Source organism: Rhizobium sp. RU36D (assembly GCF_900176345.1).
Classification (GTDB): Bacteria; Pseudomonadota; Alphaproteobacteria; order Rhizobiales; family Rhizobiaceae; genus Allorhizobium.
Window position 1 is genome coordinate 57,054 of the sequence record NZ_FWXU01000022.1, and the last position, 53,764, is coordinate 110,817.

The 53,764-nt window shown below is 60.2% G+C and carries 58 protein-coding genes, 2 tRNA genes and 1 pseudogene (1 of these 61 running past the window's edge); 23 read left to right on the plus strand and 38 right to left on the minus strand.

Features of this window, described 5'->3' with window-relative positions:
• On the minus strand, nucleotides 1-174 hold the 5' end (the start) of the coding sequence (pepN, locus tag B9A97_RS22190; protein WP_084368005.1) for an aminopeptidase N. It extends 2,475 nt beyond the left edge of the window; only the first 174 of its 2,649 coding nucleotides appear in the window; the start codon lies at nucleotides 172-174; its stop codon lies off the left edge, out of view.
• A 299-nt stretch (nucleotides 175-473) separates the two neighbouring features.
• Between pepN and B9A97_RS22195 the strand changes: the two genes are divergently transcribed.
• The gene (locus tag B9A97_RS22195) at nucleotides 474-1,412 is read left to right on the plus strand and encodes a DMT family transporter (protein WP_084368062.1); all 939 of its coding nucleotides are present in this window, start codon (nucleotides 474-476) and stop codon (nucleotides 1,410-1,412) included.
• An 8-nt stretch (nucleotides 1,413-1,420) separates the two neighbouring features.
• Here B9A97_RS22195 and B9A97_RS22200 read toward each other — a convergent pair whose 3' ends face one another.
• Complete coding sequence (locus B9A97_RS22200) at nucleotides 1,421-2,686, minus strand: MFS transporter (protein ID WP_084368006.1); 1,266 nt, start codon at nucleotides 2,684-2,686, stop codon at nucleotides 1,421-1,423.
• A 372-nt stretch (nucleotides 2,687-3,058) separates the two neighbouring features.
• Between B9A97_RS22200 and B9A97_RS22205 the strand changes: the two genes are divergently transcribed.
• Nucleotides 3,059-3,958, plus strand: coding sequence for a hypothetical protein (locus B9A97_RS22205; protein ID WP_084368007.1), 900 nt, complete (start codon nucleotides 3,059-3,061; stop codon nucleotides 3,956-3,958).
• Between the two features lie 80 nt (nucleotides 3,959-4,038).
• Here the strand turns inward: B9A97_RS22205 and B9A97_RS29860 are convergent, their stop codons facing one another.
• The 3 genes from B9A97_RS29860 to B9A97_RS22215 all read right to left on the minus strand — a co-directional run bounded on the left by B9A97_RS29860 (nucleotide 4,039) and on the right by B9A97_RS22215 (nucleotide 5,432).
• Entirely contained in the window at nucleotides 4,039-4,203 is a 165-nt protein-coding gene (locus B9A97_RS29860; protein ID WP_179145358.1) for a hypothetical protein, read from the minus strand.
• 35 nt (nucleotides 4,204-4,238) lie between these two features.
• Nucleotides 4,239-4,430, minus strand: coding sequence for a hypothetical protein (locus B9A97_RS22210; protein ID WP_084368008.1), 192 nt, complete (start codon nucleotides 4,428-4,430; stop codon nucleotides 4,239-4,241).
• Nucleotides 4,431-4,577: 147 nt separating this feature from the next.
• On the minus strand, nucleotides 4,578-5,432 hold the full coding sequence (locus B9A97_RS22215) for a uracil-DNA glycosylase (protein WP_084368009.1): 855 nt from the start codon (nucleotides 5,430-5,432) through the stop codon (nucleotides 4,578-4,580).
• A gap of 154 nt (nucleotides 5,433-5,586) precedes the next feature.
• Between B9A97_RS22215 and B9A97_RS22220 the strand changes: the two genes are divergently transcribed.
• On the plus strand, nucleotides 5,587-6,396 hold the full coding sequence (locus B9A97_RS22220) for an arylamine N-acetyltransferase family protein (protein WP_084368010.1): 810 nt from the start codon (nucleotides 5,587-5,589) through the stop codon (nucleotides 6,394-6,396).
• A gap of 22 nt (nucleotides 6,397-6,418) precedes the next feature.
• Here B9A97_RS22220 and B9A97_RS22225 read toward each other — a convergent pair whose 3' ends face one another.
• The 3 genes from B9A97_RS22225 to B9A97_RS22235 all read right to left on the minus strand — a co-directional run bounded on the left by B9A97_RS22225 (nucleotide 6,419) and on the right by B9A97_RS22235 (nucleotide 8,956).
• Nucleotides 6,419-7,711 carry an Hsp70 family protein gene (locus tag B9A97_RS22225; protein ID WP_084368011.1) on the minus strand — a complete coding sequence of 431 codons (1,293 nt, stop codon included), beginning with the start codon at nucleotides 7,709-7,711 and terminating at the stop codon, nucleotides 6,419-6,421.
• A gap of 148 nt (nucleotides 7,712-7,859) precedes the next feature.
• Complete coding sequence (locus B9A97_RS22230) at nucleotides 7,860-8,066, minus strand: hypothetical protein (protein WP_244564317.1); 207 nt, start codon at nucleotides 8,064-8,066, stop codon at nucleotides 7,860-7,862.
• Nucleotides 8,067-8,167: 101 nt separating this feature from the next.
• Nucleotides 8,168-8,956, minus strand: a complete 789-nt coding sequence (locus tag B9A97_RS22235; protein ID WP_084368012.1) for an SDR family oxidoreductase — start codon at nucleotides 8,954-8,956, stop codon at nucleotides 8,168-8,170.
• 334 nt (nucleotides 8,957-9,290) lie between these two features.
• On the opposite strand from B9A97_RS22235, the gene B9A97_RS22240 reads away from it, so the two are divergent.
• Nucleotides 9,291-10,955, plus strand: coding sequence for an electron transfer flavoprotein-ubiquinone oxidoreductase (locus B9A97_RS22240; protein ID WP_084368013.1), 1,665 nt, complete (start codon nucleotides 9,291-9,293; stop codon nucleotides 10,953-10,955).
• Nucleotides 10,956-11,315: 360 nt separating this feature from the next.
• The gene (locus tag B9A97_RS22245; protein WP_179145359.1) at nucleotides 11,316-11,582 is read left to right on the plus strand and encodes a hypothetical protein; all 267 of its coding nucleotides are present in this window, start codon (nucleotides 11,316-11,318) and stop codon (nucleotides 11,580-11,582) included.
• A 49-nt stretch (nucleotides 11,583-11,631) separates the two neighbouring features.
• On the opposite strand, the gene B9A97_RS22250 is transcribed toward B9A97_RS22245, so the two are convergent.
• Nucleotides 11,632-12,792 carry a low temperature requirement protein A gene (locus B9A97_RS22250; protein WP_084368015.1) on the minus strand — a complete coding sequence of 387 codons (1,161 nt, stop codon included), beginning with the start codon at nucleotides 12,790-12,792 and terminating at the stop codon, nucleotides 11,632-11,634.
• Between the two features lie 180 nt (nucleotides 12,793-12,972).
• Between B9A97_RS22250 and B9A97_RS22255 the strand changes: the two genes are divergently transcribed.
• Nucleotides 12,973-13,587: a L,D-transpeptidase gene (locus tag B9A97_RS22255; protein WP_084368016.1), complete on the plus strand. Its 615-nt coding sequence runs from the start codon at nucleotides 12,973-12,975 to the stop codon at nucleotides 13,585-13,587.
• Between the two features lie 6 nt (nucleotides 13,588-13,593).
• On the opposite strand, the gene B9A97_RS22260 is transcribed toward B9A97_RS22255, so the two are convergent.
• Nucleotides 13,594-14,361 (minus strand): AraC family transcriptional regulator, encoded by a 768-nt coding sequence (locus B9A97_RS22260; protein ID WP_084368017.1) that lies wholly within the window; start codon nucleotides 14,359-14,361, stop codon nucleotides 13,594-13,596.
• Nucleotides 14,362-14,474: 113 nt separating this feature from the next.
• Between B9A97_RS22260 and B9A97_RS22265 the strand changes: the two genes are divergently transcribed.
• Nucleotides 14,475-15,380, plus strand: a complete 906-nt coding sequence (locus tag B9A97_RS22265; protein ID WP_084368018.1) for a DMT family transporter — start codon at nucleotides 14,475-14,477, stop codon at nucleotides 15,378-15,380.
• 181 nt (nucleotides 15,381-15,561) lie between these two features.
• Here B9A97_RS22265 and B9A97_RS29865 read toward each other — a convergent pair.
• Nucleotides 15,562-15,666: transfer RNA gene (locus tag B9A97_RS29865), tRNA-Cys, on the minus strand.
• A gap of 323 nt (nucleotides 15,667-15,989) precedes the next feature.
• Between B9A97_RS29865 and B9A97_RS30230 the strand changes: the two genes are divergently transcribed.
• Both B9A97_RS30230 and B9A97_RS22275 read left to right on the plus strand, forming a co-directional pair.
• Nucleotides 15,990-16,217 (plus strand): hypothetical protein, encoded by a 228-nt coding sequence (locus B9A97_RS30230; RefSeq protein ID WP_244564318.1) that lies wholly within the window; start codon nucleotides 15,990-15,992, stop codon nucleotides 16,215-16,217.
• 315 nt (nucleotides 16,218-16,532) lie between these two features.
• Complete coding sequence (locus B9A97_RS22275) at nucleotides 16,533-17,009, plus strand: Lrp/AsnC family transcriptional regulator (protein WP_084368064.1); 477 nt, start codon at nucleotides 16,533-16,535, stop codon at nucleotides 17,007-17,009.
• 49 nt (nucleotides 17,010-17,058) lie between these two features.
• On the opposite strand, the gene B9A97_RS22280 is transcribed toward B9A97_RS22275, so the two are convergent.
• On the minus strand, nucleotides 17,059-18,075 hold the full coding sequence (locus tag B9A97_RS22280) for a zinc-binding alcohol dehydrogenase family protein (RefSeq protein WP_084368020.1): 1,017 nt from the start codon (nucleotides 18,073-18,075) through the stop codon (nucleotides 17,059-17,061).
• A gap of 124 nt (nucleotides 18,076-18,199) precedes the next feature.
• On the opposite strand from B9A97_RS22280, the gene B9A97_RS22285 reads away from it, so the two are divergent.
• A complete protein-coding gene (locus B9A97_RS22285; protein WP_084368021.1) occupies nucleotides 18,200-18,652 on the plus strand; it encodes a winged helix-turn-helix transcriptional regulator in 453 nt (150 codons plus the stop codon).
• Here B9A97_RS22285 and B9A97_RS22290 read toward each other — a convergent pair whose 3' ends face one another.
• Nucleotides 18,653-19,891 (minus strand): MFS transporter, encoded by a 1,239-nt coding sequence (locus B9A97_RS22290; RefSeq protein WP_084368022.1) that lies wholly within the window; start codon nucleotides 19,889-19,891, stop codon nucleotides 18,653-18,655.
• 272 nt (nucleotides 19,892-20,163) lie between these two features.
• Here B9A97_RS22290 and B9A97_RS22295 point away from each other — a divergent pair, with 272 nt between their 5' ends.
• The gene (locus tag B9A97_RS22295; RefSeq protein WP_084368023.1) at nucleotides 20,164-21,102 is read left to right on the plus strand and encodes a diacylglycerol/lipid kinase family protein; all 939 of its coding nucleotides are present in this window, start codon (nucleotides 20,164-20,166) and stop codon (nucleotides 21,100-21,102) included.
• Between the two features lie 5 nt (nucleotides 21,103-21,107).
• On the opposite strand, the gene B9A97_RS22300 is transcribed toward B9A97_RS22295, so the two are convergent.
• Entirely contained in the window at nucleotides 21,108-22,466 is a 1,359-nt protein-coding gene (locus B9A97_RS22300; RefSeq protein ID WP_084368024.1) for a glutamine synthetase family protein, read from the minus strand.
• Nucleotides 22,467-22,664: 198 nt separating this feature from the next.
• Between B9A97_RS22300 and B9A97_RS22305 the strand changes: the two genes are divergently transcribed.
• Together B9A97_RS22305 and B9A97_RS22310 are read left to right on the plus strand one after the other, a co-directional pair.
• Nucleotides 22,665-24,032, plus strand: coding sequence for an aspartate aminotransferase family protein (locus tag B9A97_RS22305; RefSeq protein WP_084368025.1), 1,368 nt, complete (start codon nucleotides 22,665-22,667; stop codon nucleotides 24,030-24,032).
• A gap of 114 nt (nucleotides 24,033-24,146) precedes the next feature.
• Complete coding sequence (locus tag B9A97_RS22310; RefSeq protein ID WP_084368026.1) at nucleotides 24,147-24,779, plus strand: hypothetical protein; 633 nt, start codon at nucleotides 24,147-24,149, stop codon at nucleotides 24,777-24,779.
• A 30-nt stretch (nucleotides 24,780-24,809) separates the two neighbouring features.
• Here the strand turns inward: B9A97_RS22310 and B9A97_RS22315 are convergent, their stop codons facing one another.
• The 5 genes from B9A97_RS22315 to B9A97_RS22335 all read right to left on the minus strand — a co-directional run bounded on the left by B9A97_RS22315 (nucleotide 24,810) and on the right by B9A97_RS22335 (nucleotide 27,911).
• Entirely contained in the window at nucleotides 24,810-26,039 is a 1,230-nt protein-coding gene (locus tag B9A97_RS22315; RefSeq protein ID WP_084368027.1) for an RNA polymerase sigma factor, read from the minus strand.
• A 10-nt stretch (nucleotides 26,040-26,049) separates the two neighbouring features.
• Nucleotides 26,050-26,412, minus strand: a complete 363-nt coding sequence (locus B9A97_RS22320) for a YciI family protein (RefSeq protein WP_084368028.1) — start codon at nucleotides 26,410-26,412, stop codon at nucleotides 26,050-26,052.
• Nucleotides 26,413-26,414: 2 nt separating this feature from the next.
• Nucleotides 26,415-26,783, minus strand: a complete 369-nt coding sequence (locus B9A97_RS22325) for a YciI family protein (protein ID WP_084368029.1) — start codon at nucleotides 26,781-26,783, stop codon at nucleotides 26,415-26,417.
• A gap of 268 nt (nucleotides 26,784-27,051) precedes the next feature.
• Nucleotides 27,052-27,339 (minus strand): DUF2218 domain-containing protein, encoded by a 288-nt coding sequence (locus B9A97_RS22330; RefSeq protein WP_084368030.1) that lies wholly within the window; start codon nucleotides 27,337-27,339, stop codon nucleotides 27,052-27,054.
• 2 nt (nucleotides 27,340-27,341) lie between these two features.
• Nucleotides 27,342-27,911 (minus strand): PadR family transcriptional regulator, encoded by a 570-nt coding sequence (locus tag B9A97_RS22335; protein ID WP_084368031.1) that lies wholly within the window; start codon nucleotides 27,909-27,911, stop codon nucleotides 27,342-27,344.
• Between the two features lie 183 nt (nucleotides 27,912-28,094).
• On the opposite strand from B9A97_RS22335, the gene B9A97_RS22340 reads away from it, so the two are divergent.
• Entirely contained in the window at nucleotides 28,095-28,568 is a 474-nt protein-coding gene (locus B9A97_RS22340) for an OsmC family protein (protein WP_084368032.1), read from the plus strand.
• A 6-nt stretch (nucleotides 28,569-28,574) separates the two neighbouring features.
• On the opposite strand, the gene B9A97_RS22345 is transcribed toward B9A97_RS22340, so the two are convergent.
• From B9A97_RS22345 to B9A97_RS29880, 4 genes are all read right to left on the minus strand, one after another.
• Nucleotides 28,575-29,426, minus strand: a complete 852-nt coding sequence (locus B9A97_RS22345; protein WP_179145360.1) for a glycosyltransferase family 2 protein — start codon at nucleotides 29,424-29,426, stop codon at nucleotides 28,575-28,577.
• Between the two features lie 128 nt (nucleotides 29,427-29,554).
• A complete protein-coding gene (locus B9A97_RS22350) occupies nucleotides 29,555-31,057 on the minus strand; it encodes an AMP nucleosidase (RefSeq protein ID WP_084368034.1) in 1,503 nt (500 codons plus the stop codon).
• Nucleotides 31,058-31,156: 99 nt separating this feature from the next.
• Complete coding sequence (locus tag B9A97_RS29875) at nucleotides 31,157-31,333, minus strand: hypothetical protein (protein ID WP_179145361.1); 177 nt, start codon at nucleotides 31,331-31,333, stop codon at nucleotides 31,157-31,159.
• Between the two features lie 25 nt (nucleotides 31,334-31,358).
• Nucleotides 31,359-31,529, minus strand: a complete 171-nt coding sequence (locus B9A97_RS29880; RefSeq protein WP_179145362.1) for a hypothetical protein — start codon at nucleotides 31,527-31,529, stop codon at nucleotides 31,359-31,361.
• A gap of 279 nt (nucleotides 31,530-31,808) precedes the next feature.
• On the opposite strand from B9A97_RS29880, the gene B9A97_RS22355 reads away from it, so the two are divergent.
• A complete protein-coding gene (locus B9A97_RS22355) occupies nucleotides 31,809-32,186 on the plus strand; it encodes a glyoxalase superfamily protein (RefSeq protein ID WP_084368035.1) in 378 nt (125 codons plus the stop codon).
• A 74-nt stretch (nucleotides 32,187-32,260) separates the two neighbouring features.
• Here B9A97_RS22355 and B9A97_RS22360 read toward each other — a convergent pair.
• Nucleotides 32,261-32,353 (minus strand): annotated as a pseudogene (locus B9A97_RS22360) (DUF2147 domain-containing protein); the annotation flags it as partial.
• Nucleotides 32,354-33,021: 668 nt separating this feature from the next.
• Nucleotides 33,022-33,357, minus strand: coding sequence for a DUF2147 domain-containing protein (locus B9A97_RS22370; protein WP_143530659.1), 336 nt, complete (start codon nucleotides 33,355-33,357; stop codon nucleotides 33,022-33,024).
• 527 nt (nucleotides 33,358-33,884) lie between these two features.
• On the opposite strand from B9A97_RS22370, the gene B9A97_RS22375 reads away from it, so the two are divergent.
• Nucleotides 33,885-34,151 carry an SEL1-like repeat protein gene (locus B9A97_RS22375; RefSeq protein ID WP_084368038.1) on the plus strand — a complete coding sequence of 89 codons (267 nt, stop codon included), beginning with the start codon at nucleotides 33,885-33,887 and terminating at the stop codon, nucleotides 34,149-34,151.
• 155 nt (nucleotides 34,152-34,306) lie between these two features.
• Here B9A97_RS22375 and B9A97_RS22380 read toward each other — a convergent pair whose 3' ends face one another.
• The 3 genes from B9A97_RS22380 to B9A97_RS22390 all read right to left on the minus strand — a co-directional run bounded on the left by B9A97_RS22380 (nucleotide 34,307) and on the right by B9A97_RS22390 (nucleotide 36,615).
• Nucleotides 34,307-35,422, minus strand: coding sequence for a pyridoxal phosphate-dependent aminotransferase (locus tag B9A97_RS22380; protein ID WP_084368039.1), 1,116 nt, complete (start codon nucleotides 35,420-35,422; stop codon nucleotides 34,307-34,309).
• A gap of 70 nt (nucleotides 35,423-35,492) precedes the next feature.
• Nucleotides 35,493-35,912 (minus strand): PilZ domain-containing protein, encoded by a 420-nt coding sequence (locus B9A97_RS22385; protein WP_084368065.1) that lies wholly within the window; start codon nucleotides 35,910-35,912, stop codon nucleotides 35,493-35,495.
• Nucleotides 35,913-36,261: 349 nt separating this feature from the next.
• Nucleotides 36,262-36,615, minus strand: coding sequence for a hypothetical protein (locus tag B9A97_RS22390; protein ID WP_143530660.1), 354 nt, complete (start codon nucleotides 36,613-36,615; stop codon nucleotides 36,262-36,264).
• A gap of 319 nt (nucleotides 36,616-36,934) precedes the next feature.
• Here B9A97_RS22390 and B9A97_RS22395 point away from each other — a divergent pair, with 319 nt between their 5' ends.
• Together B9A97_RS22395 and B9A97_RS22400 are read left to right on the plus strand one after the other, a co-directional pair.
• Nucleotides 36,935-37,375, plus strand: a complete 441-nt coding sequence (locus B9A97_RS22395) for a glyoxalase superfamily protein (RefSeq protein WP_084368040.1) — start codon at nucleotides 36,935-36,937, stop codon at nucleotides 37,373-37,375.
• Nucleotides 37,376-37,570: 195 nt separating this feature from the next.
• Complete coding sequence (locus tag B9A97_RS22400) at nucleotides 37,571-38,788, plus strand: NAD(P)/FAD-dependent oxidoreductase (protein ID WP_084368041.1); 1,218 nt, start codon at nucleotides 37,571-37,573, stop codon at nucleotides 38,786-38,788.
• Here the strand turns inward: B9A97_RS22400 and B9A97_RS22405 are convergent.
• The 3 genes from B9A97_RS22405 to B9A97_RS22415 form a co-directional block, all read right to left on the minus strand.
• On the minus strand, nucleotides 38,769-39,728 hold the full coding sequence (locus B9A97_RS22405) for a tyrosine-type recombinase/integrase (RefSeq protein ID WP_244564320.1): 960 nt from the start codon (nucleotides 39,726-39,728) through the stop codon (nucleotides 38,769-38,771). The two genes, B9A97_RS22400 and B9A97_RS22405, sit on opposite strands and share 20 nt — an antisense overlap.
• 389 nt (nucleotides 39,729-40,117) lie before the next feature.
• Entirely contained in the window at nucleotides 40,118-41,173 is a 1,056-nt protein-coding gene (locus tag B9A97_RS22410) for a porin (protein WP_084368043.1), read from the minus strand.
• Between the two features lie 96 nt (nucleotides 41,174-41,269).
• Nucleotides 41,270-42,298, minus strand: a complete 1,029-nt coding sequence (locus B9A97_RS22415; RefSeq protein WP_084368044.1) for a porin — start codon at nucleotides 42,296-42,298, stop codon at nucleotides 41,270-41,272.
• Nucleotides 42,299-42,937: 639 nt separating this feature from the next.
• Here B9A97_RS22415 and B9A97_RS22420 point away from each other — a divergent pair.
• The 3 genes from B9A97_RS22420 (at nucleotide 42,938) to B9A97_RS22430 (ending at nucleotide 45,628) form a co-directional block, all read left to right on the plus strand.
• Nucleotides 42,938-43,028: transfer RNA gene (locus B9A97_RS22420), tRNA-Ser, on the plus strand.
• Between the two features lie 342 nt (nucleotides 43,029-43,370).
• Nucleotides 43,371-44,468 (plus strand): porin, encoded by a 1,098-nt coding sequence (locus B9A97_RS22425; protein WP_084368045.1) that lies wholly within the window; start codon nucleotides 43,371-43,373, stop codon nucleotides 44,466-44,468.
• Nucleotides 44,469-44,578: 110 nt separating this feature from the next.
• Nucleotides 44,579-45,628, plus strand: coding sequence for a porin (locus B9A97_RS22430; protein WP_084368046.1), 1,050 nt, complete (start codon nucleotides 44,579-44,581; stop codon nucleotides 45,626-45,628).
• 170 nt (nucleotides 45,629-45,798) lie between these two features.
• Here the strand turns inward: B9A97_RS22430 and B9A97_RS22435 are convergent, their stop codons facing one another.
• The gene (locus B9A97_RS22435) at nucleotides 45,799-46,683 is read right to left on the minus strand and encodes an alpha/beta fold hydrolase (RefSeq protein ID WP_084368047.1); all 885 of its coding nucleotides are present in this window, start codon (nucleotides 46,681-46,683) and stop codon (nucleotides 45,799-45,801) included.
• A gap of 121 nt (nucleotides 46,684-46,804) precedes the next feature.
• Nucleotides 46,805-48,865 carry a lytic transglycosylase domain-containing protein gene (locus B9A97_RS22440; RefSeq protein ID WP_084368048.1) on the minus strand — a complete coding sequence of 687 codons (2,061 nt, stop codon included), beginning with the start codon at nucleotides 48,863-48,865 and terminating at the stop codon, nucleotides 46,805-46,807.
• 219 nt (nucleotides 48,866-49,084) lie between these two features.
• On the opposite strand from B9A97_RS22440, the gene dapA reads away from it, so the two are divergent.
• Nucleotides 49,085-49,969 (plus strand): 4-hydroxy-tetrahydrodipicolinate synthase, encoded by an 885-nt coding sequence (dapA, locus tag B9A97_RS22445; RefSeq protein WP_084368049.1) that lies wholly within the window; start codon nucleotides 49,085-49,087, stop codon nucleotides 49,967-49,969.
• 64 nt (nucleotides 49,970-50,033) lie between these two features.
• On the opposite strand, the gene B9A97_RS22450 is transcribed toward dapA, so the two are convergent.
• On the minus strand, nucleotides 50,034-51,335 hold the full coding sequence (locus tag B9A97_RS22450; RefSeq protein WP_084368050.1) for an ImmA/IrrE family metallo-endopeptidase: 1,302 nt from the start codon (nucleotides 51,333-51,335) through the stop codon (nucleotides 50,034-50,036).
• Nucleotides 51,281-51,562 carry a hypothetical protein gene (locus B9A97_RS29885; protein WP_179145363.1) on the minus strand — a complete coding sequence of 94 codons (282 nt, stop codon included), beginning with the start codon at nucleotides 51,560-51,562 and terminating at the stop codon, nucleotides 51,281-51,283. The genes B9A97_RS22450 and B9A97_RS29885 overlap by 55 nt, the downstream gene beginning before the upstream one ends.
• A gap of 117 nt (nucleotides 51,563-51,679) precedes the next feature.
• On the opposite strand from B9A97_RS29885, the gene smpB reads away from it, so the two are divergent.
• On the plus strand, nucleotides 51,680-52,159 hold the full coding sequence (gene smpB, locus B9A97_RS22455; protein WP_084368051.1) for an SsrA-binding protein SmpB: 480 nt from the start codon (nucleotides 51,680-51,682) through the stop codon (nucleotides 52,157-52,159).
• Nucleotides 52,160-52,191: 32 nt separating this feature from the next.
• Here the strand turns inward: smpB and B9A97_RS22460 are convergent, their stop codons facing one another.
• The 3 genes from B9A97_RS22460 to B9A97_RS30035 all read right to left on the minus strand — a co-directional run.
• Complete coding sequence (locus B9A97_RS22460; RefSeq protein ID WP_084368052.1) at nucleotides 52,192-52,491, minus strand: YjiS-like domain-containing protein; 300 nt, start codon at nucleotides 52,489-52,491, stop codon at nucleotides 52,192-52,194.
• Between the two features lie 202 nt (nucleotides 52,492-52,693).
• Nucleotides 52,694-53,569: a LysR family transcriptional regulator gene (locus B9A97_RS22465; protein WP_084368053.1), complete on the minus strand. Its 876-nt coding sequence runs from the start codon at nucleotides 53,567-53,569 to the stop codon at nucleotides 52,694-52,696.
• On the minus strand, nucleotides 53,566-53,764 hold a 199-nt coding region (locus tag B9A97_RS30035; RefSeq protein WP_210189721.1), incomplete at its 5' end, for a hypothetical protein. The genes B9A97_RS22465 and B9A97_RS30035, both read right to left, overlap by 4 nt.

A 53,764-nucleotide genomic window follows, 5' to 3' on the forward strand; every position in this document is an offset into this window, starting at 1 on the left:
GTCCAGCACCAGCGGCGCGCTGGCATCCACGCCTTCGCGCCGGTGGAAGATCATACGCGTTTCCACCTTGGTTTCCGTCGGATCAAGCTCGAAGGTCAGATCGACACGTTCCAGCACGAAATCAGTGGGGCGGTAGTCTGCCAGATGAACGATCTGGCCGGTATCTGTTCGCATAAATCTGTCCTGATCGTCTTCTGCTTCAACCCGTATCCGCGACGGTGTAGGCCGAGAACCGGCAATCGCGATGTTGCCTGGATCATGGCATCAATTTCTGAACGATTGTTAAAATTAGAAAGTTACTTGAGCGACGAACCAAATTTGGTTCAGGTTGCACCACTTCCGGTACCGTCACTGGGCGGTCGCAGCTTTATCGCTTGCCATGGTCGGTAAGCTGGCCGATGGTCGATGCTCGCTAATGAGAGTCGCCACCCAGGAGAGTGTCGGACTGTTCGTCGGTCCGCCAAACGTCGTTGATGTCCAATGCCGCCCCCAGCCCGATGACGGGCATCGTGCTGAAGATCCTGTCCGTCACCGTCTTCGTTGCCATGCAGACCTGCATCAAGGCCGCCGGCAATGACATCCCCGCCGGACAGATCACCTTTTATCGCTCCGCCTTTGCCATCGTGCCGATCGTGGTCTACCTGGCCTATCGCAGCGAATTGCGCTCCGCATTTCATACGGCCAATCCGATCGGCCATCTGCGCCGGGGCGTGATCGGCATCACGGCCATGGCATTCGGCTTCTACGGGCTCGTGCATCTGCCGATGCCGGATGCGATTGCAATCGGTTATGCGATGCCGCTGTTTGCCGTCGTCTTCGCCTCCGTCTTTCTCGGCGAGCCGGTTCGCGTCTATCGCTGGAGCGCCGTCTTGGTCGGCATGGTCGGCGTGGTCATCATTTCCTGGCCGAAGCTCACGCTATTTCGCGAGGGTGGCTTTGAATCCGACGCGGCCGTCGGTGCCGGCGCGGTGCTGATCTCGGCGGTGCTGGGCGCGGCGGCCATGATGCAGGTCCGCCAATTGGTGCGCGAGGAAAAGACCGCGACCATCGTCCTCTATTTCTCGCTGATCGCGGCGCTGCTCTCCTTGATCAGCTGGCCCTTCGGCTGGGCAGCGCTATCGCTGGAAGCCAAGCTGTTTCTGGTAATGGCCGGATTTTTCGGCGGGCTCGGGCAGATTCTCCTCACCCAATGTTATCGCTATGCCGATGTTTCGACCATCGCCCCGTTCGAATACACCTCCATCCTGCTAGGCTCCGGCATCGCCTATCTGATGTTCGGCGAAATACCCACGCTCGCAACCCTCGTCGGGACGGCGATCGTGGCCATGGCCGGCATCTTCATCATCTATCGCGAGCATCAGCTCGGACTGGAACGCAGTGCCGCCCGAAAGGCATCGACGCCGCAGGGGTGATCGGGCCGCTATCGTCCGTGCGGGCCGGATTGCTCATGGTCAGACAGCGCGGCGTTCGGCGCGCTGGCCGGATCGGTGCCCTGCACGGGGATCGGCATGGACTGAAAACCGGTCCTGCCGACCTGGCTGCGCTCCGGTGCTCGCTGGGTCATGCGCCAGCCGGCATAGGATGCATAGAGGCCGAAATTCATGGCGAGGAACCACAAAAGCCCTTTCGGGCCGGTCCATTCCATCAGCGTGCCGGCCATCAGCGGCCCCGACACCGTTCCCAGGCCGTAAAGGATCATGATCGCGCTTGATATGGTCACATATTCGTCCGGCGCGGCGAGGTCGTTGGCATGGGCGACGTTCAGGGCATAGACCGGGTAGAGCACCATGCCGACCACGAAACCGGCGGCATAGAGCGCGAGCGGCTGGTCGATCGAGAACACGGTCATGATGACGCAGCCGCCCACGCCGAACAAGCCGGCCGCAACCATCACCAGCCTGCGGTCCATCTTGTCGGAAATACGCCCGATCGGCATCTGGGCGATGGCGCCGCCGGCCAGGAAGGCCGCCAGCAGCGTGGCACCTTGCGCCGTCGTCATGCCGATATTCTGAGTGTAGACGGCGCCGAGACTGCCCCATGTGCCCGAAAGCGCGCCTGACAGCAGCGAGCCGATGAAGGCGACCGGCGACCGGCGATAAAGCCGCATCAGGTCGAAGCGGGCCTGGGCGATCGGCGCTGGCGACTTGGCGGTAGACAGCGCTGTCGGGAAAATGGCCAGCGAGAAGATAATGCCGCAGAGAATGAAGAGCTGCGCACCCGTCGGATCACCCAGCGGCACCAGATATTGCCCGCCGATGGAGCCCACCAGGCAGGTGATCATGTAGACCGAGAACACGGCACCGCGGTTGTCGTTGGTAACGCGCTCATTCAGCCAGCTCTCGATGATCAGGTAGGCGCCGGCAATGGCAAAGCCTGCCAGGCCGCGAAACACCACCCAGGCGCGCCAATCCACAACGAGCGAGCACAGAAGGATCGATACGGTCAGCAGCGTGACAAGCGCGCTGAACACCCGGACATGGCCCACCCGCTGCACCAGCTTCGGGGTTATGATGCAGGACATGGTGAAGCCGAAGGTGTAACCCGTGGCGGTGATCGAGATCACCAGCGTCGACCAGCCTTCATCCAGCGAGCGAATCGGCACCATGTACTGCATGAGCCCGAAACCGGCCATCATCAGCAGGGTGGACAGCATCAGCGTGGCGATCGAGGCGAGACTGGCCAGCATGAACGGGCTCTCCGGTTTGGTTGAGGCGATTCTGCCTTTAATCCTATTCCGGTGGGCTGTCGATTGCGACGCGGCGCGCCGCAAAGCCGGGCAGCCCGCCGATTTTTGCCCCTCAAACCGCTTCGATCCGTGCTGCCTTATTTCCGGCGATTTTTGCGGCGCACGCCCTTTGCTTCGTGGCTAACAAATGCTTAACTCAAACCATTGCCTACCAAGCGACGATGGTTGAATGAAACTGCATATACCTGCCTTGAGTTTTGTTAATACATATTACTTTTTGCATTTCGTGCTGCAAATGTCGTGTATCCTGCGGCGCGAGGTCTGGGTCGGCTCAGCCTGTTGCTGCTGCCCGGGAACCGGAGGTGCTGGATCGTGACATTGACAGTCGATGACCTGGTAGGGTCGCCAAAGTTCATTCCCGCTCTGCAGCTTTTGGCTTCGGAGATGCGCAATCGTTATGACGGCAATCCAAGGCTTTCCCGTTTGCTGGCATCCCATCAGCGCTGGATGCTGACGCAGGCAGCCTTTGCGCTCCACATCGAATACGATCCCAATCTGCCATCGTCCGGCCTGACGACGACGCGCTTGAAGGACATCATACTCTCAGTGGATGCGGCCAGCCGCAACACCGTGCTGAACTATCTCGACCAGTTGCAGACCTATCGCTTCCTGCGCATCGCGGGGGAGCCAGGACGGCGCCCGCGCCGCTTCGAGGCAACCGATGTCAGCGTCAACGCGATGTTCGGCTGGGTTGCTGTCAATCTGGCGGCGCTGGATCAGATAGACAATGGCGACCGCTGCCCCTATTTCATTGCCAATCCCGGCATGTTCCGGCTGCTTCAGCCCCGCATCGCCTACCGCTGCATCGACGATGTGCGCTGGCGGGAGCCGCCCGCACGTGTGGCCCTGTTCCTGTGGACCGAAGCCGGGGGGCTGGTCATGGATGAACTCGTGATCCGGGTTTCGCCCGATGCGGTCTACAAGGACCGCATTGACATCGGTCGCATCGATGCGCGGCAGATGGCCAACGACTTCATGATGTCGCGCACTCATCTTCAGCGTCTCCTGCGCAAGGCCATGGATCAGGGTTCCTTGGTCTGGCAGGACAGCGAGCGCAAGTCGGACATGTGGCTGACCGGCGACTATCTTCACGAGTATTGCGGCTGGCAGGCGGTGAAGTTCGCAATCGTCGACGACAGTTTTGAATGGGCCAAGCGGGAGTACAGCCCTTCGGCATTGCCCATGGAGCGCCTCAGCAGCCGGACAGCGTGAGGCTGGCTGTTGCCATCAGGCCAAAACAGAAAAGGGGCGCAATCGCGCCCCCAGACACTCCAAGACAAAAGCTCTTGATCTCAGAGGGGAATATAGCGGCCCCAATCGCGACCGGCATCCTGCGAGGCAGTGCCATGCCGGGCGTGCCGTGACACTGCGCGGGAATATTCCTCGGACGCACTAACGGCGGAGCCGATCTGGTGAACCGCATCGCGGATCTGGCGGAGGGCGGACAATGCGCTCATGGTGATACTCCTGGATACTGTAATGGCCGGTGCGGTCAGACTTCCTGGAAATCCGCGAATACGACCGAGGGGCGGCTGACCTGGCTGGGACGGGCATAAACCCGTGCGCTCAACTGTTCATTGGTGGCCGAACCAAAGCGATGATAGCCCTGGCCAGGACGAACAGGCACCGCAGCGAGACGCAGGCTTTCGAAATTGCTGTGTACCGGGCGGAAATTGCGGGTCATGGTCTTGGTTCCTTGCTTATCTGGTCCCCTCCACGACATGACGCATATATCGCAGTGCAACATTGATTCCGCAATGCGCAAGACTGCGGCGCTGCTATGCGCAAACCGCATGGCTAATTTCATATTAACTTAACAAATGACGAAATTTTAGCCGTTGAGGCTGCCAGAGAAGGTCAGCAGATCCTGCCAGGCCAGGGCTTTGGTCGCGGGAGCCGCCAGAAGGTCCTGCGGATGATAGCTGGCAAGGGCCTTATAGGTGCTGTTGCCGACGCCGATTTCGCGCCATTGACCCCGCAGGCTGTTGATCGTCTCATTGCCGCCAAAGAAGAAGCGCGCGCCGTAATTGCCGAGCAGAAGCACGACACGGGGTGAGACGAGCTCGATATGCCGCTCCACGAACGGACGGCAAATCGCGGCCTCCGGTAGCGATGGCTGCCTGTCTCCCGGTGGACGCCAGGGCAGGATATTGGTGAGATAGGTGGTTTCGCGCGACAGGCCGATAGCCGCGAGCATGCGATCCAGCAACTGTCCCGCACGGCCGGAAAACGGCATGCCTTCGCGGTCGTCCTCGCCCGAGGGCATGGGACCGATCACCATGATCCCGCTCTCCGGATTGCCATCGGAAAAGACGGTGGATCGGGCGCTGGTCTTCAGGTTGCAACCGTTGAAGGCCTCGATCGCCGTCTTCAATTCCGCCAGCGTACGGGCGCTTTCCGCGGCGAAACGAGCCTCCATAACGGCGTTTTCGTCGGGAATCGCCGCGATCGGGAGCGCTGGACGCGGCGGGGGCGGGGCTGCGCGCTGCGGGCGCTCGCGCTCGCTTGTGGTCTGCACGGCAGCCTTTGCGGCGACCGGCAAGGCCTCGCGGGCTTGTCGTTCCGCGGCAAACTGGGCGCGCTGGTCGATTGGCAAGTCCGACAACAGCCATTCCACGCCGGCATCGGCATGAAATGCCAGCAGGGCTGCCAGCTCGGCTGCGGAAAGGTCTTGTGCTGAAATCATGGCGCGACTTTAGCCGATGCGAACCGGTGGGGAAAGACAGGAAGACCCAAGATGGGACCGAGGCTGTCGTTTATCCGCCATCGACATCGCCTGCTCGCACTTGATTCCGATCCCGGCCGTCGGGCACATAGGCAGCCGACGGAGGAGAAGAGGCATGACATTCAATCGCAAGGATTATCTGGCGCGGATCGATCTGACCGGCGCCGAGCCGGCGGTAGACGCGGAGGGACTTGGCCGGCTGCAGACGGCACAGATGCGGGCGATTACCTTCGAGAATATCGACCCGCTGCTGGGCAAGGTGCCGGACCTCGATCCCGACGCGCTTTGGCAGAAACTGATCCATGGCGGGCGTGGCGGCTATTGTTTCGAACTCAATGGCTTGTTTGCGTTGGCACTCGACGATTTCGGCTTTTCGGCCCGCCCTCTGCTGGCGCGGGTGCGGATGGGGGCACCGAAAGGCGGCCCGCGCAGCCACCATGCCTTCATCGTCAGCATTGGGGACCAAGACTATCTTTCGGATACCGGTTTCGGCGGACCTGCCCCGGCCGCACCGCTGCCTATTATTCATGACCTCGTGCAGGAGGTCGCCGGCGTCGATTTCAGGATCCGCTGGGATGATGCAACCGGGGAGGAGATTCTGGAGCGAAAGACCAGCGAGGGCTGGTTCTCGCTCTACGGCTTCGATCGAGCCCCCGTCGCGGCGCCGGATTACGAGGTCGCGAATTTTGTCACCGCGCGCTGGGAGAAGTCGCAGTTTCCGACGACCCTGATGATGACGCGGCTCATGGCAGAGGGTCGCATATCCCTGCGCAACCGGGCACTTCGGGTACTCGGCCCGCACGGCCCGTTCGAAGAGCGCGAGATCGCGTCACCCGACGACCTAGCGCAGATGCTGACCGGCCCGTTCCAATTGCGCCTGAGCGAGGATCAGATCGCGGCGATCTGGGCCAAGATCGAGGGCTGACCCCCCAATCTCGGTCACTGCATCAGGCGGTCCAGCGCTCGATATCGTCGCGTTCGCCGATCAGGGCGAGACCATGGGCGATGGAGACGAGTTCGCCACCGCTTTCAATGCGGTCGGCATCGAAGCGTTCGGTGAAGATCCGCCGCACCGCTGGCACGAAGGACGTGCCGCCGGTCAGGAAGACCTTGTCGATCTCGCCCGCTGCCGTGTTGGTCATCGCCAGGATGTCGTTGAGAGCCTCTTCGATGCGCGCCAGATCGCCCGATATCCATTGCTCGAAATCGGCGCGACGCACGGTCTTTTCGCCGGCTTTGCCCAGCGGGCTGAAGCGGAATTCCGCTTCCTCCTGCGCGGACAGCGCCATTTTCGTCGCCGAGACCGCCTGGTAGAGCGGATAGCCCTCGTCATGCTCGATCAGGTCGATGAAGCGCTCCAGCTTCTCCGGCTCCAGCGCCTGGCCGACAAGCGACTGCAGGTCGGCATATTCCTTCGATGTCTTGAAGACCGAGAGCTGGTTCCAGCGCGCGAAGCTGATGTAGTAGTTGCTGGGCACGTCGAGGATCTTGTCGAAGCTCTTGAACTTGGACCCCTTGCCGATCTCAGGCGCCACCACATGCTCGATGATGCGGGCGTCGAACTGGTCGCCGGCGATGCCGACACCCGAATGGCCGACGGGCTCGGCAGAGACGCGACCGCCTTCCGTGGAGAACCGGATCAGCGAATAGTCCGTCGTGCCGCCGCCGAAGTCGGCCACGAGAACGGTCGCATCTCGCTTCAACTGCCTGGCGAAATAGAAGGCAGCGGCAACGGGTTCGTAGACATAATGGATTTCCGGCAGGCCAAAGCGGGTCAGCGCCTCATTGTAGCGCTTCATCGCTAATTCTGGGTCGGGATTGGCGCCGGCGAAATGCACGGGCCGCCCGGCCACCACGCGCTTGGCCGTTGTCGGCCAGCCGTCTCCGGCATAGGCTTCAAGCCGCTTGAGGAAGACCTCCATCAGGTCTTCATACTGGAAGCGACGGGCATGCACGATCGTGCCCTGGAACAGCGGCGAGGCGGCAAAGGTCTTGATCGACTGCAGGAAGCGGCATTCGCCGGGATGATCGATGAACTGGCGGATGGCCGCCTGGCCTGCCTCCACCTTCAGCGCACGCACGCCGAGTTGCGCATCCTTCATGAAGGAGAGCGCGGTGCGCATGCTGTCAGTCGTGCCGGCACTCGATGTGAATGCGATCGAATGGGTGTCGTCGGCACTGTTGGCCATCGCGAGGACCGTGTTTGTCGTGCCGAAATCAAGCCCCAGCGCTTCAGCCATGACCGCCGCTCCTCATAGGTTATTCAAAGGATGTCAGAACCGGGAAGCCCGGATGCGAAAGGGGCGCGAATGCGCGCCCGCAACGAAGAGCGCGCCTCATGCCATGGCAGGGCGCTGAAGGCAAGGGGATTGCGACCGCCTCACGCGGCTACTTGAGCAGCCGCCGCGAGACCAGGACCAGGGCCAAGCCGAAAGCGGCGAAGATCGCCCCGCGGGTAATCCAGGGCGTCTGGTTGATCATGAAGCTGGACGCGGGATAGGGAAACAGGCCGCTACCCTGCGCCATCCAGACAAGGCCGAGCAGCAGGAACAGAAAGCCGCAGAAGGTCAGGGCTGATCTCAGTCTCATCTTCATGCGAACCTCCAAAATTGTGCCGGCCTGTATTGCAGCTGGCGGTTCCGAACCAGAACCGGCAGCGCGACAATCCGATCGGATCGCCGCGCTGCCAAATCTCATCAGAGCGACTTGGCGGCGCCGCCATCCACCCGCAGCATGGTGCCGGTGATGTAGCTTGCCTGCTGCGAGCACAGGAAGGCCGCTGCCGCGCCGAACTCCTCGACTTTGCCGAGGCGCCCTGCGGGAATGGTCTTGATCGAGGCGGCGCGGACCTCCTCGACGCTCTTGCCGGCCTTCGCCGCATTGGCGCCATCCAGCTCGTCGATCCGGTCGGTGTGGATGCGGCCGGGCAGGATCAGGTTGGCGGTGACGCCATAGGAGGCGATCTCCGTCGCCAGCGTCTTGTTCCAGCCCACCAGGGCGCCGCGCAAGGTGTTGGACAGGGCGAGATTCCCGATCGGTTCGATGACGCCGGAGGAGGCAACGGTGACGATGCGGCCAAAGCCTTGCGTCTTCATCAGCGGCAGCAGCGTGTTGGTGAGCGTGATCACCCGCACCACCATCGACTGGAAGAAGTTGTAGAGCTTCTCCGCAGTCATGTCCTCTGCCGTGCCGGGCGTCGGACCACCGGTGTTGTTGACGAGGATATCGATGCCGCCAAGCTTGTCATGGACCGCATGCACCATGGTCTCGACGAAATTGGCATCAGCGAGATCGGCTTCGACAAAATCCGCCTTGCCCTTGCCGGCGGCATTGATGGCGTCACAATTGGCCTTGAGCTTGTCGGTGCTTCGTCCGCACAAAAGCACATGGCATCCTTCCGCCGCCAGCGCATTGGCAATGCCGAGGCCCAATCCTCGCGAAGACGCGAGCACGAGTGCGCGTTTGCCCGAAATGCCGAGATCCATGGATGCAGTCCTTCCTGATGATTGCGTTGGCGCGAACCTATCAAGGGGGCGGGGGCGGGGGAAGGCTGTTCAGCATCTACCCGCAACTTCGTTCTCGGCCATTCACAGGTCTTGTTTGTGGCACGCCCTAGGTTTCACTAGGCTGGCCCCGGAGCGAAGGCCGATTTTCGTTTGCCGATAATTTGACGTAAACGTAAACGTCAGATATTCTTTCTCCTCATGTCATCTGGCTGAAAAATCGCGCCACGGCTTGTCGCGCCATGGCTCGACAAGGGGGCCGTCATTTGACAATGAAGAAGCCGGATTGATGAGATGGCCGCGCGGAGGACTGACTGTGAGCACTGAGATGGAACTGCCCGAACGCGAAAGCATGGAATTCGACGTGGTGATCGTCGGCGCGGGGCCTGCCGGCCTGTCCGCTGCGATCAGGCTGAAGCAGGCCAATCCCGACCTCACCGTCGTCGTCCTTGAAAAAGGCTCGGAAGTCGGCGCGCATATCCTGTCGGGCGCCGTGGTCGATCCTGTCGGGATCGATCGGCTTCTGCCCGGCTGGCGCGAGGAGGCGGACCATCCGTTCAAGACGGAGGTGACGGACGACCAGTTCCTGTTCCTAGGGCCGGCCGGCTCGATCCGCCTGCCCAATGTCATGATGCCGCCGCTGATGAACAACCACGGCAATTACATTGTGTCGCTGGGCAATGTCTGTCGCTGGCTCGCCGGCCATGCCGAAGCGCTCGGCGTGGAAATCTATCCCGGTTTTGCCGCGACCGAGGTGTTGTACAACGAGCAGGGCGCCGTGGTTGGCGTCGCCACCGGCGACATGGGCATCGAGAAGAACGGCGAGCCGGGCCCGGCTTATACGCGCGGCATGGAACTGCGGGGCAAATATGTGCTGATCGGCGAGGGCGTGCGCGGTTCGCTTGCCAAGCAGCTCATCGCCAAGTTCGACTTGCAGAAGGATCGCGATGTCCAGAAATACGGCATCGGGCTGAAGGAGCTGTGGCAGGTCAAGCCTGAGAACCACAAGCCTGGCCTGGTTCAGCACTCCTTCGGCTGGCCGCTTGGACTGTCTGCCGGCGGCGGCTCGTTCCTCTATCACCTCGAAGACAATATGGTGGCCGTCGGTTTCGTCGTGCACCTGAACTACAAGAATCCCTATCTCTATCCGTTCGAGGAATTCCAGCGCTTTAAGACGCATCCGGCGATCGCCAAGACCTTCGAGGGTGGCAAGCGCCTGTCCTATGGTGCTCGCGCCATCACGGAAGGCGGATATCAGTCCGTACCGAAACTCTCCTTCCCCGGTGGGGCGCTGATCGGCTGTTCCGCCGGCCTCGTCAACGTGCCGCGCATCAAGGGCAGCCACAATGCCGTGCTGTCGGGCATGCTGGCGGCCGACAAGATTGCGGCAGCAATTGCCGCGGGCCGCGCCAATGACGAGCCGATCGAGATCGAAACCGAATGGCGCGCCACCGATATCGGCAAGGACCTGAAGCGCGTGCGCAACGTCAAGCCGTTGTGGTCCAAGTTCGGCACCCTGATTGGCATTAGCCTCGGCGGTTTGGACATGTGGACCAACCAGCTTCTTGGCTTCTCGCTGTTCGGAACGCTGAAGCACGGCAAGACCGATGCGCAATCGCTCGAGCCGGCGGCCCAGCACAAGAAGATCGACTACCCCAAACCGGATGGTGTCTTGACGTTCGACCGCCTGTCCTCGGTCTTCCTGTCCAACACCAACCATGAGGAAGACCAGCCGGTTCACCTCAAGGTGAGGGATATGGACCTGCAGAAGCGCTCGGAACTCGGCGTCTATGCCGGCCCGTCGACCCGCTACTGTCCGGCGGGGGTTTATGAGTGGGTAGAGAAGGATGGCGAGGAAGTCTACGTCATCAACGCGCAGAACTGCGTCCACTGCAAGACCTGCGACATCAAGGACCCCAACCAGAATATCAACTGGGTGCCGCCACAAGGGGGCGAAGGGCCGGTCTATCCGAATATGTAATATTCGGATGCCGGACCGCACGGACCCCCGCCAAAAGATGTGGCGAAGGGCCGGTCTATCCGAATATGTAATATTCGGAAGCCGGACCGCACGGACCCCCGCCAGAAGAAGCGGCGAAGGGCCGGTCTATCCGAATATGTAATATTCGGATGCCGGACCGCACGGACCAGCGTCAGAGGATGTGGCGAAGGCCGTCTTTGCCTATGTCAGCAACTGCTGCTTATGGTCACTCCCGCGTGAAAGGGGGTGACCACCAGCTAAATTTGCTATATGTTAATTTCCATCACCAGCAACCGAATATGTAGGCGCTGGTGGCTGGGAGATCGTATGTGCTCTGGCCTGCAGTTTAGTAGGGCATTTATGATGGGACATCCATCTCACATGACGATTGCACACGATCCGGCGCTCGGGTCTTTCCTGATGACCGCGGCTTCCGATTTCACCGGGGATGACAGGCGCCGAGATCAGCTGGCGAAGGCCGTAGTTGATATTGCCGCCAATGATCCTGATGCTCTGGGGGACCAGCGGATCGACAAGGCGTTGCGACAATTGATGGCAAGGCTCGCAGGTTCCGGACACTTCCATCAACCTCCTCCGGCGGAAAGCTCTGGCAGCGTTAAGGTCTGACGCGAGATAGCTGATCCAGAGACAGAGTTGGACGCAAATGCCGATTGGGCTACGCTCTCGACGTTTCGCCTCTGGTCGCGCTGTGTGAAGGTCTGATCGCCTCGAAGGCCAGCATGACGAGAAGAAGGGCCAGCGAGAGCCCAAGAAGAAGCAAGCCATGCAGGGACGGAACCAACAGAGCAAGAGCGAGGCAGACGGCAGCCGCGATTAGCCTTGTCCAGACGACATCAAGTCGGAGGATAGCGCGAAATGTTGCGTCAGCAGCGAGATAGAGCGAGAGCCCATAGAGAAGGACCACTTCGGTTCCGTGGGCGACCGGCTCCCCATGTCCAGCTCCATCGATCGACAAAAACGCACCGATGCCTGCCTTCAGCCCCGCAGCCACCAGAATAAGGCCGGCGATCATGAAGAGGTGGGCGCCGTTGAAGCCGAAGAGCGCAATGCGCGTGCGCCGGCGATTGTCCGCCTCCAGCATCCGATGTTCCGCCGCTTCGTCATCCCGGTCGAAATAGCTCCACCACAGCGCGGCCACCAGGGCCACGGACAGGAGCAACACCGCAAAATCGGAAGCGTGGATAGGTACAAAGCCAAATCCGCTTCCCACGGCAATGATGATTTCGCCGAGGACGATGATCAGCAGCAGCCCGTGTCGCTCCACGAAATGGCCGGCATCAAGGGCAAAGCCTTCGCCGGTGTTGAACGTGCTGACGATGATGTAGAGCGCAGCCGGCGACAGCAGCAACAGCCATGACCAATTGCTTTCCATCATCCCGGAAACGATGACGAGCGCAGCGGCCGCGATATTGAAGGGCAGGATGCGCAGCATTGCATGCGCGGCCGGTTTACCACCTTGCCAGCAGAACGCGCCGAAATGGAGCAGCACGATCGCGAGGTAGGCGAGCCCAAAGACGAGCCGTCCCTCGCCGCTGCTTTCCGGCACCGCCAATGCCATCACCAGAAAACCTGCCATGGCGGCGACCAAAACGACCCGCATGGACCTTGGCGTGTGGGCATGGTTGGTGAGCCAGATATATCCGCCATACATCCACCAGATCAGCGTCAGCACGGCCAGCGCGTAGAGGTAATCCACCGCGCCATGCGCATGTTCAACGAGGTGGGTGATCTGCGTAATGGTGAAAACGAAGACTAGATCGAAGAACAATTCGATTGTCTGCGCCCGAAAAGGTCCTGTTCCTGTCAGCCCGGTCATCAGAAACTCCTGTCACCTGTCCTGGCTGCCGAACATATCGGTTTCGCGATGGGCCTGAACATACCCAATAATAGCACGGGGCGATGGCAACAAATTAATCTTTGTCGCTGGCGATTTAACCGTTGATTAACCATGATTTCCTTAGTTTGCATCAACTGATGACACATTAAGGACATCCCCATGACGATTTCTCGCCGCAGTTTGCTGATCGGCCTGCCTCTCCTGTTGGCTGGCTGCCAATCCATGCCGAGCCAGCAGGCGGATTATGGCGATCGTCCCGACGAAGAATTTCCCCTGAAGAGAGTTCCGCTTGAAAAGATCAAGCCGGAACTGCGCCGCACAGAAGTGGCCTACGAGACCAAATACGACGCCGGCACTGTTGTGGTCGATACGCCAGCCCGTCGCGCCTATTACATTCTCGGGAATGGTCGTGCGATCCGCTACGGTGTCGGCGTCGGCCGCAACGGCTATGCGCTGGCCGGCCAGGCCTATATCGGTCGCAAGGCCGAGTGGCCGAACTGGACGCCGTCGCCCAACATGCTGCGCACCAATCCCGAGAAGAATATGAAATATGCCGGCGGCGTTCCCGGCGGCCCGAACAACCCGCTCGGCGCCCGCGCCATCTATCTCTATCGCGGTGGCAATGACACCATGTTCCGCATCCATGGCACCAACCAGCCGCAATCCATCGGGCTTGCCATGTCGTCCGGCTGCGTGCGCATGATGAACCATGACGTCATCGATCTGTACGAGCGGGTGAAGGTTGGCGGCAAGGTCATCGTGTTGCAGGCCTGAGACCTGTCACCGCCTGAGGCCCGCCGGGCTTTGCCCGGTGAGCCGCCGGAACATGGCGATGAAGGCTGAAGCGTTGGCATAGCCAAGCCGTTCCGCCACGCGATGGATGTTTTCTCCCTCCTCGATCAGCGTCAGCGCTGTGAGCAGCCTCAGCCGCAGGCGCCAGTCGTTGAAGGACAGGCCCAGTTCCTGCTGGCATCGCCTCGACAGCGTGCGTTCCGTCGTGCCCGCCCACCGCGCCCATTCCGCCAGGGAGCGTTTGTCGCCCGGGTCGGCCTGAAGCTGTTTCAGGACTGGTTCCAGCAGTTCGTCATCCGTCGCCGGCAGATATTGCTCGAAGGCCGGAGCGGCCCGGATCTGGTCGACGAGCACCATGGCCAGTCGCATATCCTCCGGCGAGGTGGGCTGCCGCACGCCACGCCGGTCGAAATCCGCGAGGATCGCCTTCAGCAAGGGACTAAGCGAAAGCGTGCTTGGTCGCGACGGCAGATCGGCGCACAGGTCTGCGGCGATATAGCTCGTCGCATAACGGATATCCTGCCGCGTGACGGCATCATGGACAAAGCCTGGCGGAATCCAGATGGCATAATGCGGCGGCGACAAGAAGCGCACGCCTTCGATGTTGATTTCCGCCACCCCCTGCAGCGCATAGTTCAACTCGCCCCAGATCTGGCGACGCGGTGGAAACACGGTGCCGGCCCGGTAATGCACGGTGCGAAAGGAGATCGGCTGCGGCGGATCACCATCGATATCGCCATAAATGACCTCGGCCATGACTGATCTCCGCAAAGATTTGTCCGATATTCGTTATATGATGAGATCGGGCCATCTGCTAGATCCTGTGCGCAAGACGGGCACCGACCCATGGCGAATGAAGGTGACAATTAATGGCGGTACAGGCGGACACGACAGAAAGGCAGAACCTGGATCCTGCCGCGTGGCTGTTGCCGCTGCTGACGATCTTCATCTGGTCGGGCAATACCATCGTGACCAAGGCCTCGGCCGGCGTGATCGAGCCGGCGTCCATTTCCTTCTACCGTTGGCTGATTGCTCTCATTCTACTCACGCCCTTTGTGGCAGTGGGCCTCTGGCGCAACCGGGCCCTGGGACTGCAGCATTGGCAAAAGCTGTTTGTGCTCGGCATGCTGGGCATGGTGGTCTACCAGAGCATCGCCTATGAGGCGGCAAAGACCACGACCGCGATCAACATGGGCCTGATCGCAGCCCTGATGCCGTTGATTTCAACTTTGTTTGCCTCGGCCTTTGCGGCGGAGCGGCTGACTGCACCGCGCCTCATCGGCGGCGTCCTCTCGCTGGTCGGTGTCGCCTATCTGATCGCACGCGGCGATCCGACCTTGCTGCTCTCCGGCGGCCTGCATGTGGGCGACGCCCTGATGTTGCTGGCGGTGCTTGCCAATTCGCTTTACGGCGTGTTGCTGAAGCGCTGGTCGCTGCCGCTCTCCATGTCGCAGCAATTGTGGTGGCAGATCGCCTTTGCCACGCTCCTGCTTCTGCCGATCTGGCTGTTCAGCAATATCAGCCCGATCACGGCGGACAATCTGCCCTTGGTTCTCTACGCGGCGATACCGACATCGCTGCTAGCGCCCTATTGCTGGATGCTGTCGATCCGCACGCTGGGTGCAGCGCGCTCCTCGGTGATCATTAACCTCTTGCCGCTGATAGTCGTTGTTCTCGCCTGGGCCATTCTTGGCGAACGGCTGGAAAGCTTCCATTTCGTCGGCGGCGGGCTGGCCTTGGCGGGCGTTTTGATCGGCATGCGGCAGGGGCGCTAAAGTATGTCTCCCAAAAGTGGGCACCGGTTTTGGGACAAAGACATGCGAAAGCAAAAATCTACAGCAGGCCGCATGAATCCGAAACAACGCGACCTGCTGTAGGTGCGCTGCTTTTAAGACCGCCGTGAGAGAAGCCCGGTGGAGAGCAGCACGCCGACGCCGGTGATCAGCGCGGCTGCGATGGTGGCCACGGCCAAGGATTCGCCGAGAAAAATCGCGCCGCCGAATGCCGCAGCCGCCGGCGTCACCGCGGTGTAGGCGGCTGCCTTGGTGCCACCAAGGCTACGCACAGCGGCGCCATAGAGCAGGGTGGCGACAAGGCCTGAGAGGATGCCCTGCGTCAGCACCTGGAGGCCGAGTTCGGCGCCCGGCACCTCAAGCAGATGGCTGCCGATGAAAGGCAGGAATGCGAGGTTGAGAAGCGTTGACCAGACGCAGATCAGCGCCCCGCCTTCAAAGGCAGACAAGCCTGAGCGGCGAAAGGCATGAGTGTAGATCGCCCAAAGCGTCGCCCCAAGCGGCAGGATCACATAGCTGACCCAGGTCAGGTCGCCGCCCGTCGAGAGATTGTGGATCAGCAGCGTCGCCCCGCCGGCAAAGATTGCGACCATGCCAAGGATGCGCATTCGGTCGGGCCTTTCGCCCAGCAGCACGATGCCGATGATCGCCGTCATCAGCGGCATGACGCCAGGCAGCAGAACGCCTGCGGCCGATGCCGGCGTTGCCTTCATGCCAAAGCCGACCACCTGGAAAAACGGTGCACCGGATCCGAGCACCATGAAGATCAGCGGCAGCTTTGGCGTTCCCTTTGGCCACAGGCCCGTCCGCAGCCAATAGGGAGCCAGCAGGATGGCGGGAATGCCATAGCGCAACAGGCTGAGATCAAGCGCCGTCAACGATGTGCCGACGCTATGCCGCGTGGAGACGAGCCATGCAGCCCAGATCAGCACGACCGACAATGCTGAGGCAGCACCCAAGCCGGCAGACAGCTCGGGCTTCAGTTGGACGCTTGTGTCAGCCATGGCAGCATCTCCGGTCGAGGGGCAGACCTCAATCTAGCCCGAATGCAGCCTTCCTGTCCTTGCTATTTCTGCCGGGATTTTCTAGCATATTGGCAGAAAAGTGATGTTCGTGATCGCTGGCAGTTTATTTATGCCAAAACTCGACAAGTTTGACCGCGCGATCCTCAACGCGCTGCAGGACAATGCCCGTGCTACCAATGTGGAACTGGCGGACAAGATCGGCCTGTCGCCGTCGCCGTGCCTGCGCCGCGTGCGCATGCTGGAAGACGCAGGCATCATCCGCGGCTACCGCGCCGATATCGATCGCCGCGCGGCGGGCCTGGAACTGACGGTCTTCATTGCCTTCAAGGTTGCGCATCATACCCGCGACCATGCGCATGAGTTTCAACAGGCGCTGCAGGCAATCCCGGAGGTCGTGTCCTGCTACATGATTTCGGGCCAGTCTGACTTCATGGCCGAAGTCGTCGTCGAAAATCTCGCGGCCTATGAAGCCCTTTTGACCGACCGGCTGCTGGTGCTGCCCCATGTCACGGACATCCAGTCCAACTTCGCGATCCGCAGCGTGAAAACCGCAGGGCCATTGAAGCTTCCTGCCTCGCAGGAATGAGCTTCGAACTGTTAGAGCGGGGCCTGCTCGACAGCAGGCCCCGAACGGATCAAAACCCTTCCAGCACGATCTTGCCGCGCGTGCGGTTGCTCTCGATCAGGGCATGGGCCTTCTTCAGGGTCTCGGCATTGATCTTGCCGAGGGTCTCGGTCAGCGTCGTCTTGATGCGTCCGGCATCCACCAGTTCAGAGACATGGGTCAGCAACTTGTGCTGCTCGATGATATCGGCGGTCTGGTGGACGGCGCGGGCGAACATCATCTCCCAATGGATCGAGACGGCCTTGCCCTTGAAGGGTATGATGTCGAACCCGCCCTTTGGGTCATCAATGATGCAGACGCGTCCCTGCGGCGCAATGAGCTGCGCGATGTCCAGTCTGTGTTGGCCGCTATGGGTGACCGAGAACACGAAGGCCGGCGCGCCGATGCCGAGCGCCGCATACTCGGCCGCAAGCGGCTTCGTGTGGTCGATGACATGGTCGGCGCCAAGTGCCTTGGCCCATTCGGCCGTCTCCGGCCGTGACGCCGTGGCGATGACCGTGAGGTCGGTCAAGGCTTTCGCCAGTTGTATGGCGATGGAGCCCACGCCGCCGGCGCCACCGGTGATCAGGATCGCATGCTGTGTGCCGGGCACCTTGTCTTGAACCTTCAAGCGATCAAACAGCGCTTCATAGGCGGTAATGGCCGTCAACGGCAGGGCTGCGGCCTCGGCGAACCCGATGCTCTTGGGCTTGGCCCCGACAATCCGCTCGTCAACCAGATGAAACTCGCTGTTGGTGCCGGGGCGATTGATGGCGCCGGCATAAAACACCTCGTCGCCTGGCTTGAACAGGGTGACAGCCTCGCCGACAGCCTTGACCACGCCGGCCGCATCATAGCCCAGGATGCGGTATTGCCCCGGCTCAGGCACTGCGCCCGAACGGACCTTGGTATCGACGGGGTTGACGGAAACCGCCTTTATTTCCACCAGTAGGTCATGTCCTCCAGGCGTCGGCATGGGCAGTTCGATGTCGAGAAGGGATGTATCAGCCGTGATCGGCTGGGGGGTCTGGTATCCGATGGCACGCATAGGCGATCTCCCGTGAGTGATTTGCACTCTCCTCATCTGGGCCATATAAAATCCATTCGCAAGAATGCACAAATTCTGTTTGTAGCGACAGAAATGATAGCCAGTATCAAAAAGGATACCGAAGATGTCCCGTGCGCGCGCCAAGTTGAACAGCAATTTTCCCGGCTGCCCCGTCGAGTCGACCTTGAGCTTTCTCGATGGCAAGTGGAAAGGCGTGATCCTCTTCCACCTGCTGACCGAGGGCACCTTGCGCTTTAATGAGCTGAAGCGAAGGCTGCCGTCGGTGACGCAGCGTATGCTGACCAAGCAGTTGCGGGAACTGGAAGAGTCCGGGATCGTGTCTCGCACGGTCTTTGCCGTGGTTCCGCCGCGCGTCGACTACACCTTGACGGCGCTTGGGCTCAGTCTGGAGCCGGTCATCACGGCGCTTGCCGCCTGGGGATCGACGCATGTGGTCTGCCGCGACGGGGTAAAACACGTGCTCTCGCCCGAGGATCTCAGGGCCAGCACGCCATCGGAACAGTCCGAGGGTGACGCCGAGGCTTTGGAAGCAGAGCGCCGACGCTCGGCAGCCTGATCAGGCGATTGCCGGATCGCGCCTCTCGATCATCACCGAGAGGCCGAAAACTACGAGGCCGAGCAGCGACAAGGCGGATCCCACGAAGCCGGTCGCCGCATAGCCATATCCCGCCGAAATGACCACGGCGCCCAGCCAGGCGCCCAGCGCATTGGCGATGTTGAAGGCCGAGTGGTTGGATGCGGCCGCCAGCGTCTGGGCATCGGCGGCAACATCCATCAGTCGGGTCTGCACGGCAGGGCAGGCGGCAAAGCCGCAGCCTGTCAGGAATACGCAGATGCACAGCATGACGGGATCATGCGCCGTCAGCGAGAAGATCGCCATCAGCACCACGTTGAAGGCCAGCATGCCGCCGATGGTGCCCTTTAGGGAGTAGTCGGCCATGCGGCTGCCCACCACATTTCCGACATTCATGCCGATGCCGAACAGCGCCAGCACCACGGCCACCATGCTCGTCGGCAGGCCCGCGACATCGGTCGTCGTCTTGGCGATATAGCTGAAGATCGCGAACATGCCGCCGAAACCGACCGCTGCGACCGCAAGGGTCAACCAGACCTGGATGCGGGTGAAAGCGCCAAGCTCGCGGCGAATGCTGGCCCCTTCCTGGACCTTGTCCTGGGGCAGATAGAGCGCAATCAGCAGCACAGTCAGCATGCCGATGCCGCCGACCAGGCCGAAGGCGGCCCTCCAGCTCATGATCTGCCCGAGGAAGGTCGCAACCGGCGTGCCGATCAGGGTGGCGATGGTCAAGCCAAGCATCACGCGGCCCACCGCACGTGCGCGCTTATGCAACGGCACCATGGAGGCCGCCACCAGCGCCGCCACGCCGAAATAGGCGCCGTGGGGAAGGCCGGTGACGAAACGCAGGGCGGTAAACGACCAGAAATCCGGTGCCATGGCGCTGGCGATATTGCCGATGGCGAACAGGCCCATGAGCAGCAACAGCAGCACGCGACGCGATGCCTTGGCGGCCAGGACGGCAATGATGGGCGCACCGACCACGACGCCGAGCGCATAAGCCGTGATCACCTGTCCGGCCAGAGGTACATCCACGCCATAGGTCGCCGCCACCTCGGGCAGCAGGCCCATGATCGCGAATTCGCCGGTGCCGATGCCAAAGCCCCCGGCAGCGAGCGCGATCTCGATCAGCAGCACGGTCGTGGGTGTCAGAGCCGTGGTGCGGTCAGCATCAGCGGAGCGCCCGGCGGACGAAACGGAAAGACATGTGCTATCGGTCATGAAGATACCTGAAGACGGCTGCCTGGGAAGCGATGGCGCGCCTGAAATGGGGAGGAGGGGCAAGGTCCGCACAAGAAGTAAAGCAGACCATGATCCTGTCGTGTTTGACGATTATCACGGATTTGTGCGGTGCGGTAAAGGGTGATTGCGGCCGCAGCGTTGTATTGGGTCGATTGCTACCCATCTTTTGGAGAAACAAATTCGCCCTGACCGCGTTGATGAGCGCCGCGGCTTCATGGAAGACCGCTCATGCGGCAAGAGGAAGCGCTAGGATGAAACTCAGGGCAGTTTTCAACAGGGATGGCGGCACCTTCAAGACCACCGACATGGAGCGCTACTGCGCCGAGGCGACGGAGATCTTCTCCAAGGCCGGCCATGACCTCAAATGCACCGTCTCATCAGGACAGGACATCATGTCCGAGCTGGAGCGCGCTGCAGGCGAAACTGGCGTCGAGGGCCTGATCGCCGGTGGTGGCGATGGAACGATTTCGGCCGCCGCCGGGGTCGCCTGGAAGGCTGGAATTCCGCTCGGCGTGGTGCCGGCCGGGACAATGAACCTGTTCTCCCGCTCCCTTAAGCTGCCGCTTGATATCTGGAAGGTTCTGGACGCGCTGGCAGCCAGCTCGGTTCAGTCTGTCGATATCGGCACTGTCAACGGTCGCCCCTTCGTGCATCAATTCTCCGCCGGCCTGCATGCGCGCATGGTGCGCATGCGCGACGCGATGACCTATGGCTCGAGGCTCGGAAAGATCAGCGCGAATACGCGGGCAGCCCTTGGCGTGATGTTCAATCCGCCTGATTTCGACGTGGTTTATGACATGGATGGCGACGGTCGCAACGAGCATCGGCATGTCTCGGCGATTTCGGTCTCCAACAACCCTTTCGGCGCCAATCCCCTGCTGGTCGCCGACGATATCACCACCGGCCAGCTCGGCGTCTATCTCGCCGATTCCCTCACACCCTCGGGCGTTGCGCGGTTGACCTTCGATATCCTGCGCGGCCGCATGAAGGAAAACCAGGCCGTCACGGCATCGACGGCACGCATGGTCAAATTGCATTTCCCGAAGCACCGCAAGGGTGCCGCCTGCGTGGTCGACGGAGAGCTTCTGCGCATGCCCCGGGACGTCGAAGTCAAGGTGCATCCCGGCGAATTGAAGGTGCTGGCGGTGGAGCCGCTGTCAACGTCAGCCGTCGCCTCGAACGCCGCCTGAGCCGATCAGATTCGCGGCAGATAGGTCTGGTAGTCGAAGCTGGAAACGGTGCGCAGGAAGGTGATGGCCTCCTTGCGCTTCGTGTCGCCATAGATGCGTTGATATTCCGCACCGAAGATGTCGCCGATGAATGCCGAGGCGCGGAAGCGGTCCACGGCCGTCAGGAAATCATGCGTCAGCATGGCCGGGTTTTCCGGCGCGCTGTCGGGCGTGGTGACGGGGCCGGGATCCAGATCCTGTTCGAGGCCGAGTAGAATGCCGCCGAGGATTGCCGCGAGCAGCAGATGCGGATTGGCATCCGCGCCGGCGACCCGATGTTCGACGCGTGCGGCAGGGCCATCCTTGTCGGGAATGCGCACGGCAGTGCCGCGATTGCCAAAACCCCAGTCCACCTTGTCAGGGGCAAACGATCCCGGCTGGAAGCGGCGATAGGAATTGGCGAAGGGCGCGAAGATCAACTGGGCATCCTGCATGGTCTGCAGCATGCCTGCCGTGATCGACTTGAGCTTCACCGGATCGCCACCCCTAGCGTCGAGGATATTGCGGCCCTGCCGGTCGATGATGCTGGCATGGACATGAAGGCCCGATCCCGCCTGGTCGCCATAGGGCTTGGCCATGCATGTGGCCTTGAGGCCGTGTCGCCGGGCGGCAAAATCCACCACCCGCTTCAGGTAGATGCAGTCATCGGCGGCCGCCATGGCATCCGGCTTGTGCAGCAGGTTCACCTCGAACTGGCCGGGACCGAATTCCGCCGTGGTGGCGTCCGCCGGCAGGCCCATGTGATCGCAATACTGCCTGACAGTCTCGAGATAGTCTTCCATCGCCGCCGTGGCGCGCATGTCGTAGAGCTGGAAGCCCTCGACCTCGCCGTTCATCACAAGCGCCTTGGGCGGCATGGGCCGGCCCGTTTCGCGGAAATCCGGCTCCATAAGGTAGAATTCAAGCTCGGTCGCGACCACGGGTGTGAGCCCCAGATCGTCATAGCGCTTCATGACGTTCGCGAGGATAGCGCGCGGGCAGACGTAATGCGGCTCGCCGTCGAGCGTGTGCATGGTCGCCAGCACCTGCTTCGAGCCCTTGGGTCCCCAGGGCAGCGTGGTCAGCGACGGCTTGTGCGGCACGCAGATGCCGTCGGGATCACCCAGCGTCAGGGAGATGCGCGTGATGTCGTCATTGTCGTCGCCCCAGATATCGAGCGACTGGGTCGAGGCCGGCAGGCGCACGGTGTTTTTCCACACCTTGTCCTCGGCCTTTATGGGGATCATCTTGCCGCGCAGGTCGCCATTCATGCCCACCAGCAGCACCTCGATGCGCGCGCTGGTATCCGCTTGCGCGTCGGTGCTCGGCTTGGCGTCAGGGCTCATGGAAGGCGGCTTTCTGTCGGTCGGTGAAAGGCCATTTGGTCGCGCCGCGAGCGTCTGTCGCGGCCTTGCCAAATGCCTGTGGGAACGTCATGTTCGTAGCCGATTACCTCGTGCCTTTCAATCAGCCAAGCGCCGATGATCCACCGGGTGGATGGCGCCGCCGCCACCCCGGACCCGGCGCGTTCCAGGGAATGAGCCATGCCGAACGCAGCCCTTTCGAATCTTGCCGCCATTGATGCCGCCCACCACCTTCACCCCTTCTCCGACATGGGCAAGCTGAATGCATCGGGCACGAAGGTGATCAGCCGCGCTGAGGGCGTTCATATCTTCGATTCGAACGGCAAGCAGTATCTCGATGCCTTTGCCGGGCTGTGGTGCGTGAATGTGGGATACGGCCGAAAGTCGATTGCCGATGCCGCCTATGCGCAGATGCAGGAACTGCCCTACTACAACCTTTTCTTTGGCACGACGACCCCGCCGTCCACGCTGCTGGCGCAGAAGATAGCGTCCAAGACGGGCCCGTCGCTCAATCACGTCTTCTTCACCAATTCGGGCTCGGAGGCTTCTGACACCTGGTTCCGCATGGCTCGGGTCTACTGGAAGGCTCTTGGCAAGGAAGAGAAGACCATCGTGATCGCCCGCAAGAACGGCTATCACGGGTCAACGGTTGCGGGTGCCTCGCTGGGCGGCATGAAATGGATGCACGAGCAGGGCAACCTGCCGATACCCGGCGTCGTGCATATCAACCAGCCCTACTGGTATGCCGAAGGCGGCGACCTTAGCCCGGAAGACTATGGCATCAAGATCGCGCGCGAGCTGGAAGACAAGATCCTGGAACTGGGCGAGGACAAGGTCGCTGCCTTCGTCGCCGAGCCGATCCAGGGGGCCGGGGGCGTCATTGTGCCGCCGTCGACCTATTGGCCGGAGATCAAGCGCATCTGCGACAAATATGAGATCCTGCTCGTCTCCGACGAGGTCATCTGCGGTTTCGGCCGCCTCGGCAGCTGGTTCGGCCACCAGCATTATGGCTTCGATCCGGATCTGGCCCCGATCGCCAAGGGGCTCTCATCCGGCTACCTGCCGATCGGCGGTGTGTTGGTGTCCGATCGCGTCGCAAAGGTGATGAAGGAAGAAGTGGGCGATTTCTACCACGGCTACACCTATTCCGGTCACCCGGTCTGCGCCGCTGCCGCGCTGGAAAACATCAGAATCATCGAAGAGGAAGGGCTGGTGGAGCGCGTTCGCGACGACATCGGGCCTTATCTGCACACGGCCCTGCAGTCGCTTGCCGGCCATGAATGCGTCGGCGAAGCCGTCAGCGTCGGCTTGATGGGCGCGGTGCAACTCACCGCGGACAAGGCCACTCGCCGACGTTATGCCAAGCCTGACGATATCGGCACGCTGGTCCGCAATCATTGCGTGGAGAATGGCGTGATCCTGCGCGCCACCGGCGACCGCATGCTGTTTTCGCCGCCGCTGATCATCTCGCGCAGCGAGGTCGACCAGGCGGTGGAGACCCTGGGTCGCGCACTAGACTGGCTGAGGGATAACCACCGGGAAGGATGATGTCTGCCGAACCCTCCGGCTCAAGATGAACGGAGGTTAAACCCGGACTTCAGCGCCCGTTCAAGCTGCCTTGCGTACCCTCAGTGCATCAACTTTGATAGAGGAGGGTGGACAATGAAAAGTGCATTTGAGATTGCCGCAATCGGGGTCATGGCTTTGTTCGGCGCGATGCCGAGCGGGGCTGAGGCGAAGGACTGGATCGACAAGGTCGAAATCTCCAGAGACGGTATCGACGTCATACCGATCGAAGTTACCGCATCGGCCAAAGGCTATAAGGCCATAAAGACCAGCCAGCACCGCTTTCTGTTGCGGCTTTACGCCAAGGCGACACCGGGGGAGCGGATCGTTGCGGGCAAGGTCGGCTCCTATAAGGTCGTTCGCATGTTCGAGGCTGGCGAGCCGGGGAAATGGGATCAGGTTCTCGAAGGGCGCGAGATCGGCGGCGGCGAGGCCAAATCCGTATCCCGGTCCTATTCTGTCACCATCAAGCTCTCTCAGGTGACCTGGAGCAAGAACCCCGTCGATGTCTGCAACGAGATGCTGTCGGACAAGCGGAAGAAGGGCTATTCCGTGGCGGAGGTCCTTGGCAAGAATTGGGACGCCAAGACCTATGTCTATTTCGAGTTCCAGGCTTTGGCAGCACGTGCCGGCAAGGCCAAGAGCGACAAGTGGAACATCAACAACACGGCAGGTCAGCGGCACTCGTTTGCCTATTCCGTGCCTGTGACCTGCCTGGCGGGCAACTGACAGGCGCCACCGGCGCACGCGTGAGCGTCGTCAATCACCCTGCGAAATCATATCAAGCCGCGAGGTGATAAAGTCCCGTTCATGGCGTTCGTTGGCAAGGAGGCGCGCGCTCTCGTATCGATCGCGCGCCTGCTGCGGGCGTCCCAGTCTCCGCAGCAGGTCGGCGGCAACGATATGGGTGGCGTGGTAGCGCCGCATGGCGGGATCGTCCATCAACGCCTCCACGATTGGCAGGGCGATGTCAGGGCCATGGACCTCTGCCACCGCCACGGCCCTGTTCAGAGCCACGACGTGCGACGGAGAGGCCTGCATCAGAAGATCGTAGAGAGACAAGATGCGGCGCCAGTCCGTTTCCTTGATCGTCGGCGCCTTCGCATGGCAGAGCGCGATGGACGCTTGAAGCCCGTATGCGCCGATCTCGCCTGATGCCATGACCGTGCGCATCAGGCTTTCACTTTCCCCGATCATCTGTTGGTCCCATAGGGACCGGTCCTGGTCGGCGAGCAGCACGAGGTCGCCGCCGGGTGTCAGTCGCGCGTGCCGCCGTGAGTGCTGGACGAGCAGCAGAGCCAGAAGCCCCAGGCATTCCGGATCCGGCAGCATCTGCGCGATGAGGCGGCCGAGATGGATGGCATCGTCGCACAAGCGCTCTGCCGCGCCAGCCCGGGCATATCCCTCGTTGAACAGCAGGTAGACCACCGCCAGCACGGTTTCCATGCGGGCCGCAAGTTCCGGCCCTTCCGGGACGATATAGGGAATGTTTTGCCTGCGTATCCTGGCCTTGGCGCGTACGATGCGTTGCGCGATGGTCGAAGGCGTGGTGAGAAAGGCGCGGGCGATGTCCTCCGTGGTCAGGCCGCAAACCTCGCGCAGGGCCATGGCGATGCGGGCTTCGTCCGGCAGGACGGGATGGCAGCAGGTAAAGACCAGCCGCAGCATGTCATCCTCGATCACGACAGGATCATCCTCCACGTCTAGCCCAAGACCCGTGAGGTAGGCGAGGTCGTCCCGCTGCCGGTCAAGCAAGCTGCGTCGGCGCAAGCGGTCGATCGTGCGGAAGCGGCCGGCCGAGATCAGCCAGGATTCCGGGTTCCACGGCACGCCCTTGGCCGGCCAATCCCGTGCGGCCTCAACGAATGCGTCATGCAGGGCCTCTTCGGCCAATTCGAAGCCGCCAAGCAGGCGCACCAGTGCGGCGCGGATCCGGGGCGCCGACTGCCGATAAATGCTGTCGATCTGCTGGCCGATCTGCCCCGCCACGACGTTCTTCCTAGTTTCCGTCAGCAACCAGCAAACGCACGGGACGGACCTCCACTACGCTGTGCTGCAACGACGGAATACCAGAGGCAATGCGGACCGCCTCGTCCAGATCCGCTGCCTCCAACAGATAAAAACCGCCGATATGCTCCCGGGTCTCGGCGAACGGCCCGTCATGCACCGTCACGCCTCCGGTCGACCGCCGGATCGTGACCGCGAATTCAGGCTCGTCAAGCGCTTCGGAAACCAAATGGTGGCCGGAGGCGGTGATAGCCTTGTCGAATGCGAAATGTTCGTTGACGATCCTTCGGTGGTCGGCTTCGGAAATCGCAGCGATATCCCGCGGGTCCGTATGGATGAAGCAGACAAACCGCATCGCTATTGCTCCTGGCCGTGGTCTGGAATATCGCAGAGCGCCCGAAGCTCGATGCTGCCATAGCGGGCAATGGGGACGTGGCTGGCGATCTCGGTCGCCTCGGTAAAATCACGTGCCTCGATCAACAGGAATCCCCCGAGATGTTCCCGGCTCTCGGCATAGGGTCCATCCGTCGTCGATAACTTGCCCTCCCGCACCCTCAGCGTCAGCGCCGTCTCTGGAGCAGCCAACGGTGATGCCAGCAGCAGGTGGCCCCGCTCGGTAAGCTCGAGGTCATAGGCCATGGATTGGCGATCCAAGTCGCGTTTTTCCGCCTCGCTGAGCGCCTGCATCACGCGCTCATCAAGCCAGACCTGGCAAAGATATTTCATGTGGCATCTCCCTAACCATCCGCCGGTTTTACGCGGACTGGGCCATTGTCGAAAGGGAAGCCTCGAATTCGACAATGGGAGATCCGAAAAAATAATTTTTTTCGCAGTCGATCTGCGTGTCCCCCGACCGACCAGCATCAACCAATCGGCAGGAGGATAGCATGCATGTTCTTGAAGTCGCCTTGTTCAACGCGCTGACCCAAAGGCGGCGAGCGCCACCCAATGACAAACCGCTCGCCGCGCCTTTATTCGAGCGCCAAGGCCGGGATCAGGCGCCCTTCCAGTCAAATGGCAGCGGTGCCTCGCGGAAGGCGAAGCGGTCGAGATGGCTGGAGACAACGCCCTTCATCCGCTCGAGAACCTCGGGCGATTGCGCTTCGATTTCCACCGTCAGCCCGGCGGCGTCGGATGTCATGGTCGCCACCGCCTCGGCAAAGCGCACCACACCCTTTTGGTCGGTAAGCTCGACATCGAGCTTGTGGGCCCAGTGCTTGCACAATTGCTGGACATATTTCCAGCCGTTATCGGTCGGAACGGTTGCAATGGTCTTTTCCATGATCAGAGCCTTTCGATCTTCTGCGCCGCCTCGTCGATGAGGCGCGCCACTTCAAGCTGGATGTCGCGTGTCGTGTTGGCCTGGCTCAGCCGATCCTGCAGCGCTGCCTTGAGGTTGTCCATGGCCCGCCGAACGGGCGCAGCGTCGGTGCGCTCGCTGATCTTCGCAAGCGCCGCCAGGCGCGACATGGCGGTGGCCACTTCATCCGCGCGCTCCGCAAGATGGGTGCGTCCGGCTTCCGTGATGCCGAGCAGCTTGCGGGCGCCATCGGTCGCCTGTTCGTCTGCCAGACCCATGTCGATCAGCAGGGTCATTGTCGGATAGACGACGCCGGGGCTCGGCGCATAGGCGCCGCCGGAGAGGTTTTCGATCTCGCGGATCAGGTCGTATCCGTGACGCGGCTGTTCCTCGATAAGCTTGAGCAGCACCAGCCGAAGTTCGCCGCCCTCGAAAACCCGGCGACGCTCGCCCCCACGACCGCGTGGCGCCATGCCGCGACCGCCGAAAAATGCTTCGCGCATGGCTTCCATCCGTTCGAACTTGCCTCGAGGGCCGCAATTGAAATGTCTCATGTCTGTGTTCCTGAAATTGTTGAAGTTGCATCTAAGATATATCTTAGAATGATCTTTGCAAGAACCTCTGACGCAATTTTTTTTGGAGCTTGGGAGCGGTGAGGGCAGAGATGAAAAGGCGACGGCTGTCACGCTGGCCGAATGCCGCTATAAATGCAGCAGTGATTCCGAGGAGATCCTGCCATGGCCGGCCACACGCACCACTATGCGCTTACCGTTACCTGGAGCGGCAATCGCGGCAACGGCACGACCGGTTACCGCGAATACGACCGCGACCATGTGATCAGCGCGCCCGGCAAGCCTGATATTTCCGGCTCGGCCGATCCGGTGTTTCGCGGTGATGAGAAGCGCTGGAACCCGGAGGAACTGTTGCTGGCATCGCTGTCGGCCTGCCACAAGCTCTGGTACCTGCATTATTGCGCGGTGTCCGGCGTCATCGTCATGACCTATGAGGACCATGCCGAGGGCACGATGGTGATGGACCAACAGGGCAAGGGACGATTCACGGAGGTTGTCTTGCGCCCTCACATCACCATCACCAGCAGGAGTGACGCCGATACGGCGGCAGAACTGCATGAGGATTCGCACGAGAGCTGTTTCATTGCCAATTCGGTGAATTTCCCGGTCCGCTGCGAACCCGTCATCACCAAGGTCTGATAAGTCTCAAAGCTCGCCGACCCAGTGCAGGTAACCGCTGATCAGCGACATGCAATAGGTGAACTTGAACATCAGTTCCGGCGCCTGGCCCCGCAGGAGCCGCAGCGGAATGCCGCCGATCGTTTTCGCCGTCATCAGCGCGATGCGCGTCAAGCCGTAGTGATGCTTGCGATAGAAGGCGCCATCCCCCATCGAATATTTCCGGATACGGGCGAGATGGTTTGTCTCGCTGCTGGTATCGACCTGCTCGTGGAAGATCGTCAGGTCATGGGCAAAGCGGACCCGGATGCCGACGGCGAGAGCACGCGCCACATAGTCGCGATCTTCCGCCCCCTGGAACATGCTGGACGAACCGGGCCCCAGATTTTCATCGAAGGAACCAATGAGATCGGCGGCCTCGCGGCGCACGAAGATCGTGTTGGTATTGGCGGCGTCAATCACGTTGCTGCGGTTGATGTCGCAATCGACATCCAGTGACGGAACCACGGAGTTGTTGCCGTGCTGATCCACGGTGCGGCCGAGGATCATGCCGTGGTCGGGATGTTGCGCAAACAGCGACACCACATCGGCCAGCCCTTCGGGGCGATGCCAGCAGTCGTCGTCGGGAAAGCCGATGATATCACCAGAGGCGACCTTGAGACCGGCATTGCGGCCACGGGACACGCCCTTGGGCGATCTGATGTGCTTGATGTTGATCTTGCCGGCATGCGCCGCCAGCACCTCGCTGAGGAAACCCTCAGGGTTTTGGTCCACGACGACGATTTCAAAGTCGCGGACACTTTGCCGTTCAAGCGATGTGAGCAGGCGGTCGAGAACGTCTCGACGACCCAGCGTGCTGGTGATCAATGATATGGACATGCCGATATGCCGCCCTGGACCCGAGGTACAAGTCATTCGTACCCTTTGCAGGAGTCATACGCCGACCCGCGCCCTTGGCAAGCGGAAGCTCTGCCAAGGGTAAATTAATTCTTTGTAATGATTGTCCTTTATTGGAACGCCGTCTCGAAGAAGCTGCGCAGCTTGCGCGAATGCAGCTTTTCCGGCGGCATGGCACCGAGCTTTTGCAGGGCGCGGATGCCGATCTGCAGATGCTGGCTGACCTGCGTCTTGTAGAACGCGGTCGCCATGCCCGGCAGTTTCAGTTCGCCATGCAGCGGCTTGTCGGAGACGCACAGCAGCGTGCCGTAGGGAACCCGGAAGCGGAAGCCATTGGCCGCGATCGTGGCCGATTCCATATCGAGCGCGATCGCCCTCGACTGCGATAGCCGCTTGACCGGTCCGCGCTGGTCGCGCAGTTCCCAGTTGCGGTTGTCGATCGTCGCCACCGTTCCCGTCCGCATGATGCGCTTTAATTCGAAGCCCTCATAGCCGGTGACCTCCTCGACAGCATCTTCCAGCGCCAACTGCACCTCTGCCAGAGCCGGGATCGGCACCCAGACCGGCAGGTCGTCATCCAGCACGTGATCCTCGCGCACATAGGCATGGGCCAGCACATAATCGCCAAGCCGCTGGCTGTTGCGCAGGCCGGCGCAGTGTCCCAGCATCAACCAGGCATGGGGACGCAACACGGCGATATGGTCGGTGATCGTCTTGGCATTGGAAGGCCCGACGCCGATATTGACCATGGTGATGCCGGCATGGCCCTTCATCTTCAGGTGATAGGCCGGCATCTGCGGCAACCGCCCAAGGGCTGTCCCGGACTCCGGCTCTGCGTGACCCGCCGGCGTGATGATGTTGCCGGGCTCGACAAAGGCGGTATAGCCGCCGCCACCCTCTGCCATCAGCTTGCGCGCATAGGCGCAGAACTCATCGACATAGAACTGGTAGTTGGTGAATAGCACGAAGTTCTGGAAATGCGTGGCGCTGGTGGCCGTGTAATGCGCCAGCCGTGCCAGCGAATAGTCGATGCGCTGGGCGGTGAATGGCGCCAGCGGATGCGGCTCGCCGGGACGCGGCTCGTATTCGCCATTGGCGATTTCGTCATCCGTCGTGGTCAGGTCGGGCGTGTCGAAGACGTCGCGCAACTGCACATCGGCAAGGCCGCTGGCCGCAGCCTCGACATGGGCGCCCTCGCCAAAGGCGAAATGCAGCGGGATCGGCGTGGACGACTGGGAGACGACAACAGGAACCTGATGATTGCGAATCAGCAGGCTCAACTGTTCCTTGAGGTAATGGCGGAAGAGCTGCGGCCGCGTGATTGTCGTCCTGTAGAGGCCCGGCGCTGTGACGTGTCCATAGGAGAGGCGCGAGTCTATATGACCGAAGCTCGTGGTCTCGACGGATACCTGCGGATAATAGGCCCGGAACCGGCCCTGGATCAGCCCGCCCTTGGCCAGCGCGTCAAAGCCGTTGATCAGAAAGCTGGTATTGCGGTCATAAAGCGCGGTCAGCTCGTCAACCGCGGCCACCGGATCGGTGAAGGCACGGGGCTGATAGGCTTCGGGTTCAATGAGATTGACGGGAAGTGGAGAAGAGATTCGCTGTGTCATGCGCCATTATAGAGTGATGATCCTGACAAGCAAACGACGGCGCAGCGGTGAATAACAAAATTTCTTTACGGCGTTTTGTTCTTCGTGATGGTGTCCGGCTCAGCTCATGGACTGGCGCTGCAAGCTAACGAACAGCAACAGACCCGCACCCCGCTTGGCAACCGCTACCTCGTTCGAATGCATGGCGCCGAGGGTCACCAACGGACCGAGCAGCATGGCCGAGATCAGCGCCAGGCGAAGGCCCGAGGCAGTCGAGGCAAGGATGGAAGCGGTCATGGTTGCGTTCCTTCAGTTCAGCGGCTCAGAGCGCGACGACGCAATGGGGAGATGCCGGATGCAGGCAGGGTGCGGCCGTGCCGAAATGCACCCGCTTCGGTGACCTGTCGTTCTGTGCCACCAGGGCGGAAAGACCGAGGGCAAAGATTGCCATGGTCAGGCAGATGATCGTGAAGCGGCGCATCAGAGTATCCATTGTCCAATCCCCTAAACCCTTGGAGCAGTGCATGGTGATGTTTTGCCACAGCGCGGCTGAACCGATGCTGAGACCATGGTTCATCTCGCGTTCAGCTTGTGCCGCACTCGCGTCGGGTTGATTGGGACTGAATTGCAGAGAGGATCCGCTTGGCGTGGGTGGTCGCCTGGGATAGAAAAAGCGGAGCGGGCACCGTCTCGTTGATCGAAACACTGGAAGCTCCCTCGGCGCGGCACCGTCCGTCGCGAGGCGCGCTGTTCAGCAAGCAGGAATCAATCAATGGATGAGACAAATAACGGTGCCATCCGCTATGGACGGATCGCCGCGATGTTGCCGGTGAAAGACATGGCAAGGGCCGTAGCCTTCTATGTCGGTGTGCTGGGCTTCGAGAAGGTCTTTGAAAACGGCAATCCGGTAGGCTTCATTATCCTGAAACGCGACAATGCCGAACTGCATCTGACGCTCCAACCCATGCACAAGGCGGCAGACTTCAATGTCGCCCATATGATGGTCGAGAATATCGATGGCGTCCACGCGCTCATTCAAAGCGAAGGTCTGCGCATCATCAAGCGACTTCAGAATAAGGATTATGGCCTGAGGGCCTTTGTCTTTGAAGACCCTGACGGCAATCGCATCGATGTCGGTGAGCCCATTTGATCCAGGGTCAAGCTATGGAACGGCGGATGAACACCGCCGTTCCGGCACTGACGGGCTGAAACGTACGATCAGGATCAGAGACGCGTCCAGGTCTGTGTCTTGCACAGAACCGACAGCACGCAGCCCTTCATCTTCAGCGAATTGCCGGAGACGCTGCCGGAGCCGGACAATCTTGCTTGTCAAGCAATCCAGCAAAGGGAAGCCTCAACCGCACGCTATGGCGGCATCGTGGATGCCAGGACTGTCATTTACGACGAAACGAAGCGCTTCTGCTCTTGCTTGATAAGCTCCGGTGGATAGCAGCCTTTGGCCCAGCCGTAGCTAAATGCGAGCCCAGTGAACTTGCCCATGAACTCGTTGACGGACCATTGCAGTAAAGCGCCTCGCCAAAACATGCCTGCATGTTTCTCGCAACCGAATCGAACGCATCGGAGTTTGACGGCGCCAGAGCTTGCACAGGAAAAGCCAAATGTTTGGAGCTTGTTGGCGAGGACAGCCGGGTCGCCCCTCGCTTCGAGCACCAAAGAGTCTAGCAATCGCTCAAATTCTTGAGTCGAACGGGGGAGTTGGTCGCTGGCGCTTACGCCGGCCGCTGAGGCAGTACAACATGCACCGACAACGTACAGTATGAGTGGCAACCGATGGACACGATATTTGCTCAAGAAGCGCTCCCACGTCTCGGCTGCAGCTTCAGCCTTATGAACATACATCGGTAAATGTCGCAGCGAAATGATCAGACGAAGGCCGCATCGGTAGGAAATACGCACACGGATAATGGAACGGCGGACGAAAATCCGCCGTTCCGGCACTCAGGGGCTGAGATGCACGATCAGGTTCAGAGACGGGTCCAGGTTTGCGATTTGCAAAGGACCGCCAGCACGCAGCCCTTCATCTTGAGCGAATTGCCCGAGACGCTGCCGGAGCCGGAATAGGTCTTGTCGGCTTCCGGGTCGGTGATGGTGCCCTTGTAGTCGCTGCCGGAGCCGGACATCTTGCCGATCTGCTTGCCGGAGTGCTTGCCGCTCTTCAGCGTCACGCAGAAACCGCCGCCGCAGGGGGCGATCTGCGCGGTGGCGCCGCTTGCCGTCTTCCAGTTGCCTTCGATGGGTTCGGCCGCCTGGGCCGTAAATGCGCCAAGCGCGAGAACGCAGCCGAATATCAATGCACGCATCAGTCTTTCCTCCCGAAAGTGTTGTCGTCGTGCCGTGGCCCCTCCCAGGGCGCCGGTAACCGTGGATATCAGGCGAACCGCTACGCCGACATCAGGTCCTTAATGAATAGCTTACGCGCACGTAAAGGTAAAGCCGTCTCTCAGGCATCCAGGAGGAGAAAAATCGGCTTTTGAGATGGCTTCTGGCTGGATCGTAATTCTTGCAAGTCGAAACGTGGTTACGGAAGTGTTTCTGCCAAAAAATGAAGAAAGCGTAAAATTGCGACAAAAGTCCTTAATTTGCAAGGGATGTAGTGCTTAACGAAATACCACCTTTACGAAGCGTTTGTACTTTGTTTTCAGCAAATTAATCATGCATTTTAAGCGGCCATTGAAAGCCGTTTGGCATAGTGGGTTCATCAAAGAGCGGAACACAAACCGCCAGATCGGAAGGCCACCAAGACCGCAGAAGACGGCAGGGACCGACCGGCCCACAAAGGGCAAGACGAACAGGGACCATGCAACACAGGCTAACAGGGACAAGACCAATGGCACGCTTTGAAATGCACAATTCCGAAATGGCCACGACTGGTGGCGAAACTCGAGCCGACGTATTCTGCGATATGGGGCTGATGTATGCGACCGGCCGCGGCTGCGACGTCGATCTCGTTTCCGCCCACAAGTGGCTCAACATCGCCGCCATCAAGGGCTGCGACCGCGCTGCTGAACTGCGCGCTGATCTCGCCTCCACGATGAGCAAGTCCGACCTCGCCGCCGCACTGCGTGCCGCCCGCGAATGGATGACCATGCACTGATTTTCAGCCCCGGCATCCCGGGGCAATCAAGACAAAAAGATAACCTGAGAGGGGAAAGTGGCGGGGGGGACCTTTGGACGGGGCCTTTAGCCAACACATGAGAACCGCGACCGGCAGGAACAAGGCCGGCGCGGTTCTTTTTATTGTGCGCGTGGTCAGGCCTTGATCGAGGCCAGCACCTTCGGCAGCGCCTCTGCCAGAAGATCCATATCCTTGTCGATGCCGGCACTGATGCGGATGCAGCGGTTGAGCGGTGCCACGCCCGGCATGCGGATAAATACCCCATGGTCCATCAGGCCGTCGACGACAGCCCGGGCGTAGACGGCGTCGCGCCCGCAATCGATCGCCACGAAATTCGTGGCTGATGGCAGCGGGTTGAGGCCATTCGCCCTGGCAATCCCGGCGATCCGCTCCCGCGACGCGGCAATCTTCGTCAGCACTTCTGCCAGATAGTCCTGGTCCGCAAGCGCCGCGAGTGCCGCTTCGGTCGACAGGCGCACCATGCCGAAATGATTGCGGATCTTGTCGAAGCCCACCACCGTTTCCGGCGTGCCGATGGCATAACCGATGCGCGCGCCGGCCAGGCCATAGGCCTTCGAGAAGGTGCGCATGCGCAAGATGTTGGGCTGGTCGATCAGGGCAGACATGGCGGGAACGGAGCCGGCAGGCGCGGTTTCGCTATAGGCCTCGTCGAGGATCATCAGGCAGGACTCGGGCAGAGCGCGCGCAAAGGCGATGATGCTGTCGGCATCCCACCAGCTTCCCATCGGATTATCGGGATTGGCAAAGTAGACCAGCGGCGCGTCTTCCCGCTTCACCGCTTCCAGCAGCCCGTTGAGATCTTCCTGGTCCCCGGCATAGGGCACGGTCACCAGCCGTCCGCCGAAGCCGTTCACATGGAAATTGAAGGTGGGATAACCGCCAAAGGAGGTCACGACCGGCATGCCGGGCTCGATCACCATCCGCACCACGAGGCCGAGAAGGTCGTCAACGCCTTCGCCAATGGCAATGTTGGAGGCCTGGATACCGAGATGGGCCGCAAGAGCCGTCTTCAGCGCATGGTTTTCCGGATCGTTGTATTTCCAGATCTCGCCGGCCTTGTCGCGGATCGCCTGCAGCACCGAGGGGGCAGGCCCGAACCCGCTTTCATTGGCGCCGATGCGCGCCTTCACGGAGGTGTTGCGGTTGCGTTCGATGGCCTCCGGACCGACAAAGGGAACGGTGGAGGGTAGGGCGCTGATCAGCGGCGTGAAGCGCGAAAAGGCTGGCATTGCGGCATGTATCCCGGCTGTGTTGCAAAACGCGCTCACAATAGGATGAAAATGCCGTCGCGCAAGGGCGTCAGGCGCCCGCCCAGAAGGCTGGCTCGACCTTAAGTCCACCACTGCCTGGTGCCGGCTTGAGGGGACCATCGCTCATCACGAAATCCGTACGGACGATGCGTCGCAACAAGGCTTCGGTGATCGGCATGATGAACTTCACCCCGACGCGATTGCCGTTGCGGTAGGCCTCGGCGCAGCCGATGCGATCGGCCAGACCGAAGATCTGCAGATAATAATGCTGGGAAAGGCCGATCGTCGTGGAGACCTCGATACCCGCGCCGCCCTGGGAAATGTCGAGAACCTGACAACTGCGCAGCGTAATGCCGGTCAGACCGGGTTTCACCGCCATCAAGCGTGCAGGACGCCGAACGTTGAAGCGCTCCCATTGCCGTTCGTACATTTCGGATTTCACGCGTGCGAGATGTGTGGCGGCTTCCATCGCATTCCCCCGGTCAGGCCCGATCATCGGACTGAGGACCACGCTGCCGGAAATCTCTTCCGCTTCGGTCAACCGAAACGTTAAAACTTTATGCACGCCACCAATTCCTTAAAAATCAGCTTCTAAATTTCCTGTCGCTGTAAGAGCGAGCGCTCAGGCCCTCGCATCGCGACAGGGCAAGGAAATTCGGTTCAGCCATGGAGGTGATGAGAATTCCGGACGGTCCTTGGTAGTCGCCAGCTAGGGTCCAAAGGCGCTGCTGCGCAACGCGGGCAGAGGTGGCAATCTCGCCTTGAACGACGCGGAGATCCTGGCTCAGACCAAACTGTCCGCCGCCTGATATGAGCCGTCAGTGGCCGAGTTCGAAGGACAGCCTCACCACATGATGCAGGAATTCCGCATCCAGCAGCATGTTGAAGCCGACGGTGACGCGTTCCGCTTCGCGACGGATCAGGGTGCAGCCAATCTCGTCATGGATGCCCAGGATCTCCAGGTAAAAATTCTTGGGCATGGGCTGGTGCGGGCTGACTTCGAGTTCGGCGCCATAAAGGGAGATCTTGCGGATGACGCAGCGAAGCGTGTTCTTCGTGCTGAGATGATGGCCCACGAAGATGATCTTGCCGGGCCGATCGACCTTGTACTTTTCATAGACCTGATCCTGCGGGATCCGGTTTCGTGGGTCTAAGTTCATCTGCAAGGGCATTGCACCCTCCCTAGATCTGTTTTTTAGGATCTCACTTTAGCGCATCTGCTTATACAGGCCATAAAAGAAACCGCTAAAATGCGCTGCAATTGTTCCAACCTGTCGCACGGGCCTGTCCCATTGTCGGCCGCCCCTTCGGGCCTTGACAGCGGTCTGTCCCATCTCCATATCTCGCCTCGGTTGAGGCGCCAGCCGCCCGCGGGATCATTCCCAAGGTGAAGTCCTCCCTAGTCATTTATCGCCCGTTTCAGCGCATGCGGAATGGGGCAATGCGGGCCCCCTTGTTCGAATTCGCATGCCCTTGAGAAAGAGGCACGCCATGACCATGGCCACACTGACTGTTGACGAACTGAAATCCCAGGCAAAACGCCTGCGCGACGCATTGGGCGCCGCGGGAACACCCCTGACCCATAGCGCCGCGCTGGAAATGGTGGCCAAGAGCCACGGCGCGCGCGACTGGAACACAATCGCCGCCAAGGCGGCCCGCAGCGACAATGCGGAACTGCCTCCCATCGCCGTGGGCGCGGTCGTGACCGGCCGTTATCTCGGACAGCCCTTTATCGGCACGGTGCTGGCGCTGTCGCGGCTTTCCGACAGCAGCTACTACCGCATCACCATGCATTTTGATGAAGCGGTTGATGTCGTCACCTTCGACAGCTTCTCGGCCTTCCGCAAGCGGGTGACCGGGACGATCGACGGCAAGGGTGTCTCGCCGCAGCGGACCTCCAACGGCAAGCCGCAGATTGAACTTGATCTGTAGTGCCGCGGCGTCCGGGGACGAGACATGTATCGACAGAGGGGCCGGGGCCAAATGCCTCGGCCTCTTTTGTTCTGTGGCCCGCGACCTGTTGTCTGCCTTGACGCTCGCTATATGCCGGACTACGCCATGGTCCTGCCATAGAATCCGCGTGCTGTGGCGTCAGTTGATTCAGGTGTTTTCAGCAGGAGTATTCAGGTGACAGGCAGGCTGGTGATCATCGGCGCGGGGCAGGCGGGTTTTGCGCTGGCCGCCAAGCTGCGCGCTCTGAAAGATATGAGGGCGATCACGATCCTCGGCTCCGAGGATGTGCTGCCCTACCAGCGTCCGCCGCTGTCCAAGAAGTATCTGCTGGGAGAGATGAGCTTCGACCGCCTGCTATTTCGCCCGGACAATTGGTTCGCCGACAACGGCGTCGATATCAGGCTGTCGAACTGGGTCGAGGAGATCGACAGGAAAGCCGGCCATGTCCGCACCCAGGATGGTGTGACCCATGGCTATGATACCCTGGCCATCGCGACCGGTTCCACGCCCCGCAGGCTGCCGGCCGCTCTCGGCGGCGATCTGGGTGGCGTCTATGTGGTGCGCGACAAGCGCGATGCCGATCGTCTGGCCGAGGAGATGCAACCCGGTCGCCGGCTGCTGATCATCGGCGGCGGCTATATCGGGCTTGAGGCGGCGGCCGTCGCACGGCATCTCGGCCTTGAGGTCACCCTCATCGAGATGGCCGACCGGATCCTGCAGCGCGTCGCGGCCAAGGAAACCTCCGACGCCATCAGAGCCATCCACCAATCCCTCGGCGTGGATATCCGCGAGAAGACGGGCCTCAAGCAATTGATCGGCAAGGATGGCCGTGTCGTGGCCGCCGAACTCGCCGATGGCACAACCCTGGACGTCGATCTTGTCATCGTCGGCATTGGCGTAACCGCGAATGACGCGCTGGCCGAGGCAGCCGGCATCAAGACCGGCAATGGTATTGTCGTCGACCAGTTCGTGCGCACCAGCGATCCGCAGGTCTTTGCCATGGGCGATTGCACGCAACTGCCGTTCAAAGGCCAGCAGGTCAGGCTCGAATCCGTTCAGAACGCGGTCGACCAGGCGGAGGCCGCTGCCGCTGTGATGGCCGGCGGCAACGAACCCTATGAGCCGAAGCCCTGGTTCTGGTCGGACCAATATGACGTGAAGCTACAGATTGCTGGCTTCAATCTCGGCTATGACGAGACGCTGGTGCGTCCCGGTCAGCGGGAAGGGGCGATGTCGGTCTGGTATTTCCGCGCGGATGAGATGATCGCGGTCGATGCCCTCAACGACGCCAAGGCTTATGTGACCGGCAAGAAGCTTTTGGAACTGGGCCGCAGCCCGGACAAGTCGGTGCTTGCCGACCCTGCCGCCGACCTCAAGCAGTTTCTGGCATAGGCGGAGCGACTTCCGCCATCCGCTCCAGCACTGGCACGCACATTTCAAGGTCATGGGACGCCAGATGTGCATAGCGCATTGTCATGGACAGCGTCTGGTGGCCTAGCCACATCTGCACGCGTCGGATGTCGATGCCCCCCTGAACGAGCCGTGACGCGCAGGTATGGCGCAGCACGTGCGGAACCACGTCCTTGTCTGCCCCAAGACCGACCTGCTCCTTCACCATGTTCCAGGCGGCACGGTACTTGTATTCGGTGATATCGGCAAAGGGCCCGGACAGCCGGCGATCGCCGCCGAACACGGCTTCCGAGGCGCGCTTGGTGAGCGGCACGGACCGGCTCCGTCCCGACTTCGTCACCCAGAAGGTTGCGCGACGGCTGTTGACGTCGTTCCAGCGCAGTCCCAGTGCTTCGTTCAGGCGCGCGCCCGTATCCACGAGGAAGACCGAGAGCCGATAATAGGCCGGTGACATGGCCTTGAGATCGGAAAAGATCAATTCCTCTTCGTTCGGCTCCAGGAAACGAATGCGTCCTGCCTTTTCCTTCTGTCGCTTAAATTCAGGCAGGCTGACCAGATCGCCCATCTTTTGTGCCTTCCGCAGCAGTTTGCGCAACGCAGCGATCTTACGATTGATCGTGGCATTGCTGTTACCGCGCTTGCGCAACTTGCCGACGAGGTCGTCGAGCATTTCTTCGCTGAAGGCCGAGAAGTCAGGTTCAGGGAGCAGCTCGTGCAATTCCCCGATGAAGTTCGTGACGTTGTATTTGTGACTGCCGGGCATCCAGAGGATGTCGCCATAGCGCTCGAAGAGCTGACGGAGCGACGTTCTTTTCACCAACCCGATCGGGCCGGACAGCGAGTACTGGTAGTTCACATCATAGCCAACCGGCGACCGTGAAGCCTTGCCCAAAGCGCTCGAAAGGACCTGAGAAACCTGAATACTCACAACTAATTCCCCTGCATGCAGGGCGCACGGATATCCGCTCGCCTGATAGGCAGAGAACATAGACGTCATTCCGTGATAAAATCAAGAATCAAATTCGAGTTTACTCAATTTAATTCTAGGTTGTATTTGTGAAAACAAAGTATCGTTGCCGTGAACCTCTGTAATTACTCAGTATTAGTTATCCTAATCCAAGTAATACGTGGTGTCAACGATAAAAAACGGATCCGTATCCGAAATAAATGTTTAGAAACGAAAAAGTTTCTAAATGCAACGCAGCATGCAAATGGGCGCCGCAGCGAGGAGTCGTCTTGCCGTCTGTCGAAGCTTGCGGCCCGGTTCCTGATGGAGCCGGGCCGCTGTCCCGATTTGGAACACCCTAGATCTTAGAAATCGCGCTGAAGGCGGAAGAAGCCAGACCAGGTCTCGGGCGTGTTGTCGGCGTCGAGGTACTGGACGCTGACCTTGCTCGTCAGGCCGGCGGTGATGGCGTAATCGACCGTCAGACCAGCCTTCCAGGCTTCGGCATCGCCGATAAAGTCGCCATTGGCGGCGACAGCGCCATAGTTCCACCAGTACTGCGCACCGGGGGTCAGCTTCAGCTTTTCAGTGACTGCGATTGCGTATTCACCGGCGAGCGTCCATTCAGACACGTCATAGTAGGCATTGGCGCCGGAGGAGTAGATCGCGGCGAGGCCGAGCGTGCCTGGGCCAAGCTGCGCGGTCGCGATCGCGCGAACCGCACCGTTTTCAGCTGCGATGTCGTAACCGCCGAGGACAGCAATGGTCGCGGGACCGAAGGTTGCCGAAACCTGGGCTTCGATACCGACATTGTCGTTGCCGGAATAGGCGGTCGGACGGTAAGCGGCACCGTTGGCCAGGCGCCAGTCGGTGTAGAACTTGGTCAGTTCATCGACGAATACGCCGACCTTGAAGGCGTCAGCCGAATACTCGTAGCCGATCATGTTGACGCGGTTGGAGCCGATGTCGTCTGTTTCGCCCGAGAGGTCGTTGTCCCAGTAGTTGTAGCCGTAGCCGGCCTTCAGGCCGCCGATCGTCAGATAGGCTTCGTCCAGTTCAACAGCGCCGGCTGCCGAATCGTTTTCTCCCCAGCCGCGAACCGCGATGGTGGAGCCCAGCGTGCCGAGTTCGGTATCCGTACGGGCGTCGAAGGTGATCTTGCCGCGGGTGCGGGCGTTCCAGTCGAAATCCTCGCCGGCACGATTGACGCTGTCCCAGTCAACCTGGAAGCGGACATAGCCACCGATCTTGAGGCAGGTCTCGCTGCCCGGAATGTAGAAATAGCCAGGACCGAAAGCGTCGCAGACGCGAACATATTCCATGGGCTCGGGTTCTGCGGCGACGATTGCGTCGGCCGCTTGTGCGCTTGTCGCTGCCAGCAGGGCTGCAGCGGAAGAAAGCAGGAGGCGATTGATGTTCATCTTGGTTTTCCCCAGTGACGTTGCACTTTGGTCAATGCCGTAAAGGTGCTGTGCGGCCCGGAGTGATCCGGACCGCACATTGGCGTAAGCTTGGAATTAGAAGCTGCGCTGCAGGCGGAAGTAGCCCGACCAGGTTTCCGGCGAACGGTCGACGTCCTTATACTGAACGCTGACCTTGGCGTTCAGGCCGGTTACGAGGAGGTAATCCAGGGTAACGCCGGCCTTCCAGGCGTTCAGGTCGCCAACGAAGTCGCCGCGGCTGTTGAGCGAGATCGTGTCCCAGTACTGGAAGCCAGGGGTGATCGACAGCTTGTCGGTGATCTTCGCAGCATATTCTGCAGCGATGGTCCACTCGGCCTGATCGTAGTAGGCGTTGCGGCCGCTGGAGTAGATGCCGGCGACGCCGAGCTTGCCCGGGCCGATGTCGGCGGTCAGGATAGCGCGGACAGCACCGTCTTCTTCAGCGATGTCATAGCCGCCGAGCAGGGCTGCCGTGATCGGGCCGAAGCTGCCAGAAAGCTGAGCTTCGATGCCGAGGTTGTCGTTGCCTGCGTAAGGAGCCGTCAGGCCGCCCGACTGGGTCTTGGTCAGTTCGTCGAGGTAGGCGCCGAACTTGAAGGCGTTGGCCGAATACTCGTAACCGATCGTGTTCAGGCGGTTCGAGCCGAGTTCGTCGGTTTCGCCAGACAGGCCGGCATCCCAGTAGTTATAGGCGTAACCAGCCTTGAAGCCGCCGAGGGTCAGGTAGGCTTCGTCGATTTCCAGCGAGCTGGCAGCCGAGTCGCTTTCTGCCCAGGTGCGCACAACGATCTTGGAGCCCAGCGTGCCGAGTTCCGTATCGCTCTTGGCGTCGAAGGATACCAGGCCGCGGGTGCGGGCGTTCCAGTCGAAGTCATCGCCGGCACGCTCTACGCTCGACCAGTCAACCTGGAAACGAACATAACCGCCGATCTTGAGGCATGTTTCGGTGCCGGGGATATAGAAGTAGCCGGTGCCGAAAGCGTCGCAAACGCGAACGTATTCCATGGGCTCGGGCTCAGCGGCGACGATTGCGTCGGCAGCCTGTGCGCCAGAAACAGCAGCGAGGGCTGCTGCGGAGCCAATGAGAAGGCTCTTGATGTTCATATTGACCTCCAGTCAAGTTTCATAAGGGTCTGGGTTTTTTGGCTGAAGGACAGCATTCCCTGCCCCATCCCCGTCGGTTGTAGAAGACGGACGATCCACCGCCTCGCTTCCGAGATTGAAAATACAAAACGCCGTCCGTCATGCAATCACCAAACCATAGAAAGGAATGAATCCGTTCACCCTTCCCCGAAGCCTGTTGCTCAAACGCCACAAGTCGCCGACCCGCAGTGGGCATTTTCTTTACCTCCCATTAAGAAAGTCCTTTTTTATGCGACACTTACGCCAGACGACGCAGAGCCTAGCACCCCACTGATATGCCTCACAAAGCCCGATTCGACGGGGTTTTCCGGCACAGATCCGGCCTTCCTCGGGCACGGACTTTATAAAACGGAAGTGTTCCTTTTCGGGACGCATGACGAACTGGAGAGGCTGGGGATGAGAATCGCGCGGCGGAGCGATGCGAATCGTCGGCTGGGAATCGCAGGTACGTACGACAGATATAATTTTGCCGTGTGGCCAGGACGACGGGCGTGAGGATCATGGATGACACCTATATATTGGATCATCCTCGTGGGATTTTTGGGATCCTTGCGAAAAATCCTTGCATTCCACATTTCAAGGACATAATCAGGCCGCACCGGAGAGGTGGCCGAGTGGTCGAAGGCGCTCCCCTGCTAAGGGAGTATACGTCAAAAGCGTATCGAGGGTTCGAATCCCTTCCTCTCCGCCATTACCCAGCGCTTTCTAGCGGCGGCTCTCCCAAAACAATCATCAGAAAATCAGCTTGATGTGATCGGCTATCGATCGCGACCGTGCGTCGGCGCAATCGGGGCGTGGGTCACAACCCGAGTCGTGAATCAAGGCCCGGTCGGTAGGTCACGATATTCCGTGCAGGGCCCAGGCGTCTCGTCGCCCCCGCCCACCAGCCACGCCGCGATCGCTTTCGGACAAGCGCTCCTCGCACCAGGCTGCGTCGGACGCCGCGAACTGATGCCAATCAAGATACTGAAAATACTATCATTTTTCGCCGAAAATAGAGGCTTCTTGAGTTCTAACTTGACTGGAGGTCAATATGAACATCAAGAGCCTTCTCATCGGCTCCGCAGCAGCTCTCGCTGCTGTTTCCGGCGCACAGGCTGCCGACGCAATCGTCGCCGCTGAGCCCGAGCCCATGGAATACGTTCGCGTTTGCGACGCTTTCGGCGCTGGCTACTTCTACATCCCCGGCTCGGAAACCTGCCTGAAGATCAACGGCTACGTTCGTTTCCAGGTTGATTTCGGTCGTTCTTCGCGCGGCGTTCAGGGCGGCGTATACAATGCCGGTGCAAACACCGCGAACTCTTCGCTGACGGCTGCTGCTGCTGCAACGCAGCGCGACGAGTGGGACCTGTGGACCCGCGGCAACATCCAGTTCACCGCCAAGACCGACACCGAGCTCGGCGCTCTGACGTCCTACATCGAAATCCAGGGCTCGCAGTCGGTTGACGACACGGCAAGCGGCGACAACACCTTCGGTGTTAACCAGGCTTACCTGCAGCTCGGCGGCCTGAAGGCTGGTTGGTTCAACACGTACTGGGATGCTGGTCTGGCCGGCGAAACCGACGACCTCGCTTCCGTCGCGAAGAACGCTTCGATCGGTTACGAGTACACCGCTGACGCCTTCAAGGTTGGCGTATTCCTCGACGAAATCGAGCACTCGATGACCCGCGGCACCCGCGGCTATCGTAACGGCTACCACAACGTCGGTATCGAAGCTCAGGCTTCCGCTACCCTCGGCGCAGTATCCATCGCCCTGCTCGGTGGTTATGACGTAGAAGTTGAAGATGGTGCGATCCGCGCTATCGCAACGGCTGCTATCGGCCCGGGCACGCTGAACGTCGGTGGTTACTACTCGACCGGCATCAACGCTTACGGCAACGAGTTCGAATGGGCTCTGTCTGCTTCGTACGCTCTGAAGGCAACCGACAAGCTGACCATCACCCCCGGCTACCAGTACTCCTGGAACGCAGCTAACGCCAACAAGACCGCATTCACCGGTACTGACGACTGGAAGGCTGGCGTACTGTTCGACTACCAGGTCGTTACCGGCCTGAACGCTCTCGTAAACGTTCAGTACCAGGACTCGGCTGATGGCGTAAACGGCTGGTTCCGCCTGCAGCGCTCGTTCTAAGTCTAGCGTCTAGCTAGCCTGGAATACGGGGTCCTGTGGTGAATGTCTGCAGGACCCCTTCTTTTAATGTGTGTGTTAGTTCCACCGTTTAGACACCTTTGGAGGTCATAATGAACATCAAGAGCCTTCTTCTTGGTTCAGCAGCAGCTCTCGCTGCTGTTTCCGGCGCACAGGCCGCCGACGCAATCGTCGCCGCCGAGCCGGAGCCCATGGAATACGTTCGCGTTTGCGACGCATTCGGCGCTGGCTATTTCTACATCCCCGGCAGCGAAACCTGCCTGAAGATCGGTGGCTATGTCCGTTTCCAGGTTGAATTTGGCGAAGAAATCAACGGCGTCGGAATTTACCAGCCGGGTGCTCCGCTTCAGAACGATGCTTGGGACCTGCAGACTCAGGCTTACCTGACGGCAACTGCCAAGACTGACACTGAACTCGGTGCATTGACGTCTGTCATCGGCCTGGAAGGTGACATTTCCTACGACGATACCAACGCTTTTTACGTTGACGAAGCCTATCTCTCTCTCGGTGGTCTGAAGGCTGGTGTATTTTATTCGTATTGGGATGCAGGCATTGCCGGTGAGTCGGACGATCTGAAGTCTCAGGACCGCTTCACTTCGATCGGTTACGAATACACGTCTGACGCATTCACCGTTGGCGTATTCCTCGATGAAATCGAGCATTCGATGACCCGAGGCATTCTTGGTTATCGCAACGGTTATCACAACGTCGGTATCGAATCGCAGGTGTCTGCGTCCCTCGGCGGTGTAACGCTGGCTCTGCTTGGCGGTTATGACGTCGAAGCTGAAGATGGTACCATTCGTGCTATCGCCACCGCTGCTATCGGCCCGGGCACGCTTAACCTCGGTGGTTATTATGCCACTGGTGTTAACGTATACGGTAAGGAAGCTGAGTGGTCTGTGGCTGCTTCGTACTCGGTCAAGGCGACTGACAAGCTCACCATTATCCCGGGCTATGCCTATGGCGGCAACCTGCTCAACGCTGCTGGTACCGGCTTCGGCAACACTGATGCATGGCGCGCCGGCGTTTTGTTTGAATATCAGGTCGTCAGCGGCCTGACCGCCAAGCTCAACGTTCAGTACACCGACTCGATCGTTGACGAATCTGTTGGTGGCTGGTTCCGTCTGCAGCGCGATTTCTAATCGCTCGCACACACACTTCTACGCAAAGCCCGGCCATGTGCCGGGCTTTGTCGTTTCAGCCGTATGAAGAACCGGTCTGATTTGGCGGCAAAGCGCGGTGCCGCGGCGTTTCAAGTCAGAGGGGCGTCACTCGGCCTGCTACTTGAGAGAAGGCCTGTTATCGCTCGTGTCTATGGCAACCGGTGGAGAAACATCTCGATTGCGCCATCCAGGCCACCAACATGCAGCAGCGGGGCATGGCCCTGGCCCTTTGCAACAAGACCTTGAAGGTCGGGGTGGCGTGCGCTCATTTCGGCCACAGTCTCTTCAGACAGCAATTTTGAGTTCTCGCCCCGGATCACGAGCACCGGAACGTCTCGCAGTGTTTCGAACTGCGGCCAGAGGTCAGGCACGTCGCCGGTCAGATCCATGGTCTTGAAGGGTTCGGCAATGGCGGGATCGAAATCGGCGATAATTGCGCCGTTATCCTCGCGATAGAGGGCGTCCGCCATTTCTTGCCAATCCTCTTCCTGCAGGATGTGAAAGGCCGTGGCATGCACCGCTGCCAGCCGCCGCGCGGCGTCCTGCCAGTTTTGCGGAAGATCGGACGCGGAGAGATATGCCTTGATATGCCGAAGCCCTTCAACCCCGAGTACAGGACCGATATCGTTGAGGACCACGCTCTTGAGCAATTCAGGTTTCATCTGACCGAGCAGATGCAAAGTGAGGCCGCCGCGCGAGGTGCCGATGAAATGCGCAGGCTCCGCACCAAACCGTGCGCAGGCTGCAATCACGTCGCCGGCTTCCACGATAAGGTTATAGTGTGACGGGTCCGGATCACGCTCCGACCGTCCGCGCCCTCGATAATCCAGGCATATCACGCGCCGCGGCGGGGTTGCCTGCTGCGACAGCATCAGAGCCAGGCGATGAAAGTCGCGGGAATTGCGCGTCAGCCCTGGAAGGCAGACGACCGGAACGCCTGGGTTCGTGTCCCCGTAGATGCGGGCATAGAGCGTCAGACCATCAGGCGCCTGATAGAAGTGCTCGGTGAAGCCGCGTTCGCTAAAGTCTGCCATGGTCTGCCTCCGGGATCACCTGCTATCTGCAGCATGAAGCGGCCGCATGGCAAGCCTATGCGGGACCACGCCGTGCTAAGTTCCGGATCGCGCGACGCAGGTTTCTTCGAACCCAATACATTCAACGTCCGAAGCGCAGGTCGTTCTCGATATCGGGCTTGCCCCCCAGCCGCGCCTTGTAGATCTGGTAGTTTTCCATCACGCGCTGGACGTAATTGCGCGTCTCGGGAAACGGAATGCGCTCGATCCAGTCGACCACCTCATCAATGGGCTTTCCCTGTGGATTGCCGTATCTGGCAATCCATTCCGGCACCCGCTTCGGCCCGGCATTATAGGCGATGAACGTCATGATGTAGGAGCCGCCGAAGCTATCGATCTGCTCCCCGAGATAGTGCGCGCCCAGCGTGGCATTATAGCCTGCATCGGTCGTCAGCTTCTCCGGATAGAAGGCAAGGCCATGCCGCCCGGCCACGCCCTTTGCGGTGGTTGGGAGGATCTGCAGCAGTCCTTTGGCATTGGCAGGTGAGACTGCCGCGGGATTGAAGGAGCTTTCCTGCCGCGCGATCGCATAGGCAAGGGCCTTGCCGGAACCGGCAATGTCGGCGCTGGCCGGAATGACGCCGATCGGGAAGGCAAGGGCCGGCACATCCACGCCGCGCCCATAGGCCGTCTTGCCGATCTGGAGCGACAATTCATGATCCCCGCTACGCTCGGCTCGAGCCGCAAGCAAGGCGAGTTCGCCGGGACTGTCGAGATCCTGCGCAAGGGCACGGAAAAGAGACGCGGCCCGCCAGCCATGCCCGGAGGCTTCGTATCGGGCGATGGCCTGGACCGCCTCGCGCGTAGCAAAGCGCCTGCGATCCTCGGCCGTCGGGCTAGGATAAGCGATCTCCCGGGGCGGTTGCTTCAGCCGTGCCGATGCCAATTGACCATAGAAGGTGCTGGGATGCGCCGCCGCCTTGGCAAAGAAACTCGTTGCATCAGGCGATTTTGCGACTTCGGCCGCGCGTCCCAACCAGTAATTGGCCCGCGACACGGACAGCGGTCGCTGTGATACGGAGAGAATGCGGTTGAAGTGCACAGATGCGGTCTTGGGGTCTTTCAGCGCCCGCAGCGCATACCATCCCGCGTGAAATTCCGCGTCGACGATGTCGGTCGGGTCGTTCGCGACATGTCGTGACACGATGGCATAGGCGCCCTTGAAGTCGCCGCGATCGGCCAGCCCCCGCGCGATGATTCGCTGCTCGTTCCACCACTCCGTCGTATCGCTCAGCTTGGAGGGCTCGCGCGGCATCTGCGCCAGCAGTTTCGCCGCTTCCGCATACTTCTCCTGGCGGCGGAGATTTTCGATGCGGATATACAGCAAAGCCGGATCGCTGGCCCAGCGGGCATCGACCTTCCGGATCTGGGCGTCAGCCGTGGAGGAGCGGTTGATGACCGCACTCCAGGCATTGAACAAAGATTGTGCCTCGCCAAGGGTCGAAAACCGCTTTGCCTGGCTCACCCGCCCGCGATAGAGCAGATAGTCCATGCGCGCCTTGTGGTCGGCCACTGTCAGCAGCGACCCGAAATCCGCGAGCATCTTGTCTTCGATCGACTTGTCGAGCGGCTCGTTGCGCCAGAAGGCATTCAGCACCTTGCGCGCGTCTTCCGGATTGCCTTCGGACACCAGCGCACGCGCGAGAGCCATGGCGCCTTGCGGCGTCTCAGGCGTGTCCGCGCCAAGTGCCTTGATCAGGTCGCGGGCCGGCGGGTTTTCCCGCGCAAGCGCGCGCTCGTAATTCGCCCGGAATGCCTTCGTCCCCGGCCAGGTCTGCAACTGCCTCTGCGCTGAGGCAATCTCGCCGGAGGGAATGCTGGAGAGGCCCGACATGGCAATAGACCACGTCAGGATGTGCCGGTCCAGTCCATCGGCCATGCGGTTGCGGACTGCCAGGGCCGCAGCACCGTCCTTGTTGGAGATCGCGTCGAGACCAAGCTTCAGTTCGGTGTTGGCGGCGGGAAGCCGGCCCATGCGCGGTATTGCGGCCGTGTGCCCTGTGTTGGGAAACGCCGTTGCCTTCGGATTTTCGGGCCTGGCAAAGGGCAGGGCAAGCTCTGCCCGGGTTTGTTGCGCCAGCGCGAGCGTCAGCCCCGCCATGCCGATGCCCAGTGCTGCAGCAAGCAATACCGACCGGTTCATCCTCATCCCCGACTAGACCCTAGATCCTTACATTTGGAACTGTTTATATGAACGAAAGCTTACCATTACCCTGCAATTTCGCTCTTTTACGATCCGGAAATCTGCCGTAAAAGCAGCGCCTGCGCGCTTGTCGCGGGAGAGCAGGCGCTCTAAGCTGCGCAGGTTCGTAACCGAGGAATGCGGCCGAAGCATGAAAGCCGGCCGTGAGGAGTCTATTGCATGTTCCAGGGATCCATTCCCGCACTCGTCACGCCCTTCACAGACACGGGTGCTGTCGACGAGGCCGCCTTTGCCGCTCACGTGGAATGGCAGATCACCGAGGGTAGCACCGGTCTCGTGCCGGTCGGTACCACGGGTGAATCGCCGACGCTTTCCCATGCTGAGCACAAACGCGTGGTGGAACTGTGCATCGAAGTGGCCGCCAAGCGGGTACCGGTGATCGCCGGTGCGGGCTCCAACAACACCCGCGAAGCGATCGAGCTTGCCCAGCATGCCGAGAGGGCCGGCGCGGATGCCCTGCTCGTCGTCACGCCTTACTACAACAAGCCGACGCAGAAGGGCCTGATAGCTCACTACAGCGCGATTGCCGAAGCCGTCAGCCTGCCGATCGTCATCTACAACATCCCGCCGCGCTCGGTGATCGATATGAGCCCGGAGACGATGGGTGCGCTGGTCAAGGCGCACAAGAACATCATCGGCGTCAAGGATGCGACCGGCAAGCTCGAGCGCGTATCCGAGCAGCGCATCACCTGCGGCAAGGATTTCGTGCAGCTCTCGGGCGAGGACGCGACGGCACTTGGCTTCAATGCCCATGGCGGTGTCGGCTGCATCTCGGTCACGGCCAATGCGGCCCCCAAGCTCTGTGCGGAATTCCAGGCGGCAACCCGCGCCGGCGACTATGCCAAGGCGCTCGACTATCAGGATCGCCTCATGCCGCTGCACAAGGCGATTTTCATGGAGCCTGGCCTTTGCGGCGTCAAATATGCACTGTCGAAGCTCGGCCGCATGAGCCGCACTGTGCGTCTGCCCCTGCTGCCGATGCTGGAGCCGGCGACCGAAGCCGCCATCGATGCGGCGCTGAAGCATGCCGGGCTGTTGAACTGAGGGGATGAGGCGAGGCCGGCGGAGACGCCGGCTTTGCCGGTTTGGGGGGAGCCCCTAAGGTCACTCAATGCGTATCGATGTCGATCCGCGAAAATACTTCTCCCAATGACACCGCGCCAGAAGATTTTCCAAAGCGACGCTGGTCATTGACAAGTCCGAGTCGCTGCAATCTAATTTCCGTCGCTTTCTTTGACGCTAGAAAATACTCCGACAGTTCGGAAATCATCAAGTTATAGCGTTTGTAGTTCCAATCGTTGTCGTCGACATATATGCGACCGAAACCGATATCTATCATGTCATGTCTATCGCAGGCGACGGACACGGCAATCTGAAAAATCTTATTGGGAAAAAGCAGTTCAGCCGCGAAGAGATTTGCCTGCACTTCCAGGCGCGTCAGATTGAAGGTGTCTGGCTTTTCTCTATCCATCAATAAGTCTTGCTCTACAACGGTCTCTGACCGAAGATAACTTCCATGCCCTAGACAGAAGTGGCCGATTTCATGGGCAATGGTGAAGCGTTCGCGGAACTTGTTTTGGTGAAGGTTTACTTCAATCTCGTTCCGTTCGAAATTTGCCGAGCCCAGTAGAAATTTGCCGTCTTCATCAAATACGACTTTTTTGCTGAGTTTTAGCTTTAGCTCCATCAAGTCGCAGATTTTCTCTAAATCGACAGGGCCATCCCTGTACTCAATCCCTTCCACAATATCAGTCGCAAACGCCCTAATGTCATCTAGCGACATGTGCGGTGTTGACGATCCAGAGGACGGGCGTGTCGCACCAGCCATGGATGGGCGATTAAAATACTCCAGCATTTGATCGATATTGCAGAAAAAAATCCCATCAAAGCATGCTGAGAATTTCAAGGACCTTATGTGTTGTTGATCCGCAAGAATCTGAGATCTCAGAAAGGCGCTTTCGACATCCGTGCCGCCACGGCGATCCAACACTATATCCGCGCCGGTGTCGCTAAACTTGAGAATTCCCATTGAGCGGCTCCTTGCGATCATTTCGGCTCCTGACTGCAGCCGTGATGACACAACAAGAATTCCCTTTACTGAATGGCCGAAGACACTTCTAATCTGATCTGAGAATACCCTAACTCGCTCTTCTGGAACGCCTGACTTGTAGTTCTTGCACTCGAAAACCACATAAAGATAAGGTGATTTTCTGCTTTCGCGACAGACTTCAATGACGACATCGAACTCGACGGGCTTCTTTCTGTCGGGGCAGGGGTACTTGGCCTTTTTGCGGATTTTACAAAGACTAGGCGGGTGAGCGCCATTTACCAAGTCTCCACGCTCCTGCTGCTCTGTCAAATATTCGACAAGCGCGTCCTCAAGGCTGTTGCCTTTAGCAGTGGAATGCACGCTTCCTCCTCACCAATAGCGGTTCCAGCGCGATGATCTGCCATTTTTTCCTTTTTTTCTACTTCTAATGGGCCAATCTGACAATTATTCTTGCCAAGAATGATGCGCATTCCACTCATCCGGCCTGCAAGTTTTTTCCCATGTGCTTTACGCTCAGCGGCTTCAAACGTGTGATCCGCACGTTGTGTTGGGTGCGCGTTCTTGATCGATGAGCAGCGCAAACTCACAGGGCCGCCCCCACCTTTATTTCCCCCCCATCCTCCATTACATATCTGTCATAACCGCAACGCCCGCCCGGGCGCTGGCGGTAAACGACAAAATCCCGGGCGAAACGGATTGAGATTATGGCCCCCAAAGGCAGCCAGCGCACAGTGAATAAGGTGGTCGCGGAAAACCGCAAGGCCCGGTTCAATTATGAGATCGTCGATACCTACGAGGCCGGTCTGGTTCTGACCGGCACCGAGGTAAAGTCGTTGCGCGAGGGCAAGGCCAATATCGCGGAATCCTACGCTTCGGATGAGGGCGAGGAAATCTGGCTGATCAATTCGCATCTGCCGGAATATCTGCAGGCCAACCGTTTCAACCACGAGCCGCGCCGGCGGCGCAAGCTGCTGTTGTCGAAACGGGAAATCAACCGTCTGCGCGCCTCGATCAATCGCGAGGGCATGACTCTTGTGCCGTTGAAGATCTATTTCAACGAAAAGGGCAGGGCCAAACTCGAACTCGCGCTCGCCAAGGGCAAGAAGCTCCATGACAAGCGTGAGAGCGAGAAGGAACGCGACTGGAACCGCCAGAAGTCCCGACTGCTCAAGACCGGCGGCTGATACCTTCCTGTCCTGTAATCGGATTGGGGTGCCTAGGCACCCCCGCGCGACAGCAACAGAAGAAGCACCGACGGAAACGCTTGCGATCGGCGACTGATCCTGACCTGCTCCGTCTCGCCAACCACGACGATGTCGTGGTCGAGCATGTCGATCGTCAAGCCGATATCGCGCAATTGCCGTTCGCTGAGACTATGCAGGCTATTGCGGCGACGGTGGAAGATCAGTCCACGGCAGACAGTTGCGGTCTTGCACAGCAGCGCCATCGGCGTGTTGCGCAGCGGCGTTCTCGCGGGCGAGGGGGCGAGGGCGGAGGTACTGTCTGTCGTGCGCATGAGTTGATCCTTTCCAGTGGCACGAAAAAGACTGTCCGCGTCCCCAAAGGGGCGCAGAAACAGGGCGATGGTTTGGGAGTTGACGGGTGAACCGAAACGAAACGGCGGCTCAGGGTTGCGGACGGAAGATGCCTTTGAAGGCCCGATCAGTCCAGTGAATGTTTGGAATGCAATTCATCACCGTCCCTTATGACGATTCGCGTCATTCGGCCGCCGCCCGCAAGCTGCCGTCAAACAGGTTTGCGTGACGCTTGAGCAGTGTCGCCAGGCGATCGATTACGATGCGCACTTCGCTGCGATTGCGGTCGTCGTCATGCATGGCGATCCACAGATCGACCGCCAGCGCATCTATAGGTCTGCCGATTCGCACGAGGTCGGCCTCACCATCGCCGATCACGCAGGGAAGGATCACGCGGCCTGCTCCCGCCTTGGCAAGCTCAAGCAGCGTGGGCGTCGTTGTCGTCCAGACGCTGATCCACTTGTCGGGCTGGTTGGATATCCATCGATCGGCTGAGGTGGACGCTTGTTCACGCCCAATCGACACCCAGCGTTCCTCCCGTTCCGCCGCGACCCTCTCCGTCGCATAGGCGGCAAAGGCCATGTGCACAGACTGCCGCGCAGCGAGGTTGCCCGCTTCCGGTCGCTGTCGCGTCAAGGCGATTTCCGCCTCGCGAAAGACGAGATCGACTCCTGTCTCCGTGGATTTCAGGCAGAGCCGGAATGTATCTTCCTTGCTCCAGATGTCCCCGAGATGGCGGGCCAGGAACATCGCCAGCCAGCCATCGCAGGCCAGGGAAACGATCGGCAGGCAGTATCCATTCTCGTTCCATTGGCGGATGAACGACGCCTGCGCGGCCATGGCGCGGACATGCGCCAGCAGGACCTCTCCATCCGCGGCCAGCGAATATCCCTTGCTGTGCCGGAGGAAAAGATGGTGACCAGTTGCCCGCTCCAGCGCCAGCATGCGGCGGCCGATCGTCGGCGCGCTGATGCCGGTCTTCTCCGCAGCCCCGACCAGGCCACCCTCCCGGGCCACGGCGAGGAAGAGCCGCAAGTCATCCCAGTTCTCGTCTTTCATAACTGAAACGCTCCGTTCATTCTTGCGCCTACACTCAACGATATCAGAGGCTTAAATGCTGTTGCAGGCAATTCCAGTGTGAAGGAAACGGCACTGATCCGTAAGCGGTGTCCCGGCAGCACCTTTATCAAGCACTCTTGCGCATCGAACGTGACGGGATGAGAAGTTTCATCAATCCAGGTGTAGCGCGACCCA

Excerpts from the sequence above, each read along its gene's own strand:
- B9A97_RS29860 (WP_179145358.1), bottom strand. The coding sequence starts at position 4,203 with ATGAGCGCATTGTCCGCCCTCCGCCAGATCCGCGATGCGGTTCACCAG.
- B9A97_RS29875 (WP_179145361.1), bottom strand. The coding sequence starts at position 31,333 with ATGACCGCTTCCATCCTTGCCTCGACTGCCTCGGGCCTTCGCCTGGCG.
- B9A97_RS22265 (WP_084368018.1), top strand. The coding sequence starts at position 14,475 with ATGGCGGTACAGGCGGACACGACAGAAAGGCAGAACCTGGATCCTGCC.
- B9A97_RS22340 (WP_084368032.1), top strand. The coding sequence starts at position 28,095 with ATGGCCGGCCACACGCACCACTATGCGCTTACCGTTACCTGGAGCGGC.
- B9A97_RS22330 (WP_084368030.1), bottom strand. The coding sequence starts at position 27,339 with ATGGAAAAGACCATTGCAACCGTTCCGACCGATAACGGCTGGAAATAT.
- B9A97_RS22380 (WP_084368039.1), bottom strand. The coding sequence starts at position 35,422 with ATGCCAGCCTTTTCGCGCTTCACGCCGCTGATCAGCGCCCTACCCTCC.
- B9A97_RS22245 (WP_179145359.1), top strand. The coding sequence starts at position 11,316 with ATGATGGGACATCCATCTCACATGACGATTGCACACGATCCGGCGCTC.
- B9A97_RS22285 (WP_084368021.1), top strand. The coding sequence starts at position 18,200 with ATGTCCCGTGCGCGCGCCAAGTTGAACAGCAATTTTCCCGGCTGCCCC.
- B9A97_RS22385 (WP_084368065.1), bottom strand. The coding sequence starts at position 35,912 with ATGGAAGCCGCCACACATCTCGCACGCGTGAAATCCGAAATGTACGAA.
- B9A97_RS22465 (WP_084368053.1), bottom strand. The coding sequence starts at position 53,569 with ATGAAAGACGAGAACTGGGATGACTTGCGGCTCTTCCTCGCCGTGGCC.
- B9A97_RS22370 (WP_143530659.1), bottom strand. The coding sequence starts at position 33,357 with ATGCGTGCATTGATATTCGGCTGCGTTCTCGCGCTTGGCGCATTTACG.
- B9A97_RS22210 (WP_084368008.1), bottom strand. The coding sequence starts at position 4,430 with ATGACCCGCAATTTCCGCCCGGTACACAGCAATTTCGAAAGCCTGCGT.
- B9A97_RS22275 (WP_084368064.1), top strand. The coding sequence starts at position 16,533 with ATGCCAAAACTCGACAAGTTTGACCGCGCGATCCTCAACGCGCTGCAG.
- B9A97_RS22300 (WP_084368024.1), bottom strand. The coding sequence starts at position 22,466 with ATGAGCCCTGACGCCAAGCCGAGCACCGACGCGCAAGCGGATACCAGC.
- B9A97_RS22235 (WP_084368012.1), bottom strand. The coding sequence starts at position 8,956 with ATGGATCTCGGCATTTCGGGCAAACGCGCACTCGTGCTCGCGTCTTCG.
- B9A97_RS22325 (WP_084368029.1), bottom strand. The coding sequence starts at position 26,783 with ATGAAATATCTTTGCCAGGTCTGGCTTGATGAGCGCGTGATGCAGGCG.
- B9A97_RS22225 (WP_084368011.1), bottom strand. The coding sequence starts at position 7,711 with ATGGCTGAAGCGCTGGGGCTTGATTTCGGCACGACAAACACGGTCCTC.
- B9A97_RS22395 (WP_084368040.1), top strand. The coding sequence starts at position 36,935 with ATGACCATGGCCACACTGACTGTTGACGAACTGAAATCCCAGGCAAAA.
- B9A97_RS22320 (WP_084368028.1), bottom strand. The coding sequence starts at position 26,412 with ATGCGGTTTGTCTGCTTCATCCATACGGACCCGCGGGATATCGCTGCG.
- B9A97_RS22345 (WP_179145360.1), bottom strand. The coding sequence starts at position 29,426 with ATGTCCATATCATTGATCACCAGCACGCTGGGTCGTCGAGACGTTCTC.
- B9A97_RS22195 (WP_084368062.1), top strand. The coding sequence starts at position 474 with ATGTCCAATGCCGCCCCCAGCCCGATGACGGGCATCGTGCTGAAGATC.
- B9A97_RS22260 (WP_084368017.1), bottom strand. The coding sequence starts at position 14,361 with ATGGCCGAGGTCATTTATGGCGATATCGATGGTGATCCGCCGCAGCCG.
- B9A97_RS22415 (WP_084368044.1), bottom strand. The coding sequence starts at position 42,298 with ATGAACATCAAGAGCCTTCTCATTGGCTCCGCAGCAGCCCTCGCTGCT.
- B9A97_RS22460 (WP_084368052.1), bottom strand. The coding sequence starts at position 52,491 with ATGCGCACGACAGACAGTACCTCCGCCCTCGCCCCCTCGCCCGCGAGA.
- B9A97_RS22355 (WP_084368035.1), top strand. The coding sequence starts at position 31,809 with ATGGATGAGACAAATAACGGTGCCATCCGCTATGGACGGATCGCCGCG.
- B9A97_RS22435 (WP_084368047.1), bottom strand. The coding sequence starts at position 46,683 with ATGGCAGACTTTAGCGAACGCGGCTTCACCGAGCACTTCTATCAGGCG.
- B9A97_RS22220 (WP_084368010.1), top strand. The coding sequence starts at position 5,587 with ATGACATTCAATCGCAAGGATTATCTGGCGCGGATCGATCTGACCGGC.
- B9A97_RS22440 (WP_084368048.1), bottom strand. The coding sequence starts at position 48,865 with ATGAACCGGTCGGTATTGCTTGCTGCAGCACTGGGCATCGGCATGGCG.
- dapA (WP_084368049.1), top strand. The coding sequence starts at position 49,085 with ATGTTCCAGGGATCCATTCCCGCACTCGTCACGCCCTTCACAGACACG.
- B9A97_RS22200 (WP_084368006.1), bottom strand. The coding sequence starts at position 2,686 with ATGCTGGCCAGTCTCGCCTCGATCGCCACGCTGATGCTGTCCACCCTG.
- B9A97_RS30230 (WP_244564318.1), top strand. The coding sequence starts at position 15,990 with ATGCCAAGGATGCGCATTCGGTCGGGCCTTTCGCCCAGCAGCACGATG.
- B9A97_RS22250 (WP_084368015.1), bottom strand. The coding sequence starts at position 12,792 with ATGACCGGGCTGACAGGAACAGGACCTTTTCGGGCGCAGACAATCGAA.
- B9A97_RS29880 (WP_179145362.1), bottom strand. The coding sequence starts at position 31,529 with ATGGATACTCTGATGCGCCGCTTCACGATCATCTGCCTGACCATGGCA.
- B9A97_RS22425 (WP_084368045.1), top strand. The coding sequence starts at position 43,371 with ATGAACATCAAGAGCCTTCTCATCGGCTCCGCAGCAGCTCTCGCTGCT.
- B9A97_RS22310 (WP_084368026.1), top strand. The coding sequence starts at position 24,147 with ATGAAAAGTGCATTTGAGATTGCCGCAATCGGGGTCATGGCTTTGTTC.
- B9A97_RS22375 (WP_084368038.1), top strand. The coding sequence starts at position 33,885 with ATGGCACGCTTTGAAATGCACAATTCCGAAATGGCCACGACTGGTGGC.
- B9A97_RS22290 (WP_084368022.1), bottom strand. The coding sequence starts at position 19,891 with ATGACCGATAGCACATGTCTTTCCGTTTCGTCCGCCGGGCGCTCCGCT.
- B9A97_RS22230 (WP_244564317.1), bottom strand. The coding sequence starts at position 8,066 with ATGAAGATGAGACTGAGATCAGCCCTGACCTTCTGCGGCTTTCTGTTC.
- B9A97_RS22280 (WP_084368020.1), bottom strand. The coding sequence starts at position 18,075 with ATGCGTGCCATCGGATACCAGACCCCCCAGCCGATCACGGCTGATACA.
- B9A97_RS22350 (WP_084368034.1), bottom strand. The coding sequence starts at position 31,057 with ATGACACAGCGAATCTCTTCTCCACTTCCCGTCAATCTCATTGAACCC.
- B9A97_RS22255 (WP_084368016.1), top strand. The coding sequence starts at position 12,973 with ATGACGATTTCTCGCCGCAGTTTGCTGATCGGCCTGCCTCTCCTGTTG.
- B9A97_RS22305 (WP_084368025.1), top strand. The coding sequence starts at position 22,665 with ATGCCGAACGCAGCCCTTTCGAATCTTGCCGCCATTGATGCCGCCCAC.
- B9A97_RS22410 (WP_084368043.1), bottom strand. The coding sequence starts at position 41,173 with ATGAACATCAATCGCCTCCTGCTTTCTTCCGCTGCAGCCCTGCTGGCA.
- B9A97_RS22215 (WP_084368009.1), bottom strand. The coding sequence starts at position 5,432 with ATGATTTCAGCACAAGACCTTTCCGCAGCCGAGCTGGCAGCCCTGCTG.
- B9A97_RS22295 (WP_084368023.1), top strand. The coding sequence starts at position 20,164 with ATGAAACTCAGGGCAGTTTTCAACAGGGATGGCGGCACCTTCAAGACC.
- B9A97_RS22390 (WP_143530660.1), bottom strand. The coding sequence starts at position 36,615 with ATGCCCTTGCAGATGAACTTAGACCCACGAAACCGGATCCCGCAGGAT.
- smpB (WP_084368051.1), top strand. The coding sequence starts at position 51,680 with ATGGCCCCCAAAGGCAGCCAGCGCACAGTGAATAAGGTGGTCGCGGAA.
- B9A97_RS22335 (WP_084368031.1), bottom strand. The coding sequence starts at position 27,911 with ATGAGACATTTCAATTGCGGCCCTCGAGGCAAGTTCGAACGGATGGAA.
- B9A97_RS22430 (WP_084368046.1), top strand. The coding sequence starts at position 44,579 with ATGAACATCAAGAGCCTTCTTCTTGGTTCAGCAGCAGCTCTCGCTGCT.